Source organism: Jeotgalibacillus proteolyticus, from assembly GCF_050107735.1.
Classification (GTDB): Bacteria; Bacillota; Bacilli; order Bacillales; family Jeotgalibacillaceae; genus Jeotgalibacillus; species Jeotgalibacillus proteolyticus_A.
In genome coordinates this window covers 57290-114960 of the sequence record NZ_JBNILO010000007.1, presented here as the reverse complement: position 1 = coordinate 114960, position 57671 = coordinate 57290, and the positions used below count along the sequence as shown (strand labels likewise).

Annotated in this window: 59 protein-coding genes (1 of these 59 cut by a window edge); 26 read left to right on the top strand and 33 right to left on the bottom strand. The window is 41.3% G+C overall.

The features are described from left to right. A protein-coding gene (locus ACQCT8_RS12120) for an ABC transporter permease subunit (RefSeq protein ID WP_426871442.1) crosses the window boundary here: on the bottom strand, positions 1-616 show its start. Its footprint begins 695 nt before the window's first position; only the first 616 of its 1311 coding nucleotides appear in the window; it begins with the start codon at positions 614-616; its stop codon lies off the left edge, out of view. Positions 617-722: 106 nt separating this feature from the next. After that, positions 723-1985 carry a sugar ABC transporter substrate-binding protein gene (locus ACQCT8_RS12115; protein ID WP_426871440.1) on the bottom strand — a complete coding sequence of 421 codons (1263 nt, stop codon included), beginning with the start codon at positions 1983-1985 and terminating at the stop codon, positions 723-725. A gap of 346 nt (positions 1986-2331) precedes the next feature. Here ACQCT8_RS12115 and ACQCT8_RS12110 point away from each other — a divergent pair, with 346 nt between their 5' ends. The 4 genes from ACQCT8_RS12110 (at position 2332) to ACQCT8_RS12095 (ending at position 7425) form a co-directional block, all read left to right on the top strand. Continuing rightward, positions 2332-4089, top strand: a complete 1758-nt coding sequence (locus ACQCT8_RS12110; RefSeq protein WP_426871438.1) for a glycoside hydrolase family 13 protein — start codon at positions 2332-2334, stop codon at positions 4087-4089. Positions 4090-4155: 66 nt separating this feature from the next. After that, positions 4156-5499: an MATE family efflux transporter gene (locus ACQCT8_RS12105; protein WP_426871435.1), complete on the top strand. Its 1344-nt coding sequence runs from the start codon at positions 4156-4158 to the stop codon at positions 5497-5499. A 176-nt stretch (positions 5500-5675) separates the two neighbouring features. Beyond that, positions 5676-6017, top strand: coding sequence for a P-II family nitrogen regulator (locus tag ACQCT8_RS12100; RefSeq protein ID WP_426871433.1), 342 nt, complete (start codon positions 5676-5678; stop codon positions 6015-6017). Between the two features lie 28 nt (positions 6018-6045). Then, positions 6046-7425 (top strand): ammonium transporter, encoded by a 1380-nt coding sequence (locus ACQCT8_RS12095; RefSeq protein ID WP_426871431.1) that lies wholly within the window; start codon positions 6046-6048, stop codon positions 7423-7425. 161 nt (positions 7426-7586) lie between these two features. Here the strand turns inward: ACQCT8_RS12095 and ACQCT8_RS12090 are convergent, their stop codons facing one another. The 6 genes from ACQCT8_RS12090 to ACQCT8_RS12065 form a co-directional block, all read right to left on the bottom strand. Continuing rightward, positions 7587-8426 (bottom strand): phytoene/squalene synthase family protein, encoded by an 840-nt coding sequence (locus tag ACQCT8_RS12090; protein WP_426871634.1) that lies wholly within the window; start codon positions 8424-8426, stop codon positions 7587-7589. Further along, positions 8401-9894: a phytoene desaturase family protein gene (locus ACQCT8_RS12085; RefSeq protein ID WP_426871429.1), complete on the bottom strand. Its 1494-nt coding sequence runs from the start codon at positions 9892-9894 to the stop codon at positions 8401-8403. Before ACQCT8_RS12085 ends, ACQCT8_RS12090 begins: the two co-directional genes overlap by 26 nt. Next, the gene (locus tag ACQCT8_RS12080; RefSeq protein ID WP_426871427.1) at positions 9891-11417 is read right to left on the bottom strand and encodes a phytoene desaturase family protein; all 1527 of its coding nucleotides are present in this window, start codon (positions 11415-11417) and stop codon (positions 9891-9893) included. The genes ACQCT8_RS12085 and ACQCT8_RS12080 overlap by 4 nt, the downstream gene beginning before the upstream one ends. Positions 11418-11718: 301 nt before the next feature. Beyond that, positions 11719-12090: a YisL family protein gene (locus tag ACQCT8_RS12075; protein WP_426871425.1), complete on the bottom strand. Its 372-nt coding sequence runs from the start codon at positions 12088-12090 to the stop codon at positions 11719-11721. A 282-nt stretch (positions 12091-12372) separates the two neighbouring features. Then, positions 12373-13281, bottom strand: a complete 909-nt coding sequence (locus ACQCT8_RS12070) for a fumarylacetoacetate hydrolase family protein (protein ID WP_426871423.1) — start codon at positions 13279-13281, stop codon at positions 12373-12375. Between the two features lie 67 nt (positions 13282-13348). Beyond that, positions 13349-14518: a DUF418 domain-containing protein gene (locus ACQCT8_RS12065; protein ID WP_426871421.1), complete on the bottom strand. Its 1170-nt coding sequence runs from the start codon at positions 14516-14518 to the stop codon at positions 13349-13351. Between the two features lie 88 nt (positions 14519-14606). Between ACQCT8_RS12065 and ACQCT8_RS12060 the strand changes: the two genes are divergently transcribed. The 6 genes from ACQCT8_RS12060 to ACQCT8_RS12035 are packed head-to-tail and all read left to right on the top strand — an operon-like array spanning position 14607 to position 16344. Beyond that, entirely contained in the window at positions 14607-14831 is a 225-nt protein-coding gene (locus tag ACQCT8_RS12060; RefSeq protein ID WP_278242135.1) for a spore germination protein, read from the top strand. Further along, positions 14828-15037: a spore germination protein GerPB gene (locus ACQCT8_RS12055; protein ID WP_426871419.1), complete on the top strand. Its 210-nt coding sequence runs from the start codon at positions 14828-14830 to the stop codon at positions 15035-15037. Before ACQCT8_RS12060 ends, ACQCT8_RS12055 begins: the two co-directional genes overlap by 4 nt. Positions 15038-15056: 19 nt before the next feature. Next, on the top strand, positions 15057-15581 hold the full coding sequence (gene gerPC, locus ACQCT8_RS12050) for a spore germination protein GerPC (RefSeq protein WP_426871417.1): 525 nt from the start codon (positions 15057-15059) through the stop codon (positions 15579-15581). Further along, entirely contained in the window at positions 15578-15751 is a 174-nt protein-coding gene (locus tag ACQCT8_RS12045; protein ID WP_426871415.1) for a spore gernimation protein GerPD, read from the top strand. Before gerPC ends, ACQCT8_RS12045 begins: the two co-directional genes overlap by 4 nt. 2 nt (positions 15752-15753) lie before the next feature. Continuing rightward, positions 15754-16119: a spore germination protein GerPE gene (locus ACQCT8_RS12040; protein WP_426871413.1), complete on the top strand. Its 366-nt coding sequence runs from the start codon at positions 15754-15756 to the stop codon at positions 16117-16119. Between the two features lie 6 nt (positions 16120-16125). Continuing rightward, a complete protein-coding gene (locus ACQCT8_RS12035; protein ID WP_278242130.1) occupies positions 16126-16344 on the top strand; it encodes a spore germination protein in 219 nt (72 codons plus the stop codon). Positions 16345-16525: 181 nt separating this feature from the next. Here the strand turns inward: ACQCT8_RS12035 and addA are convergent, their stop codons facing one another. The 6 genes from addA to ACQCT8_RS12005 form a co-directional block, all read right to left on the bottom strand. Further along, on the bottom strand, positions 16526-20245 hold the full coding sequence (gene addA, locus ACQCT8_RS12030) for a helicase-exonuclease AddAB subunit AddA (protein ID WP_426871410.1): 3720 nt from the start codon (positions 20243-20245) through the stop codon (positions 16526-16528). Beyond that, on the bottom strand, positions 20223-23702 hold the full coding sequence (gene addB / locus ACQCT8_RS12025; protein WP_426871408.1) for a helicase-exonuclease AddAB subunit AddB: 3480 nt from the start codon (positions 23700-23702) through the stop codon (positions 20223-20225). The genes addA and addB overlap by 23 nt, the downstream gene beginning before the upstream one ends. Before the next feature lie 68 nt (positions 23703-23770). Then, entirely contained in the window at positions 23771-24316 is a 546-nt protein-coding gene (locus tag ACQCT8_RS12020) for a GNAT family N-acetyltransferase (RefSeq protein WP_426871406.1), read from the bottom strand. Positions 24317-24951: 635 nt separating this feature from the next. After that, positions 24952-25509, bottom strand: coding sequence for a signal peptidase I (gene lepB / locus ACQCT8_RS12015; RefSeq protein ID WP_426871404.1), 558 nt, complete (start codon positions 25507-25509; stop codon positions 24952-24954). Beyond that, a complete protein-coding gene (locus ACQCT8_RS12010; RefSeq protein WP_426871402.1) occupies positions 25464-26177 on the bottom strand; it encodes a TVP38/TMEM64 family protein in 714 nt (237 codons plus the stop codon). Before ACQCT8_RS12010 ends, lepB begins: the two co-directional genes overlap by 46 nt. A gap of 160 nt (positions 26178-26337) precedes the next feature. Next, on the bottom strand, positions 26338-28329 hold the full coding sequence (locus tag ACQCT8_RS12005; protein WP_426871400.1) for a S9 family peptidase: 1992 nt from the start codon (positions 28327-28329) through the stop codon (positions 26338-26340). A 251-nt stretch (positions 28330-28580) separates the two neighbouring features. Between ACQCT8_RS12005 and ACQCT8_RS12000 the strand changes: the two genes are divergently transcribed. Then, positions 28581-28994, top strand: a complete 414-nt coding sequence (locus ACQCT8_RS12000) for a hypothetical protein (protein WP_426871399.1) — start codon at positions 28581-28583, stop codon at positions 28992-28994. Position 28995: 1 nt separating this feature from the next. On the opposite strand, the gene ACQCT8_RS11995 is transcribed toward ACQCT8_RS12000, so the two are convergent. Continuing rightward, positions 28996-29571 (bottom strand): competence protein ComK, encoded by a 576-nt coding sequence (locus ACQCT8_RS11995; RefSeq protein ID WP_426871397.1) that lies wholly within the window; start codon positions 29569-29571, stop codon positions 28996-28998. A gap of 209 nt (positions 29572-29780) precedes the next feature. On the opposite strand from ACQCT8_RS11995, the gene ACQCT8_RS11990 reads away from it, so the two are divergent. Both ACQCT8_RS11990 and ACQCT8_RS11985 read left to right on the top strand, forming a co-directional pair. Further along, positions 29781-30020 carry an IDEAL domain-containing protein gene (locus tag ACQCT8_RS11990; protein ID WP_426871395.1) on the top strand — a complete coding sequence of 80 codons (240 nt, stop codon included), beginning with the start codon at positions 29781-29783 and terminating at the stop codon, positions 30018-30020. Between the two features lie 173 nt (positions 30021-30193). Continuing rightward, entirely contained in the window at positions 30194-30556 is a 363-nt protein-coding gene (locus tag ACQCT8_RS11985) for a hypothetical protein (RefSeq protein ID WP_426871393.1), read from the top strand. Here ACQCT8_RS11985 and ACQCT8_RS11980 read toward each other — a convergent pair. The 4 genes from ACQCT8_RS11980 to ACQCT8_RS11965 form a co-directional block, all read right to left on the bottom strand. After that, the gene (locus ACQCT8_RS11980) at positions 30553-30945 is read right to left on the bottom strand and encodes a thiol-disulfide oxidoreductase DCC family protein (protein ID WP_426871391.1); all 393 of its coding nucleotides are present in this window, start codon (positions 30943-30945) and stop codon (positions 30553-30555) included. The two genes, ACQCT8_RS11985 and ACQCT8_RS11980, sit on opposite strands and share 4 nt — an antisense overlap. 18 nt (positions 30946-30963) lie before the next feature. Next, entirely contained in the window at positions 30964-31776 is an 813-nt protein-coding gene (locus ACQCT8_RS11975) for a YihY/virulence factor BrkB family protein (protein ID WP_426871389.1), read from the bottom strand. Positions 31777-31934: 158 nt separating this feature from the next. Continuing rightward, positions 31935-32243: an AzlD domain-containing protein gene (locus ACQCT8_RS11970; RefSeq protein WP_426871387.1), complete on the bottom strand. Its 309-nt coding sequence runs from the start codon at positions 32241-32243 to the stop codon at positions 31935-31937. Further along, the gene (locus ACQCT8_RS11965; protein ID WP_426871385.1) at positions 32240-32959 is read right to left on the bottom strand and encodes an AzlC family ABC transporter permease; all 720 of its coding nucleotides are present in this window, start codon (positions 32957-32959) and stop codon (positions 32240-32242) included. Before ACQCT8_RS11965 ends, ACQCT8_RS11970 begins: the two co-directional genes overlap by 4 nt. 308 nt (positions 32960-33267) lie before the next feature. Here ACQCT8_RS11965 and ACQCT8_RS11960 point away from each other — a divergent pair, with 308 nt between their 5' ends. After that, positions 33268-34350: a hypothetical protein gene (locus tag ACQCT8_RS11960; protein ID WP_426871383.1), complete on the top strand. Its 1083-nt coding sequence runs from the start codon at positions 33268-33270 to the stop codon at positions 34348-34350. Between the two features lie 256 nt (positions 34351-34606). Here the strand turns inward: ACQCT8_RS11960 and ACQCT8_RS11955 are convergent, their stop codons facing one another. After that, positions 34607-35383 carry an enoyl-CoA hydratase-related protein gene (locus ACQCT8_RS11955; RefSeq protein ID WP_426871382.1) on the bottom strand — a complete coding sequence of 259 codons (777 nt, stop codon included), beginning with the start codon at positions 35381-35383 and terminating at the stop codon, positions 34607-34609. A 161-nt stretch (positions 35384-35544) separates the two neighbouring features. On the opposite strand from ACQCT8_RS11955, the gene ACQCT8_RS11950 reads away from it, so the two are divergent. Next, positions 35545-37203 carry an ABC1 kinase family protein gene (locus ACQCT8_RS11950; protein WP_426871380.1) on the top strand — a complete coding sequence of 553 codons (1659 nt, stop codon included), beginning with the start codon at positions 35545-35547 and terminating at the stop codon, positions 37201-37203. A gap of 64 nt (positions 37204-37267) precedes the next feature. Here ACQCT8_RS11950 and ACQCT8_RS11945 read toward each other — a convergent pair whose 3' ends face one another. The 3 genes from ACQCT8_RS11945 to ACQCT8_RS11935 all read right to left on the bottom strand — a co-directional run bounded on the left by ACQCT8_RS11945 (position 37268) and on the right by ACQCT8_RS11935 (position 40846). Next, a complete protein-coding gene (locus ACQCT8_RS11945; protein WP_426871378.1) occupies positions 37268-38821 on the bottom strand; it encodes a fatty acid--CoA ligase family protein in 1554 nt (517 codons plus the stop codon). 284 nt (positions 38822-39105) lie between these two features. After that, positions 39106-40095 carry a lipoate--protein ligase gene (locus ACQCT8_RS11940; RefSeq protein ID WP_426871376.1) on the bottom strand — a complete coding sequence of 330 codons (990 nt, stop codon included), beginning with the start codon at positions 40093-40095 and terminating at the stop codon, positions 39106-39108. Then, positions 40079-40846: an MBL fold metallo-hydrolase gene (locus ACQCT8_RS11935; RefSeq protein ID WP_426871374.1), complete on the bottom strand. Its 768-nt coding sequence runs from the start codon at positions 40844-40846 to the stop codon at positions 40079-40081. Before ACQCT8_RS11935 ends, ACQCT8_RS11940 begins: the two co-directional genes overlap by 17 nt. Before the next feature lie 182 nt (positions 40847-41028). Here ACQCT8_RS11935 and yhfH point away from each other — a divergent pair, with 182 nt between their 5' ends. Both yhfH and ACQCT8_RS11925 read left to right on the top strand, forming a co-directional pair. Next, positions 41029-41157: a protein YhfH gene (gene yhfH, locus ACQCT8_RS11930; protein ID WP_278242110.1), complete on the top strand. Its 129-nt coding sequence runs from the start codon at positions 41029-41031 to the stop codon at positions 41155-41157. Positions 41158-41386: 229 nt separating this feature from the next. Next, on the top strand, positions 41387-42004 hold the full coding sequence (locus ACQCT8_RS11925; RefSeq protein ID WP_426871372.1) for an acetate uptake transporter: 618 nt from the start codon (positions 41387-41389) through the stop codon (positions 42002-42004). Positions 42005-42224: 220 nt separating this feature from the next. On the opposite strand, the gene hemY is transcribed toward ACQCT8_RS11925, so the two are convergent. From hemY to hemE, 3 genes are all read right to left on the bottom strand, one after another. After that, positions 42225-43652: a protoporphyrinogen oxidase gene (gene hemY / locus ACQCT8_RS11920; RefSeq protein ID WP_426871370.1), complete on the bottom strand. Its 1428-nt coding sequence runs from the start codon at positions 43650-43652 to the stop codon at positions 42225-42227. Positions 43653-43679: 27 nt separating this feature from the next. Next, complete coding sequence (gene hemH / locus ACQCT8_RS11915) at positions 43680-44606, bottom strand: ferrochelatase (protein WP_426871368.1); 927 nt, start codon at positions 44604-44606, stop codon at positions 43680-43682. Between the two features lie 86 nt (positions 44607-44692). Beyond that, positions 44693-45724 carry a uroporphyrinogen decarboxylase gene (hemE, locus tag ACQCT8_RS11910; protein WP_426871366.1) on the bottom strand — a complete coding sequence of 344 codons (1032 nt, stop codon included), beginning with the start codon at positions 45722-45724 and terminating at the stop codon, positions 44693-44695. Between the two features lie 251 nt (positions 45725-45975). On the opposite strand from hemE, the gene ACQCT8_RS11905 reads away from it, so the two are divergent. After that, positions 45976-46482: an antibiotic biosynthesis monooxygenase family protein gene (locus tag ACQCT8_RS11905; RefSeq protein WP_426871364.1), complete on the top strand. Its 507-nt coding sequence runs from the start codon at positions 45976-45978 to the stop codon at positions 46480-46482. Positions 46483-46571: 89 nt separating this feature from the next. Here the strand turns inward: ACQCT8_RS11905 and ACQCT8_RS11900 are convergent, their stop codons facing one another. Continuing rightward, on the bottom strand, positions 46572-47171 hold the full coding sequence (locus ACQCT8_RS11900) for a phosphatase PAP2 family protein (protein WP_426871362.1): 600 nt from the start codon (positions 47169-47171) through the stop codon (positions 46572-46574). A gap of 185 nt (positions 47172-47356) precedes the next feature. Between ACQCT8_RS11900 and ACQCT8_RS11895 the strand changes: the two genes are divergently transcribed. After that, positions 47357-48484: a M20 family metallopeptidase gene (locus ACQCT8_RS11895; protein ID WP_426871632.1), complete on the top strand. Its 1128-nt coding sequence runs from the start codon at positions 47357-47359 to the stop codon at positions 48482-48484. Between the two features lie 57 nt (positions 48485-48541). Here ACQCT8_RS11895 and ACQCT8_RS11890 read toward each other — a convergent pair whose 3' ends face one another. After that, positions 48542-49771, bottom strand: a complete 1230-nt coding sequence (locus ACQCT8_RS11890) for an ABC transporter permease (protein ID WP_426871360.1) — start codon at positions 49769-49771, stop codon at positions 48542-48544. Continuing rightward, on the bottom strand, positions 49755-50504 hold the full coding sequence (locus ACQCT8_RS11885; protein ID WP_426871358.1) for an ABC transporter ATP-binding protein: 750 nt from the start codon (positions 50502-50504) through the stop codon (positions 49755-49757). Before ACQCT8_RS11885 ends, ACQCT8_RS11890 begins: the two co-directional genes overlap by 17 nt. Before the next feature lie 147 nt (positions 50505-50651). On the opposite strand from ACQCT8_RS11885, the gene ACQCT8_RS11880 reads away from it, so the two are divergent. The 6 genes from ACQCT8_RS11880 to ACQCT8_RS11855 all read left to right on the top strand — a co-directional run bounded on the left by ACQCT8_RS11880 (position 50652) and on the right by ACQCT8_RS11855 (position 54561). After that, positions 50652-51077 carry an HIT family protein gene (locus ACQCT8_RS11880; protein WP_426871356.1) on the top strand — a complete coding sequence of 142 codons (426 nt, stop codon included), beginning with the start codon at positions 50652-50654 and terminating at the stop codon, positions 51075-51077. Positions 51078-51186: 109 nt separating this feature from the next. After that, entirely contained in the window at positions 51187-51705 is a 519-nt protein-coding gene (locus tag ACQCT8_RS11875) for a tryptophan transporter (RefSeq protein WP_426871355.1), read from the top strand. A gap of 325 nt (positions 51706-52030) precedes the next feature. Further along, positions 52031-52408, top strand: coding sequence for a YtxH domain-containing protein (locus ACQCT8_RS11870; protein WP_426871353.1), 378 nt, complete (start codon positions 52031-52033; stop codon positions 52406-52408). Positions 52409-52721: 313 nt separating this feature from the next. Further along, positions 52722-53321 carry an HTH-type transcriptional regulator Hpr gene (locus ACQCT8_RS11865; RefSeq protein WP_426871351.1) on the top strand — a complete coding sequence of 200 codons (600 nt, stop codon included), beginning with the start codon at positions 52722-52724 and terminating at the stop codon, positions 53319-53321. A 344-nt stretch (positions 53322-53665) separates the two neighbouring features. Then, positions 53666-54226 carry a DUF3267 domain-containing protein gene (locus ACQCT8_RS11860; RefSeq protein WP_426871350.1) on the top strand — a complete coding sequence of 187 codons (561 nt, stop codon included), beginning with the start codon at positions 53666-53668 and terminating at the stop codon, positions 54224-54226. Between the two features lie 146 nt (positions 54227-54372). Then, entirely contained in the window at positions 54373-54561 is a 189-nt protein-coding gene (locus tag ACQCT8_RS11855; protein ID WP_278242097.1) for a hypothetical protein, read from the top strand. Positions 54562-54611: 50 nt separating this feature from the next. Here ACQCT8_RS11855 and ACQCT8_RS11850 read toward each other — a convergent pair whose 3' ends face one another. Both ACQCT8_RS11850 and ACQCT8_RS11845 read right to left on the bottom strand, forming a co-directional pair. Next, a complete protein-coding gene (locus ACQCT8_RS11850; protein WP_084215586.1) occupies positions 54612-54698 on the bottom strand; it encodes a YjcZ family sporulation protein in 87 nt (28 codons plus the stop codon). A 31-nt stretch (positions 54699-54729) separates the two neighbouring features. After that, the gene (locus ACQCT8_RS11845) at positions 54730-54813 is read right to left on the bottom strand and encodes a YjcZ family sporulation protein (protein WP_041058971.1); all 84 of its coding nucleotides are present in this window, start codon (positions 54811-54813) and stop codon (positions 54730-54732) included. A 222-nt stretch (positions 54814-55035) separates the two neighbouring features. Between ACQCT8_RS11845 and ACQCT8_RS11840 the strand changes: the two genes are divergently transcribed. Further along, entirely contained in the window at positions 55036-55977 is a 942-nt protein-coding gene (locus ACQCT8_RS11840; protein ID WP_426871347.1) for a peptidylprolyl isomerase, read from the top strand. Positions 55978-56223: 246 nt separating this feature from the next. Here ACQCT8_RS11840 and ACQCT8_RS11835 read toward each other — a convergent pair whose 3' ends face one another. Together ACQCT8_RS11835 and yhaM are read right to left on the bottom strand one after the other, a co-directional pair. Continuing rightward, the gene (locus ACQCT8_RS11835; RefSeq protein WP_426871345.1) at positions 56224-56406 is read right to left on the bottom strand and encodes a sporulation YhaL family protein; all 183 of its coding nucleotides are present in this window, start codon (positions 56404-56406) and stop codon (positions 56224-56226) included. Positions 56407-56498: 92 nt separating this feature from the next. Then, positions 56499-57461, bottom strand: a complete 963-nt coding sequence (gene yhaM / locus ACQCT8_RS11830; RefSeq protein ID WP_426871343.1) for a 3'-5' exoribonuclease YhaM — start codon at positions 57459-57461, stop codon at positions 56499-56501. Positions 57462-57671: the final 210 nt, after the last annotated feature.

Sequence of the window (57671 nt, the reverse complement as noted above, 5' to 3'; positions counted from 1 at the left end):
ACGTGAAAACACTAATAAATGTATCTTGCCAGATATTATTTCCTGCTCCGCCGGTTTCAAAGAATAAGCGTGCAAAATTATCGAATCCTATCCACGAAAGCAACGCTCTTGGAGGCTGATTGTATTGACTGTAATCGGTAAAAGCTAATGCTACCGTAAACATCAATGGCAGGATGACAATAAATGCCAGCATGATTAAGCCGGGTGTTACGAAGAAATAAGGAAACCCTTTATCCCAGACATTTCCCGCAGCTTCTCTAAAGGTTGGTGCTCTTTCTCCATTTTGAATCCGCAAGGCATCTCTTTTTGCATCTTTAACATTAACAATATAAAGTGTTACGAAAAATGCGATCAAAATAAGTGAAACCAATCCATAGATTAATAGAACAACTGAATGATCAGTACCTTCTATAGTACCAAGTGTAGTAAGACCCCATAGACCAAGATTTAAAAAACGCCCGAGAGTTAAAATAAATGAAATTTCAAGAATGATAAAAAGAATTCCTTTTACGTATCTGCGGTTGTACAACTGACCTAAACCCGCAAGTAAGATGGATAAAATAACAGCTGTTTTGGGGTTATGTGATTTTTTTGCTGTTGGATTTGCAGTCGACATGTCATCGCCTCCCTAGCGAGGTTCTAGAAGAAAGTTCTTCCTTAAAAATGCAGTGGATAGAAGGAGGGAATCCTTCTATCCACCAGAGTCATGAATTTTTGTTTATTTACTGCGCTGCAGCGATATTATCTTTGATTGTTTGAACTGCTTCATCAAGTACTTCCTGTACATCTTCACCTTGAGCGATGAATAGGAGCGCATTGTTGATTGGATCCCATACCTGCTGCATTTCTGGTGTTGATGGCATTGGAGTGCCATATTGAATCTGCTCAGCAAATGGAGCAATCAGCTCATTTGAAGTTACCGCTTCGCTTTCAAGTGCTGCCTGGTTAGCTGGAAGTTCGCCAGCTTCTTCAAAGTATTGAGTTGAATTTTCTTCGTTTGTCAGGAACAAAGCAAGGTCTGTTGCTGCTTCTTTGTTTTCTGAGTAATCCGAAACCATCCACGATTTAACTCCTACAAATGATGTTGCGTTTGTTCCGTCAACCGTTGGAAGAATTGCTGTTCCAAGGCTATCACCAAGCGCTTCTTGATATGCCGGGATCTGCCATGGACCTGTGATGGCAACGCCGACTTTGCCGTCTGCAAACAAGCCATTCATGATATCAGCGTTGACTTCAACCGGGATATATCCGTTTTCGTACCAAGATTGAATTAATTCTCCGCCTGCTACCGCACCTTCGTTGTTAAGGCCGATATCTTCTACATCGTAAGCTCCATCTTCGTTGTTAAATACATACGCTCCATTGGCTCCGAAGAACGGGTATGAGAAGTAGAAGTTAGCTGCTTCCATTAAGAAACCGTACGTTTCAGTAGATTCATCTGTCTGCTCTTCTGCGATCGTCATTAGATCGTCCATAGTAGCCGGTGCTTCATCCACCATATCTTTATTGTAGAAAGTCGCATATGTTTCAACTACTAAAGGAGCACCATAAACCTCTCCTTCATACGTAACAGCATCTATTGCTGTTTCAGAATAATCATCTTGCGCATCACCCAAATCCATCGGTGCAGCTAGATTCTGAAGAAGAATGTTTCCAAGTCTGTCATGCGGCTGGAAAAATAAATCCGGTCCGTTGCCTGCAGGACCATCAAGATTCAATGCTTCGATTTGATCGAGCATATTCATTGGCGTTGTTTCAATTTCGATTCCTGTTTCTTCTGTGTATTTATCAAAAAGCTTGTCCAGCACTGCTTTCTGTTCTTCACTGTCATTTACCCAGACTTTTAATGTTTCCGGTGCTTCTTCTGTTGATCCGGAACCGCCCCCATCTGTTGTTTCTCCAGATTCTTCACGATCCGGTGCACAAGCGCCTAATACGCCTGCCAAAAGTAATGATGAAGCTAAAACTGATGCATACTTTTTCAAAATTGACCCCTCCTAAAGGTTTTTATCCGGGTTTGAACAACCGTTTGCACAATTTCTCTTTATAAAAATGCTATTGCTCTCTACAACAACATCTAAACCGCTTACATTCTTTTTGTGAAAACGATTGCACAACCTCCTTTTATTATAATTTACTTTGAGAATAATACAATACTTTTTTAAAAACTTTTCTAATAAATTCATATTTTTTGTTACTGGATGATTGGTTCTATTCTCCCCCTCTATTCATTCTTTGTCACTAACCCGTTGACAGACCTAATCTGTTGCCATAATCTTATAACCAATTGGGATGGTCCGCCATTCAATTATTCATAAAGGAGCCGATTTGATGATTAGAGAAGCCGTTCACCACCGAGCCGACCGTATTGACGCGTATGCAATGAATGAAAAAGAATTACATATCCAGATTAAAACAAAGAAAAAAGATGTAGACGAAATTAAACTTTTGCTTGGGGATCCTTACGACTGGACTGACAGTCTCTGGAATTTCACCTCAATCCCCATGACGATCAGCGGAAGTGATGCCTTATACGATTACTGGATCGCAGTAGTGACCCCGGAGTTAAGAAGGCTCCGCTACGGTTTTCAGCTATATAATAGGAAAGAAAGCGTTTTCTTCGGTGAAAAAGGGTTTAGAGAATCACCGCCCGAAGACATTGGAGAATACTTTTGCTTCCCTTATATCAATAAAGCAGATATCTTTACAGCTCCTGAATGGGTTAAAGACACAGTATGGTATCAAATATTTCCTGAGCGCTTTGCAAACGGGGACCCTTCTTTAAATCCGAAAGGCACTCTTCCCTGGGGAAGTGAAGATCCGAAGGTAAACAGTTTTTTTGGCGGGGATATGCAGGGAATTATAAACCATTTGGACTATCTGGTGGAACTCGGCGTTACCGGTATTTATTTCAATCCATTATTTACTGCCACATCGAACCATAAATACGACACGATTGACTATTTTGAAATTGATCCTCAGTTCGGCTCAAAAGAAACCTTCAAAACACTTGTTCACGAATGCAAGAAACGGGGGATCCGCGTCATGCTTGATGCAGTATTCAATCACAGCGGTTATTACTTCCCTCCTTTTCAGGACGTCCTGAAAAAAGGTAAAGAGTCCAGGTACAATGATTGGTTCCATTTATGGGACTACCATGTGGAGACAAAACCTAAACCAAATTACGATACGTTCGGATTCACATACATGATGCCTAAACTGAATACAGAAAACCCTGAAGTGAAAAATTATTTACTTGAATGCGGCAGGTATTGGGCAAGAGAATTTGATATTGATGCATGGCGGCTCGACGTTGCGAATGAAGTGGATCAGGCTTTTTGGAGAGATTTTCGGTCAGAGGTAAAAGCAATTAATCCAGAGTTGTATATTTTAGGAGAAATCTGGCACGATTCTATCCCATGGCTTAAAGGCGATCAATTTGATGCAGTAATGAACTACCCTTTTACAACGAATGTTTTACGGCTTTTCGCTAAAAAAGATTTAACCGTTAAAGAATTTGTGGAAGATATGACCAAGGTTCAGCATATGTATCCTAAGAACATTAATCAGGTCACCTTTAATCTGGTCGGCAGTCATGACACCCCAAGAATCCTGACAGAATGCGAGAACAACAAGGAAATGCTCAAACTAATATTCACCATTTTATTAACGTACTATGGCACTCCGTCTATCTATTACGGAGATGAGATCGGCATAACAGGCGGACAGGATCCGGGCTGCAGAAAATGCATGGAATGGGACGAAACTAAACAGGATCGAGAGCTTCTCGATTGGGTTAAGTCATTAATCGCTATTCGCAAAGCCGAGCCTCTGCTCGCTAATGCCGGCACCTTTTCGTTCCTGCCATCTGATCTCAGTGAAAAATCCTTTGGCTATATTCGTTCAAATGAAAGCACATCAGTCATCGTTTTATTAAATACCAGTGATAAAAAAGATAAAATCAAATTGCCGCTTACATTTGAAGATCCGCAGGCTGAAGACTTGCTGACTGGCAAATCAGTAAAATGGAATAAAGGAAAAGTAAACTTGGATCCTTTAGAAGCGAAGATTATCAAACTAAGCCATTAATCAAAACCGGGACTGTCCATTACTTTATTGGTCAGTCCCTTTGGTGTTCAAGTTGGAGGATCAAAAATGAAAAAACCGGAAAAATTAACGCTTTTCGCATTAACATGGCCAATTTTTATCGAAATTTCACTGCATATGCTGATGGGAAATGCAGACACACTAATGCTTAGCCAGTATTCCGATAACAGCGTTGCAGCTGTTGGTGTAGCCAATCAAATCCTATTTTTGCTGATTGTGATGTTCGGTTTTATAGCGACGGGTACTTCTATTTTAATTGCGCAGTATATCGGCGGCAGCAGAAATAATAGTGCTGCTGAGGTTTCAGTCGTCTCGCTGGCGGCAAATTTCGCTTTTGGTGCTTTTTTGAGTCTGCTGATTGTCCTTTTTGATGATTGGGTTTTAAAGATGATGGATATTCCTCTTGAACTCTTAAGTGAAGCATCCTTTTACTTGAAATTTGTTGGAGGGTTTTTATTTGTTCAGGCTTTAATAATGACCATAGGAGCGATCTTAAGAAGTTATGGGTACACAAAAGATGCCATGTATGTAACGTTAGCTATGAATATACTGAATGTGGCTGGAAACTACTTATTTATCTTCGGACCGCTCGGCTTTCCCATTCTGGGAGTGGAAGGCGTAGCCTACTCTACTATCGGCAGCCGGATTATTGGATTTATCATTATATTTATACTTTTACTAAAGCGTCTGCCGAATCAACTGCCTTTTGTGCGTTTGTTTTCACTGCCTTATGCACATATTAAAAATCTTCTTAAAATCGGCATACCATCAGCAGGAGAGCAGCTATCCTACAATGCTTCCCAGCTAGTTATCACTGCCTTTATTGCTATGATCGGAACAGAAGCCATTACAACTAAAGTTTATACTCAGAATATCATGATGTTTATCTTTTTATTCGCAGTCGCAATAAGTCAGGGATCGCAGATTTTAATTGGCAGAATGGTAGGCGCAGGTGAATATGAAGATGCCTATAAACGCTGCATTAAAAGTTTGAAAATCTCTGTTTACTTATCAATCTTCATGGCTGTTTTATTTTCTCTTTTCGCTGAGCAGCTGCTTGGTATTTTCACGGATAATCCGGATATTATTTCAGTTGGAACCATTCTCATTCTTCTAACCATTTTGCTCGAGCCAGGGAGAAGTTTTAATCTCGTTGTCATAAATGCACTCCGCGCAGCAGGCGATGTGCGTTTCCCTGCATATATAGGAATTATTTTTATGTGGGGCATCGCTGCTTTTCTTTCGTATTTACTCGGAATCGTATTCGAATTTGGTCTTATTGGCATTTGGATCGCTTTTATATGCGATGAGTGGATTAGAGGATTGATCATGTTGAAAAGATGGCGCTCGAGAGTATGGGTAAAAAAACATTTTGTTCATGCTGAAAATTGAATGAATGGTTGTCTCACAAGGGGTTTGCCAGTTGGCAGCCCCTTTTTCATGTTAGGTTTTCTCACATTAAAATTATTTTTTTACAAAAAAGGGTTGCATTTTATCAATTTTCTGAATATTATTAGGTACATAGTTCATGTCATAAAACCTAACATGAGAAATGAGGAGTGAAAGTAATGAAAAAAATCGAGGCAATTGTCCGGCCGGAAGTTTTTCAGGAACTTCGCCAGTCACTGGTGCATATCGGGATCAGCGGCTTAACTGTTTTTGAAGCCGCCGGTTGCGGAAATCAAAAAGGAAAAAAAGGAGCATTCAGGGGTACAACTTACGAGCTACCGCTTGTCTCAAGAATTAAAGTGGAAATGGTGTCCGAAGACCACAAAGTAGATGAAATCGTTGAAGCCATTATCGAAGCCTGCGGAACTGGGCAGGTTGGGGACGGAAAAATATTTATCTCTCAGATTGAAGAAGTGATTCGCATTCGAAATGGAGAACGTGGTAAAGAAGCAGTTTTATAAGCAAGATATAACATATGGAGGTGCAACAATGAAGAAAAAAATTGGGTCGATCGTTATTGCAGGAAGCTTATTATCTACTACTACATTCGCAGCCCCTGTGACTCCTGAAAGTGTTCAATTATCCGTTGATACTATGTGGATTATGATTGCTGCTATCTTAGTCTTTTTTATGCACGCAGGGTTTGCAATGGTAGAGTCAGGGTTTTCACGGGCGAAAAATAGTCTGAATATCTTAATGAAAAATATCCTGACGATTTCACTTGGTTCAATCCTCTACTTTTTAGTTGGGTACGGGATTATGTTCGGCAACTCAAACGGCTTTTTTGGCACATCCGGTTTTGCACTGCAAGGTGTTGATGATATAGGCTTTTTTGTTTTCCAGGCTGTATTTGCCGCAACCTGTGCAACGATCATTTCCGGTGCTGTTGCAGAAAGAATGAAATTGAGCAGTTATTTGCTTCTTACCATTTTGATGACGGGTGCAATTTATCCTGTTGTCGGTCACTGGATTTGGGGCGGAGGCTGGATTTCGGAGCTTGGATTTGTTGACTTTGCCGGATCTACTGTCGTTCACTTAACGGGAGCAGTTGGAGCATTCATTGCTGTACTCTTTTTGGGAGCACGTATTGGTAAATATAGCGGTAAAAGTGTTAACGCCATCCCGGGACACAATATTCCTCTAGGCGCACTCGGAGTATTTATCTTATGGTTTGGCTGGTTTGGCTTTAATGGCGGAAGTTCTCTTGCTGCTGACCCGTCATTGGTTCCAGTTGTTATTTCAACGACACTGTTATCAGCTTCTGGCGGTGTAGTCGCCTCAGCACTATACTCAAGAATACGATTTAAAAAGATTGATCCTTCCATTACATTAAACGGAGCACTCGGCGGTCTTGTGGGGATTACTGCCGGGACAGCAAATGTATCCCTGTTAGGCGCCATTATTATCGGGTTAATTGCAGGGGTTATTCTTGTAGAAGGAATTCGCTTTATTGATGTTGTTTTACGTGTGGACGATCCAGTTGGAGCAATTGCTGTTCATGGTGTCTGCGGGATCTGGGGAACGCTTGCGGTCGGACTTTTTGATACTGCTAATGGCGCCGTTTATGGCGGAGGTCTTGGATTGCTTGGTGTGCAGGCCCTTGGAGTAGGTGCAGTTATTTTATGGACGGCAGCTGCTGTCGGTGGAAGCGTCTATATTCTGAAAGCTGCCGGAGGGATCCGCGTAGAAAGAGAAGAAGAACTTGCCGGTCTGGACTATTCAGAACATGGCTCAAATGCATATGAGTTTAAAGAATCATTAACTTCATCAAGCTCTAATCAAACAGACAATGCAAATGGAGATCTTGTGGAACGCCTGAATCAACTTGGGTCTTCCATAAATAAACCTAAAGCGAGAAAATCGATGTAAATTTCTTTCGATAATAGGCTGCTCAATTCTTCTTCAATAGCAGTCTGAAACAGAGGCTCTCAACAAATAAAGCCGTCATTCATTCCTTAATAGGGAGTGAATGGCGGCTTTATTTTATTCTATCATAAACGTTCACATTGTTAGGCGTTCCGTGTTATAGATTATTCCATATGCGCAGATAGAATTTTTTCTTTACTCTGGCCTGAAACATAATTTTTTACAGTAAAGACATTGTAATCATTGCTTCTAACCTCATCTAAAATCGCCCTGTATAGGACCGCGGCCCCTTTTACTGGAGGACGGCTGTAGACCGGGTATTCATGGATCTTGGTCATTGCTCTGTCATAGTAGATTTCAGCAAGCTGAGCCATTTCTTCCCATAGTAATTTGAATTGGCTATTGTTTTCCATCCTTTCAAGCATGCTATACGTGTATCCATGCTTGTCCATCAGCTCCTGCGGAAGGTAAACTCTGCCCCGCTCCAAATCTTCTCCTACATCTCTCAGGATATTGGTGATCTGCATCGCGTAACCCAATTGAACCGCACTGTCCAATAGTTTATCATGTGTTTTAGGCGCCAGCACAGGAAGAAGCATTAATCCCACTGTGCTTGCAACATGATAGGAATAATTTAATACATCTTCAAGAGACCGGTAGCATTTGTCTTCAATATCCATCTTCTGCCCTTCAATCATAGCCAAAAATGCATCCGTATTCATCTCGTAATTAGCGAAGACATCCTGCAGGGCGAACCACTTTGCATCTTTCGTGTTTGGGCTGCCGGCTAAAAACTGTTGAAATTCTTCTTCAAAGAGTTGAAGCTCTTCTTTGGGATGTTCGTTCTCATCCACAATATCGTCGACAGTTCTGCAAAAGGCATAAATAGCCCATACTGCATTTCGCTGATTTTTTGGCAGTAATGAAAAAGCACGGTGGAACGTTTTAGAATGAAGCTTTATGATCGATTCACACTCTTCATAGGCGGTTGATCTGTTCATTATGGATCACATCCCTTGTAAGATACTTCCGTTCAATTCCATCAGCCAGAAGCTTGGCTCCCTGCATAACAATGGGGATTCCGCCTCCCGGATGAATGGATGCACCAACTGCAAATAAATTATCAATTTCTCTAAAGGGTTGAAATTGCGGGCGGAAAGGACCCGATTGAAATAATGAGGGAGAGATTCCAAAGCTTCCGCCGCCATACAGCCCCTCCTGCTTTGCTTCTGCCGGAGTTCGAATATTCAGCCACTGCATTCTGTCTCTAAGTCCATCAAAACCGTTTTCTGCCATTGAGTCAATTACCTTGTCTGCTAACGAGGTTTTTTCTTTCTCCCAGTCGATCTTTTCCCCGGAAGGAACAGGGATCAAAACATACAGGACACTTTTCCCTTCAGGAGCCAGCGTGTCATCCACGAGTGAGGGATGGAAAACATAATAGGATGGGTCACTTGGCACCGTGCGGGACTTAAAGATTTCACTCATATTCTTGCTGAAATCTTCCCCCATATAAAACTGATGAATCCTTTTATTATCATATTGGCCGTCTATCCCCATGTAGAGAAGCAGGCAGCCGGACGAGGGCTGATAGGTCCTGCCCGCTTTGTTTTCATGCATGCCAATCAGCTTTTCAGCTAAAGGAAAATCGCCATTTACTACAACGGCATCCACCTCTGCCTTCTCATTGTTTACAACTAAAGATGTTATGCGGTTCGAGGTTCTGTTTAATTTTTGCACCGTCGCATTTCTTACTACGTCAACACCGTTTCGTTGTAAAGCTCTTTCAAAAACTTCAATCAGACTCGCGTAGCCGCCTTTTACATAATAAATGCCATGGCGATGTTCGCTGAATGAAACTAAACTGTAAATGGCGGGTGTTGTAAAAGGATTTCCTCCGATATACAGAGTTTGCAGTGCATAAGCTGTTTTCATCTGTTCGTTTGTGAAATATGAATCCAGCTGCTTTTTTACGGACCGGAAAGCATTTAGTTTTCGGAGCGCATTGACAGTAGAGGGGGTAACTGACCCCCACCGATTTAAAAACGACTGCTCCAAGAAGCGGGGCTTGCCCAGATGAAACCTCGCGTCCATATCTTTCATAAACCGTTTGAAATTTTTACTTTCTCCCGGGAATACCCGTTCAATTTCTTCTATTTGTTCTTCTATGCTAGCATATTTTGTGTAGGTATGACCATTTGAAAAGTGAATATCATACAGTGGATCACAGCGGATCAGCTTATACTCGCTGCTGCCAATTCCTGCTTCCATCATGAGTTCCTTCAGCATTTCAGGCAGTAAAACAATTGTGGGTCCCTTGTCTACTTTATAGCCTTCATGCTCCATAAAAGCCAGTCTGCCGCCGAGATTCTTTTCTTTTTCATAAAGCGTTACCTGGAATCCTTTTCTCGATAGCATAAGAGCAGCCATCATGCCCCCGATTCCTCCGCCTGCTATTGCTATATTTTTCATAAGGCTTCCTTGCTTTCTGGCTGGGAATGACTTATTTTTCTCCCGGCTGATTTTTCCAGCAGCATATTTGTTGTAATTCTGGCAGACTCCAGAATCGTTGGAAGTCCGCTGCCGGGATGCGTGCCGCCTCCAACAAGCCAGGTATTGCCTAGTTCTTCAAATTGATTATGGGGACGCAGCGCCATCATTTGACTAAGGTGATGGCCCAGGCTGAATGTGGCTCCCTCATATACATGAAAGTCCCGCTCCCAGTTAACGGGGCTGAGGATCCGTTCAGCTTCAATATGCTCTCTGATGTTTTTAAAGCCCGTTTTTTCTTCCACCGAATCAAGCACTAACTCCCTGAACGCCTGCTTATGTTTTTCCCAGTCAATCTTGCTGAGATTATTCGGTACCGGGGCCAAAATATACAATGCGGATTTGCCCTCCGGAGCAAGTGTAGGGTCTGTTACGGAAGCATTTTGAATGTAGATGGAAGGATCCTCGGAAAGTAATTGCGTTTGGGTTATTTCCTCAACATTTTTTTTGTAATCATCTGAAAAAGAAATCGTATGATGAGGCAAATCGTATTTTTTATTGACTCCCAGATAAATCATAAATGTGGAGCAGGAATATTTTTTCTTTGCCAGCTTTTCAGGAGCGTATTTTTTCAGCACTCCATCGTCAACAAGGGTGGACATAACATGAGAAAAATCACCATTTATGACCACTTCATCGGCTTCGATTTTTTCACCGTTTTCGAGCAGCAGTCCCTTTACCTCTTTCCGTTCATTCAGGATGAGCTTGCTAACTCCATTTCCTAAATGGATCGTCCCTCCGAGTTCTTCTGTAGCCTGTGCGAGCGCTTTTGACAGTCTATTCACTCCCCCGATCGGATGAAAGATGCCATATTCGTGCTCCATAAAAGAAAGTATAGAAAACGCGCCGGGACATTCCCAAGGGGACATCCCCAGGTATTTTGCCTGAAAAGTGAAACCAAGCTTAAGTTCTTCGTGACGGAAGTACTTGCTTAGTACATCATATAAACTTTTACCGAGGGACAGCTGAGGCAGTGCTCTTAAAATCTTGAAGCTTAAATACTCGTAATAACGGTCCATTTTAGTTTGAAGGATAGGGCGAAGGGCATCCATCTTCACTCTTGTATCTTTCATAAACCGGTCATACCCTTCACTATCACCTGGAAAATGCCTCTCTATTTCCTCTTTCATTTTTTCAGGATCGCGATACATTTTCACCTGTTTAGTAGGAAAAGCCAATTCATACATCATAGGCAGTTCTTTTAACTCCACATAGTCATGAAGGTTTTTCCCGGCTTCTTTAAAAAGCTCTTCAGCGATCTCGGGCATACTCATAAAGGTTGGACCGACATCAAATGTGTATCCACCCATATGAAAAGAGCTGTTTCTTCCCCCGACGAATGCTTGCTTTTCATAGACATCTACTTTGTATCCTTTACTGGCAAGCAGCATGGCCGCTCCTAATCCGCCCGGACCAGCGCCAATAACAGCTATTTTTTCAGGCATCCATATTCGCCTCCATTTCTCACATTCAAGGACCCATATATATGTACAATTGTTATACAAATATTATACATAACTTTGTTATAATTTAATTATACACATGTGTCGGTATGAAAACAATTTACAATGCGGTCTGTGAACGTTATCAGATTTCAGTTAGATAAACAGAGTAAACCCAAATGAAGAACTAAGGGCAATTGGGACTCTCCTAATCTATTTACCCGCACTCCGCAAATACATAAAGTCTGATTATGAACAGCGAATTTCAGTCAATAAAAAAAGCCGCCCTAAAGCGACTTTCCTTTTACGCAAAAAAGTTATATCCTACCGGCAGACGGAATCCCAAATAAATGGTTCCAAGCAAAACCAGCACCAGCAAAATCCATACTACTTGAGTTGATTTTCCTTTTTTCGTTCGAACGAGCACCATCTCCATGAAGCCAACGGTTAATATACCCAGTAAAAACTTTACACCATATAAAGCTGCATCAATAGAAGAATGGAAGATAAAAAGAGCCGCTCCTGTCCCAATGATGAACAAATAAAATAGTCGTAAAATCATATGAGTAATTTTACTTCCTTTTGCATTGCCTTGTTTATGCAGCCCGTATGCAGCAAAAAATAATATGATTCCTATAACCCATGATGCAATATGTAATCCTGTTGTTTCGAACATGCTACTCCTCCTTAGATTCTCATTGCTTTTCTTATGGTATCATATTCCCCCTCCAATAGAAGCAAAAACCTTGTCAGCTTCATGACAGATTCACTCTTTGACTGACGGCAGAGCTTGCAAGCGGGAAGTACTCCAAATGTTAAACCTGCCCCTCTGACCTTTTATTTCACTCATTCAACTCCCACCCTGCTTTTTGTCTTTTAGATAAAAATAGAGAATGTCCCCGCGAAACAATCGCGAAGACATTCTAGTATGGGAGGAGTGGAAATAGTTGCAGACTCCTTATTCCCCTATTTCATTTGTCAGCGTACCGATCCCCTGAATGGAAACCTTCACCTGATCTCCCCGCTTTAAATACTTAGGAGGAGTAAAACCTTTTCCTACACCTGCAGGCGTTCCTGTGGCAATGACATCACCCGGCTCAAGCGTCATCCCTTTTGATAAGGTTGATATAATGTCCTCAATCGGAAAAATCATATCTTTTGTATTGCCGTCCTGACGAATTTCATCATTAATCTTTGTCACAATGCTCAGCTGCTCAGGTGCTGGGATTTCATCTTTTGAAACAAGATATGGACCCATCGGACAGGTCTGGTCCAGGCTTTTGCCAAGATAAAACTGCTTATGGCGGGCTTGAAGATCTCGAGCAGTCACGTCGTTTATAATGGTATATCCAAATACGTAATCAAACGCCTGCTGCTTCGGAATATTTTTCCCTTTTTTACCGATGACTACAGCGAGTTCTCCCTCATAATCAAGCGAATCGGTAAGTTCTTCATAGGATGGAATTAATGAATTATCTCCAGTAATGGAAGTTGATGCTTTTGTGAAAACTACTAAATCCTCAGGAAGATCTTTATCTGAACCTACTTCGAGTACATGATCACGATAATTTTTCCCAATGCATATCACATTTTTAGGTGTGCGCGGAACCGGTGCTTCCCAAATTAAATCTGTAAAGCTTACTTTAAATCTTGACACTTGGCTGCTTTCTTCTGCTGCACGGATGCATTTTCGGACTGTTTCCTGAAGTTCCATTCCGTTTTGAATTCCTTCGAGCAAAGTCGCCGGAACATCCTCGTTTGGAATTAATTCTTTATGAATACGCACGATGTTCCATGCTGCTTCTTCTCTTTTTACTTTTACACCATAAAGCAGCTTGTCTTCAAAACGAAAAGATAAAAATTTCATTGAATGAACACTCCTTAAAGTCTGAATTGTTCTTCTATTATACTATCATTCTGTTTAACTTGTCTGTTTATTTTACATTTTTCCCGTAAGTTAGACGGCGCCAGACATATTCTACCGGTCCTTGATTGAATCTTGACAGCCAGATTTCAGACAAAATTACTTGAATGACAAACAGTCCAAGAGCAATATAAAGACCGTTTAACAGGGACACTTCCCCGTACAATCCTAGTCCGTACGAGTAGAAAATAAGCGTTCCTGCAACAGATTGCATTAAATAGTTTGTAAGGGACATTCTTCCGGTCTGCCCCAGTGGACGAAGCCACTTTGCGGCTTTTGGCATTGTCATCACGAGCGAAATTATTCCTATGTAGGAAATCGCTAAAAGAGGGCCTCCCACGAAGTCCTGGATAAATGAATAAGCTAAATTTTCTTCCATCCAATAAGGAGATGTTTTTAAAACAAGAGCAATCGGCAGCGTCAGCACAACCGTGATAACAAGGATTTTCTTTTTTTCGGCAGCTTTTTCCAATAACTTCAGCTTCGAAATTCCTGCTCCAATCATCATCAGCGGCAAGAGCGCAATCGCCAGCGATACAAACGATGCCGGATTATTGGCATAGAGCCAGTCGTTTAAACGTTGTGAAAAAATTTCACTGTAGGTCCCGCTGCCATATGCTTCAATAGAAGATTGTATTTCCTGGACAGCATTAAAATACGTGACAGATGTAGGATCTGCAAAAGAAGCCAGGATAAAGATGGCAGACATAAGAACCTGCGGAACTAAAAACAGCAGGAAGCCTACTAGCAACAGGAGCCTTCCTTCCAGTTGCAAAAGCAGCATTAAAAGAAGCCCCACCACTGCATAACTGATTAAAATGTCTCCCGACCAAATAATAAAAGCATGAAAAGCTCCAATAACTAAAAGGACGCCAAGTCTCTTTAAAGCAAACGGATAAAAAGCTATTTCTTTCTCTTTAAGCCGGCGGTATTGAAGTGCCAGCCCATAACCAAATAAAATGGTAAAGATCGGATAAAAGCTTGCTTGAACAAACACATCAATCCACCAGTAAACCGGCTGGTCTATTGAATTTCCCCACCAGGAGTAAGGGTCATAGTAATAAATCGGTGAATGAAACGCCATCATATTTACAATAAATATGCCAATTAGTGAAAATCCCCGCATCACATCGAGTGATTGGATTCTGTTTTGCTGCTTAACAGACTGTATTTCTCTCACATTCCTCTCCTCCACTTTCTGCACGTTCTAATGTATTCCACATATAATGTATCATCATTTACATTAATTCGCGAAAGGATGTTTTTGTATGCCAGGCATTGTAGGCTCAATACAGATCATCTCCATTGGATCAAGCGCCGTTATGCATATTGGAGACTGCTACAGTATTCAGCCAAGATCAAACACAAAAACATTTGCAGGAGCAGGTTCCTTTAATACAGGAGACGGTCTTTACGTCCAAAATCAGCAGTCTGCCACGAATACATGGGATTCTGATCAATTTGACCAAAATATTACCGGGCTTCCAATATGAGATCACCGCAATGGATTATTCATCAGCAAATCAGTGTGAATCAAATTAAGATTGGAAGCATGTCCAATTCTTCTATCCTGCAGATCGGTACAGTTGGAAGCATACAGTCGCGCGCCGAGCTTTCCAATACCGGAAAATTCACTAAGGCGGCTCCAGCTGCTGTTACACAGGGGAAAACAACGACCGTACCTTTAGTGAATCCATAAGAAAGGTGGAGGATCCCGGATGCAGCAAGTCTATTATCAATTGGCAGCTTTACAGCAGCAGCTTACTCAATGCATGGAGAGATTATCAAAGATTGAACAAAAGCTTGAAGAACGAGCCTCCTCCCCTTCAAGTGTTCACATCGAAAAGATTGAATATAAATTTGATCAGCTTAAGGTAGAGACACTTGAAGGCACTCTTTCTATCGGTTTATCTCCTTCTGATCTATATAAACAGGATGTGGAAATCCCCGGTTTTCGTGACAGCGTGTCAATTGAAGATCAGATCAGGCAGTATATTCATGAACAAATTCCAACTGTTTTTTCTGACTGCAGCATCATTCACGATCCAGCCGGTAAACCCATTACGCCAGATCAAGTAACAGATCAGCTGATGCAACAGCTGCCTCAGCGGATCGAACATTTGCAGCAGGGTGCTTCTATCACACAGGAACAGCTTTTATTATTAGTTCAGCGGGATGTGGCGCATGCACTTCATGCACTCAGGTCACAACAGCCGTTCAATCAGGGAGTTGAGGGTCAATGATTGTGTATCAGCAGGAAAATACCATCACACATTTACAAATTTCCAGTGTTTCTTCCTCTTCACTTGTTCATATAGGCGACGTTTGTTCCATTCAGCTTGATTCCGCTTTTGATACACCGCCTGAGTCACTGATTATCGGACCATTTGTTCCGCTTCAGCCTGAGGGATAACCATGTCCTCACAAATTAATAAACTTGATATTACGACTGCTTCTTCAAATTCGATTTTGCAGATCGGAGATTCCTGCAGCATTGACAGTAAGGCTCAGGTTATTGCAGTGCAAAGACAGGAAGAACAGTTTTACGGGGATGAGGCTCCCTTTTCAATGTTTGCCATTTTCATGCGTCCTGCCGCCTCTCCCCTTCCCATTCCTTTTCATTACTTAAAGCAGTCAAGCAGTAATACTGTTGATCTATTTACTTTACGGGGAATTTCCAATTCTTCTGTTCTGCATATAGGAGATTCAAAACACATTCGAATGGTGTCGCGCGTGAAGCACATCAGACAGTTGTCCGAGTCACCGAATCAAAAGGAGTGATCCAGTTTGCCTTGTATCACAGGTCCCATTCAAATATTAAATATTGGAGGCGGCACCGTTCAATTTGGAGATACCGCCTTTATCTCCCCTAAAAGCGCTTCTAAGAACACCGCGGGATCAGGTTCTTACAGCACCGGTCCTTTTCACATTTATAATAATGGTTTCAGTTTAAATCAAACATACAATACAACCGGTGTTGATCAGCCGATTGTCGGAAATACCTAAAAAAACCTTCATGAACCTGAATAGAAATCCAGCCATTTTTCAATCTGTTCTTAATCAAAGTTCTAAACCCCGTTCAACAGCAAAATTAAAAAGAGCTGCAGGGTGTCCGTTAGGAACAGACACTCTGCAGCTCTTTACATTATTTTATTTTGCCTCAATTGTCCCCACATACATCATATCTTTACTGATTCATTGGCAAAATGGATCCACCATCAAAGAAATATAAGATGGTTTCATCTATATTCTCATTCAATGTTCGCTCCAGCGCTAGTTTATATAAGGAAAGCTGTGTACTGTATCTTCGCTGCATGACGCTTTTTGCTTGTTCAAAACCATTTTCGAAGCGGTCGGTGATGCGATCTGTTTTGTAATCAAGCAGGACCAACCCTTCCTCATCCTTGAACAGACAGTCCACGACTCCCTGGATCAGGACATTGTCCTGCTGATCGGTTTGAGGAGACGGGAGACCTAATTCAGCTGCGCTCGCTACAAATGTAAACGGCATTTCCCGCCTAACAGTAGGAGCGTTTAGCAGTCGGATGCCTATGGAAGATTCAAAAAAAGAATGGATCTGGGCAATATCCACGACTTGTTTCTGATCGGCCGTTAACAGTTCACGCTGAACCAGTTCATTTAAAAGTTCTTCAATTGAAGATCCTGTGGGTTTTTTATCTAACGGAACATGCTGCATGACCATATGCATTATTGTCCCTTTTTCAGCAGGTGTTATTTTCATTTCCTGCATAAACTTCGGCCGATTAAATAATTTTTTTGATGGTGCTCCCGTGAAGTCAAACGCACTCCGTTCATCCTGCACTTCATTCATTCGCTTAATTTCCGACACAGATTGCTTTGAACGCCGTTTCGTCGCTTGTTCAAAAGGATACTTCCAATTTAGCCTCTCTTTAATTTCTTCTGAAAGGTTTGTTTTAACCGGAACAAGCTGATGATCCTGGACATATTTAAGATAAACTGCGTCCTTTGTGATTGACTGCTCCGTTTTGTGAATACGTGATGCTTCTACGATATCAATGGACCAGCTTGACGGATCCTGCAGAAGGCATTCAGGTTTTTTCAACTGGATTTTTTCTGCATGAGGATGACGGATAAGAGCGGGTCCAATCCAATCCATGTAAGATTTTGCAGTCTTTCTTGTATATTCAGGCAAAAGCCAATTTCTGTGATCTCCTGAAGCCTGCCAATTTTTCATTGCTTTTGTGACATCTGACAACGTAGCCGACATATACATTTTCTCTTTGGCTCTTGTCATTGCAACATACAATACTCTCATTTCTTCCGCTAAATTTTCAAGCTTTTTCTTCTCTTTAAATGCCAGCTGGGGCAGCGTTTCATAGCTGACCCTTTTCTCAGGCTGAACATATGGCAGCGCCAGTCCAAGCTCTTTATCCAAAAAGAATTTTCCTCGAAGATCCATCTCATTAAAAGGACGAGCCATACCGGAAAGAAAGACAATCGGAAACTCCAGTCCTTTGCTCGAGTGAATGGTCATCAGCCGCACAACGTCCTCCTGTTCACTTAAGGCGCGCGCAGCACCCAGATCATCTCCCCGCTCTCTCATCCTCTCAACAAAACGAAGAAATCGAAAAAGACCGCGGAATGAGGTTGATTCATATTGTCTTGCCCGGTCATACAAAGCACGTAAATTCGCCTGCCGCTGTTTCCCTCCTGGTGTACCGCCTACAAAATCATAGAATTGCGTATCCCGGTAAAGCTCCCAAATAAGTTCTGACATCGCTCCGTTTCTAGCCATAGACCTCCATTTTGAAAGCTGATGCATAAACCGTTCCAACTTGTCGTTCAGTTCTTCATCTTCCAGCTTCCCGCCAGTGAGTGTGAATGCCTGAACTGCATCCCAGTAAGTTCCTGAGGAAGCAGCTGTTCTAATATTTCCCAGTTGTTCTTCAGAGCATCTGACAATAGGAGACCGTAATACTGAAGCTAATGGAATGTCCTGATGGGGATTATCAATTATTTTAAGAAGGGACACCATAATCGCTACTTCCGTGGCTTCAAAATAACCGGTAGAAACATTTGCATACAACGGAATTCCTGCATGGCGAAACTCATCCATAATATCAGGTGTCCACGTCATAGATCGGGATAAAATGACAATGTCCCGAAACTGCATCGGACGATACCGGTTTAATTTAGCATCATACACCTGCTGTTCTTCTTCAACCATTCTGCGAATCTCTTTGATCATGACTCTTGCCTCAAGCCTGGACTTATCCAGCTCTTTTTCATCCATGGCATCTTCAGGTACATCTCTTTCGTTTTCGGGAGCGGCCTGATCAATTAATGTAAGCTGAACGGATATATCCTGATCCTCTGGGTAAGAAGCTCCTTTTACAAGCTCGGCTTCCTTATTGTAATCAATCTCACCAACCTGCTGTCCCATTACTTGTCTAAACAGGAAATTTACAGCATCCAATACTTGCGGACGGCTTCTGAAATTTTGAGATAAATCAATTTTCAAGCCTGTTTCTCCATCTGAAAAAGCGGAATACTTACGAAGAAACAAATTTGGTTCCGCAAGCCGAAAACGGTAAATCGACTGCTTCACATCCCCTACCATAAATAGATTGCCATTTTTTTCAGATCCGGTTTTAACGAGCTGAAGAATCGTTTCCTGAACCATATTGGTATCCTGGTATTCATCAACGAGTACCTCTTTAAATTTTTGCTGGTAGTGACGTGCTGCTTCTGACGGTTGCACCGGCTGTCCCGGCACTGAATCAGGGTCCGATAAAATCGCCAGACTATAATGCTCAAGATCCGCAAAATCAACTAATCCTCTTTCTTCTTTCTCCTCTAAAAAACGCTGATTAAATTCCTTGACCAGTTCGACTAATTCCTTCAATTCCCCGGTCATCCTTCTCATATCCTCCAGGTAACTTTGAGGACTTCTGATAAAAAAGGTGTCACGTATTGAATCTATCATTTTTTTTACCTGGTCACGCCATTTTTTTGTTTCCTCTAAGCGCTCTTCATCAAACTCTGATCCTTTGCAGCTTTTTAATCTACTGAAAGATATTAGCTTGATCTGCTCATCCATTTCCGTCCACGTGGCAGCATTTTTTAAGTTTTCCAGCTGCGTCACATCATCCTGAAAATTTTCCCCGCGGGGATAAGGTCCACCAGGCTGCATGCTTGCCTCAAGAGAACGTTTGCTCAGTTGAAGGGCTCCTTCAATTTCTAAATGGATATGAAAAAGAAGATAGTCGACCAAAGGATGCTCATTAATATCATAGTCCTCCGGCACGTTATGAAGCTCAATAATTTGCTTGAGCCACTCATCCGGGTTCGCATGTGATCGGGAAAATGTGTGAAGCTTTCGGACTAATTGATGAAGCGCGTCGTCACTCCGATCGTTCGTTACCGCCTCTGCCAAACCAATAAAGGCATTAGAACTTTCCAGATATTTTTTCTCAAGCAATTCCTCCAATACTTCATCTTTCAGCAGTTCGGCTTCAGTCTGATCAGCAATGCGGAACCCCGGGTCTATGTCGATTAAATAATAATAGGTTCGAATGACGTCCAGGCAAAAGGAATGCAGAGTCGAGATGGAGGCTTTGTTAATTAAGCTCATTTGCTGTCTTAAGTGATAAGAATTGGGAAATTCTTTTAACGCTTTCTCCAGCGTCTGACTCACTCTGTGTTTCATTTCGGCTGCAGAGGCATTGGTAAACGTCACTACAAGCAATTGATCAATATTAATTGGGTTGTCGTCCGTCAGTACTTTTTGAATGATCCGCTCAACTAAAACGGCTGTCTTTCCGGACCCAGCCGCAGCTGCCACTAATATATCCTGGTTCTTGGCCCAAATTGCCTTCCATTGGTCATCGGTCCATATTGCATCAGTCGGTTTTACCGGTATCAAGCTTCCACTCCTCCTCTCTCATGGTCATTAATAAATCTTCGGGCTTTTTAGGCTTCAGCTGCCTGTACTCATTCCCTTCCAGCGCTTCATCAAATTGACAGACAGAACGATACGAACAAAATTGGCACGGCGTCCTTTTTTTAAATTCATATGGATCGATTTTTACATCTCCATCCATAATCCGATCTCCAGATGATTGAAAAATGGTCCGTGTGTGCTTTCTCATTGCACCAAAATGTTCTCTGCTTGCCGTCTTTGAATCCGATCGCAGTGAGCCATCTTTTTTAAATCCTGCTGAAATGACGGATGACTGCCCCTGTTCAAGAGTCTGATCCATCAGCCTGACTGCTTCCTCATCTCCTAAAACGAGACCCTTCATTTTGTATTGTTTAAGAAGTTCGTCTTCGATTTCATCCATAGTAAGGCGTTTCTTGCTTTTTATCAGCGGATTGTGAAGGTGGAAATATAAAATCCCCGCTGGATCTGCTTCGGCCTTAACCAGCTGCTTTGAATTAGACAAAGCGATATCAAGATAGGTCAGCATCTGAAGGGAAAGACCATAATAGATTTCTGTAAAATCTAAGTCCCTTGCACTCGACTTGTAGTCAATCACTCGCAAATATACTTTTTCATCTATACTTGCTGTATCCAGCCTGTCAATTCGTCCCTGCAGCTCCATCACTGTGCCATTGCTCAATGTGAATTTCAGCGGAGGCAGCTCCTGTCTGGGTCCAAATCCTACTTCAACGCCTATTGGTGCAAATCCGCTTGACCTCGCATGCTCGCTAATAATATAAGAGGCCTGTCCAATGATCCCCTCCAGTTTCTTTGCAATATACTGGTAGCGGCTTGAACTTAACAAAATTTCATGTTGAAGCTTAGGCGCGAGGTGACGAACAGATTCTTCTGCCAGTTGAAAACACAATTCCTTTGTAACCTTTTTCCAATCTATTTTCCGAATGATTAGCTGCTCAGAAATCCATTTAAGAGCTGCGTGAAAAAGCTCGCCAATGTTTGGCGCCTCTAGGCGGTAGACACTTCGTTCCTTCAGTTTCAGCCCGTGACTGGCAAAATGAGAAAAAGCACAGCTGTTAAATTTCTCCATCCTTGAAACACTTGCAAGAATAGAAGAACCATAGAGCTCTTTTGTTGTTGAAGAATTAAGTGTCTGGGTATTATTGCGGTAAAATAAACTCGACAATATTTTTCTGCTTGTCTCTTTCCAAACATCGTCCTGAACATAAAAGTTATAAACATCCCACCATACATCCGCTATTGAATAATCACGTTTTAGCTGCTGAAGCTGCGTGGTCATGAAGGAAACTGCAGCCCCGGGATGAGAGATATAATCAAGCTGTTTATCACCTGGCAATTCCACCGGATCATTGACCGCCATTTTTATGGTTGTATCCGGCAGCATCTCCTTCACCCTGTTTATATATGGGGAAGCAAGCAGAGCCTTCCCTTCTTCATCTGCGATGGGGTACGATATAAAAAGTCCCCGGGAAGAAGCAGTAAAAGCCCTGTAAGCAATAAATTCTTCGTCCTGCAATCTGGTTCTGGCACTTGGTGCTACCCTCATACCTGAGCGCTCGAGCCAATCCCGGTCATCCTCCGCCAGGATTCCTTCATCCTGTATACGGGAGGGCATAACCCCATCATTAACTCCAGCCACGAACGTAATTTTAATATCCGGAAGCCTGGAGTTTTCCAAATCCGCAACAACTACATGGTCTATTGAAGGAGGGACTAACGAGAAGTTCATTGATTCAAGACCCGCATCGAGCAGATCGACAAAATTTGCAGTGTCCATTGCTTCGTCACCAAGCATTTCCACCATCTGATCCAGTAAATCCATAATCGCGTTCCATGCCTGGTCATGTTCTCTTGCTCTGAGTATGTTTCCTCGTTCTTCTGACATTAAAGACAGCTGTTCCAGCTTTTCAGGAATTTGCAACTCCTCTAAGAACTGATAAACAGACTGACACTTGTTTCTTGCAGTTTTGCTTCTTTCCAGCTTTTTCTGTAATCTCTGCATTGGTTCAACAATTAAATTTCTGGCTTCGTTTATTTCAATCTCAATACTCTCTTCATCTTTCGTTTGAGCAGTATCAACAAAGTCAAGACCTCTAAATCGGCGGTAATGAAATTTGTCCTTTTTTGTCCACCTGTCTCCATGGATTCCATGCGCGAGAACAAAATTCTCCAAACGGTCCATCTGCTGCCGGACTTTATAGCCTCTAGTTAAATCAGGAAAAAACAGCTCTGTTTTCACTGCACGAAAAACAGATTCATACCGCCAGTTTTTAACCACGATTTCCAGTGTGGATCGTATAAATTCAACAAGAGGATGATTAAGCATTGTCCTTTTTTCGTCAATAAAAAACGGAATATCATAATCGTGAAAAATGGGCTCAATTAATTCATGATAAGCGTGTCCGTTGCGAATTAATACAGCGATATCTTTATAGCGCATGCCTTCATCCCGTGCTTTTAGTCTTATTTCCCGGGCAATGCTTTCCACTTCTGCACGGCGGTTTGCCGCCTCGGTTATGACAACATCCGTCCCGTTCTTTGAAGCTGATCCTCTTTCCTGAAAGTTTGCTTCTAAGAATGCGAGGTCCGGTGATTCATAGCGGGTGTTGTTCTTTTCATGCTCCACATTTACAGGGATCTTCTTTTTTGCTGACAGTTCTTTTAATTGAATAAATGTTTCATTGGTTTGACGGAATAGTGCCATATTAGTTTGAGGCTCATCCATTGTTAATGAAACCGTTACATTTTTTCCATTTTCAATCAGTTCACCGAGCACTAAAAGTTCCTGCGGGGTAAAGCTGTGAAAACCATCGATATAAATTTCCGCTTCGTTAATCCAGGAAGAACGCGCTATGTTTTCAGCAAGTAATCGAAAATAATCTTCTGCGTCAATGTACTTTCCAAGCAGCTGAGCATCAAAATTCCGATAAATTTTTTCAAGATCCTGGAGCTTATCCACCAGAGATTTAGGCGCATTCGAAGCACTCAGGTCTGCTGCCTGCTGAAGTAAATCTTCCGGTTGAATACAATACCTTCTTAATTCTGTAATCAATGATTCTACATGCTGAATAAAACCGTGCTTCGAAGCTGCCCGGCCAAACAGATTTAATTCATCTTTTTGTTCATTGATGATTTTGCGTATCAGCATATTGATCCCGACTTGACTGACATGCTGCCGAGCAGCTCCGCCCGTTTCCTGAAGAATCCGCCAGGCCAGTCTGGTAAAGCTGAAAACCTGAGCACGCACCATTCCTGACGCTTCAGAGGCAAGACGGTATTCAGATTGAAATGTCATTTGTTCAGGAACAAGCAAAACGAGAGGATGTCCATCAGGATCCTGCTTTAATTTCTGCTGAATGTCCTGCATCATAGCAGATGTTTTACCAGAGCCAGAGCGGCCCACTTTTATCGTAACAGTCACATATGCCCCTCCCTCTGTTTTTTTTATAATTATATCATTAACGAAACATACGTTCTATTTATTATTACTCATATAGCACCTTCAAAAGGATCTTTCCACTCTGATTTCAGCAATCCGAATAAAATCATATCGTGCTTTTTGCCGTTTCTTTCAATAAACTCCCTGTACACACCTTCACGGGTAAAACCAAGTGCCGCATATAAACGCACAGCCGGTTCATTATAAGAAAAAACAGTGAGCTGAAGGCGGTTCAAATTCAGTTCCAGAAAAGCATAACGCATGCACGACTCCATTGCTTCTCTTCCATATCCCTTGCCCCAATGGGCTTTTTCTCCAATTGCGATTGAGACCCACGCATTACGATGGTTCCACAGAATCCCATCCAGTTCTACAAATCCAATCAGCTCGTTTCCCTGTTTAAGCCGGATCCCAAAACGCTGAGAATAGGCATCTTTCTCATACCACCAATCCTTCAGCTCCTGAACAGTTTGAAAACGATATGGCTTTGCATCTAACCTTCTAACCAATGACTCATGCAAATACCAACTTGACATCTTCTCAAACTCTTCCTCATAAACAGGACCCAGCAAAATATTCTCATTCGTCAGCAACATCCCAAATCCCCCCTTACCAAACTATTCTAGACAAAAACCAACAAAACCTCCAATTATAAGTAAAAGCGGAAGGCGCTCGTTCAGCTCCGACAAGCATAAGGAGCGGTGACCATGCAGGCATGCCCTTCGCCTGCTAGGTCAGCGTGACTTATGACTCGAGGAGATAGCGCCTGCAGCTGGATATCAGTAAAAGCGAAAGGCGCTCGTCCAGCTCCGACAAGCATAAGCCGGCCTGCACTCATAGGCGCCTTTTGCCTATTGGGCAGGGTGGCTTATGACCTCGAGGAGCTAGCGCCTGCAGCTGGATATATTTAAAAGCGGAAGCGGGCGTTTAGGGGCGACAAGCATAAGACGACCTGCACTAATAGGCGCTCTTTGCCTATTGGGAAGGGTGGCTTATGTCTCGAGCCCCTGCCCGCTGGAGCTGAATATCAGTAAAAGCGAAAGGCGCTCGTCCAGCTCCGACAAGCATAAGGAGCGGTGACCATGCAGGCATGCCCTTCGCCTGCTGGGTCAGCGTGACTTATGACTCGAGGAGCTAGCGCCTGGAGCTGGATATCAGTAAAAGCGGTAGGCGCTTGTCCAGCTCCACGATCTTAAAATACAAATAAAAAAGACCAGTCTGAGACTAGTCCCTATTCATAAAACGTCATATTCATCTCATTTAAAGGCCAATAGCGTAAATTCACTTTCCCAACTACTGTGTCCTGCTCTACAAAACCAAAAATACGGCTGTCGAGGCTTTCCTTGCGGTTATCACCAAGGACAAAAATCATATCCTCCGGAACCTCCATTTCACCCGTAAGCTCTTCGAGTGTAAAATCTCCAGTCAGCCTTTCATCAGATCCCAGTTCGCGAAACTCATCCAAATAAGGTTCATCATACGCTTCGCCGTTAATATATAGTTGATCATTTACGTATGAGACTTCGTCGCCTGGAAGACCAATCACACGTTTGACATAATCTTCCGCTTCACTGGCATGAAAAACGATTACATCAAAACGTTCAAGCTCGCCAAGCTGATAGCCTATTTTATTTACAACAAGCTTATTTCCATCCTCAAGCGTTGGCTGCATTGAGACGCCTTCAACTACGTAGTTTGAAAACAGAAATACCCTAACGATTAAAACGATAATAATACCGACCGCTAGTGCTTTGATCCATTCGAAGCCTTCTTTCTTCCATGAGTCCATTTAGTCTCCAACCTTTCAATCTTCGCAGACTTCCCATCATCATCTTGCTTTTCATAAATGATTATATCACGTTCCATTTTTTTATTTATTCTTGCTTCGACTTTTTTTCCTACCAGCCATAATACTATAATAACAGCCAAAACAATTCCTGTCTTTGCAGGCTGCCTGATTAATGAAACAATGTCTGCTCCTATGAAAGAAATAGTGGAAATCATCACTAACTTTCCTGTAACAACAGCGAGCATATACTGAAAAATGCTGATCCTCGACAAACCTGCTACTACATTAACCAGGGCTGATGGAGTAAAAGGGAAGCACAGTAGTAGAAAAAGTGGTCCAAACCCATGCCGCTCAACCCATGTAGTAAGTTTTTTTACTTGCTTTTGATTTCGTAAAAAGGCCAAAAACCGCTTGTCTCCAAACCTTCTGATAAGAAGAAAAACAAGCAAAGCTCCGATACTCGCTCCGGCCCATGAAAGTAAAATACCTCCGAGCAGACCATATGCGTTGGCATTTGCAACCACAAAAACAACTAAAGGCAAAAACGGAAGGAAGGCCTCTATGATGGGCAGCAGCAAACCTAAAAGCGGTCCAAACGAGCGGTATTCACCTATCACTTCACGAAGATTTTCAACCGTTAACCATGCTTCAACCGTTTCAAACGTCATTTGAATGCTCCTCAAATTAAAATCACCGGAATAGATACGCTTTGCATTTTCAGTATAGCATAATTTCTTTTTTATACTGCATTTGGTGTGTACTCATTTTTCCCTTATTTTTCTGCAATTAAACAAAGGGTCTGCACTTTTGGCGCAGACCCTAAAGTTTTTATAAATATTTTGCAAACCAGTCAGTTACATGGTTCAAGCGTTCAATCCTCAGTTTGGGTTTACCGGTTCTTGAAAGATTGTGATCAGATTCAGGGAATCGGACCAGTGTTGCTGTTTTTTCCTGTTTTTTTAGTGCAATATACAACTGCTCTGCCTGCTCGATTGGACAGCGATAGTCTTTTTCGCTGTGCATAATAAGCAGCGGTGTGTTAATCGCGTTGACATAGGCAAGAGGAGAGTGTTTCCAAAGCGTGTCTATGTCGTTTAAATCAGCCTGGATTTGCCACTCACTGAAGTAGTACCCTATATCACTTACTCCATAAAAACTGATCCAGTTGCTTATGCACCGCTGAGTTACTGCTGCTTTAAAACGATCCGTATGCCCTACAATCCAGTTTGTCATAAAACCGCCATAACTTCCTCCGGTCACACCGAGTCGATTTTCATCAATAAAATCGTATTCCTGCAGTACATAGTCAACTGCTGCCATTAAATCATTGTAATCATTTCCACCATAATCTCCGCGGACCGCATTTACAAATTTCTGTCCATAGCCGTGGCTTCCTCTTGGATTAACAAAAACAACTGCGTATCCCTGTGCTGCGAGCAGCTGCATTTCATGAAAAAAGGAATGGGCATACATGGCATGTGGGCCGCCATGAATTTCAAGGATTAACGGGTATTTTTCTCCTTCGGTGAATCCGGCAGGACGCAGCAGCCAGCCATGAACGTCCCAGTCATCAGCCCCCTTGCAAAAAAATGATTCAGGCTGAACGATTTCCACATTATCGATATACTCTTTATTAATAGTTGTCACTTGAGTATTTTTTCCTGTTGGAATATGAAGCACGTGCAAATCTCCTGGATTTGTTTGTGTGCTGATCGCTGCAATCACCTGCTGCGAGCTGCCGTGAACGTCAAATCCATAAATATGGTGATCTCCGTCTAAGGCTGGATATACTTCCCCTTTTATTGAACCAAAATAAAGTGATACACTGCCTTGATCACTCATAACAAAATAAAAGCTTTCATTATCATTCCAAACCAGGCTTTGCATCACGGCTCCCTGCTGAATATCTGCTACTGCGAAGTCACCAACAGGAGCATCGATCCCTGCAGTAATACATTGGCTGTCTCCGGTGGCAGAATCAAAAACCCAAAGCTTTGCATGAGAGGCATTTTCATACGTTCTCTCCGTTGCAACATATCCTATTTTTTCTCCGTCCGGCGACCAAGAAGCACCTATTATATATCCCTCGTTGGTTTTAATTTTATCCCGTGTAAGATGCTTTAGTGAAAAAACGTATAATTCACTATTAAACGAAAAATCTTTGTTATCTGCTTCATCGTTTGCTGCATACGCTATTTTTTCCCCATCCGGAGACCAGTCAAGCAGCGTATAACTATTGTCCCCTTCAGTAATTTGCTTAATTTCATTAACAGACAAGTCCAGAATAGCTATATGCTGCTCCTTATCTTCTAGTAAACCGGACCCATCCGCTTTGTATTTCATCGTGTTTGTAACGTAAACTTTTAAATCATTTTTGTTATTTTCTTCAATGGTGTCATCACCCTTAGGAATCGTCTCACCTTTCTCCAATGAAGTGGTAAAAGCAATTTTTGTACTGCATGGCGACCAGATTGGATGGGACGCACCGTGTTCGGCCTCCGATAGCTGCTTTGCCTCTCCCCCTGATTTAGATAAGAGATAAAGCTGGTTTTTCCCGCTTCGGTTGGAAACGAATACAACTTTTCCCCCATCCGGCGACCACCTAGGCGAAGAAACTCTTTCGTCTGCATATGTCCATTGTGAGAGTTTTCCGTCTGAAACATTCATGTGATATAAGTGTGATACATATGTATGCTTATCTGAATCAATATGAGTTTTTACAAAGAGGACTTCCTGCCCGTCAGGAGACCACCTTGGATCTGTTGCTGAGTGAATTGCGTATAAATCGTCTGCTGTTACTTTCTTTTTTTCTGCCACCATTACCCCTCCACATTCTACTGGTATTTCGTCATTCAAAATAATCTGCATGTTCTATTATCAGATTTTTTTGTAAATAATGCAAATTGTAAAGCTGCCTCAAGACGATTATGCCCGGGTAGTATAAAAAATCCGTATTGATGATCGCTGCTCTGACAACCGGTATCTGAAGAAAAAAATTCCTGTTGTAAGTTCTATAAATGTGTGTAGAATAATATATACGAACATACGTTCTTTTTTGGAGGAGATTCACTATGACGAGAATACCGGCTGAGGATCGTGACTTACTGGAAAACGCTTTTTACTTTCCCATGCTTTTAACCGTTTTAGAACGGGATCGTCAACTGATTGAGCAAAGCAGTTTTAAACTTAAAAAACCGTATCTTGAAATTATTGAAGCTGCAATGAGGGCGGTACAGGCTGATCTGGCTGCCGTTAAGAAAAAAATGAAGATGAAAAATATGAAGGTGGTTAAACTGGGTTCGGATGAAGCCTTTACTTCCTATTTGTTTATTTACCGGGGGTATGAGGAAAGACATAACTATTTTAACCCGAGGCTTCGGAATCATACGGAGAACTTGCTCCGTTTCTACCTTTTGGAAAGGTTAAACACGAAGATGGAAGAACAAAAATTGCCTCCATCTGCCGGTATAACCTTTCAGAATTAATTTATACCCGCTTACGCTCGATCCGATTTAAATATTCCATAATCATCAATCGGTTTGCCTGACGCTCCACTGTGTATTCAGGCTCTGTTTTTTCTCTTATTTCATCCAGGTTAAGCTGAGCTTTGCAAAATAAATGCGACGCTTTATAATATTGCTGAATAAAGGATTGGTATGAAACGGGAAGACTTCTTTCGCTTCCATCTATAAATAAAACCTTGGTATAGTTTCCCTGGCATGCCTGCTGATCATGTGTGTGCTTAAGTGAAACCCAATGATTATGCGGATTTGTATCCGAGTGAGTAGAATAAAAATATACGCCAGTAACGGGGTCTATTACAATAGGAGGCTTGTGGCGAATATTCGTTAAAGACTTTGTCGATAATTTTCGGCCTTCATATGAAGACAAAAAGTAGAGGCAGGAAGATTGTATAATCTCCTGAGGCTGCTTTTCTGCAATAATAGGCTCAGCATTCTTCTCATATATTATAGTTTTCTTTTCCTTTCCCTCCATCCAAGGCTCAAGCAGCATCGTATGAGTATGGATTATATAAGAGTCTACGCGTTTAAATTCTTCCATTAAATCACTCCCTTTTATTATTATGGAATAATAATATCGATATAGTCGACGGTTGTATATATTAAATTACATTTTTTTATATTTTTACAAAACTATAGAACTATATTTACAATTGATACATATGAATCACCGTAAAAAGAAAAGTATTTAATGGTTGAAATTTTTCTGATTATTCACTATAATGAAAAAAAGTAGCAGAGGTGATGAAGATGGAAAATAACAAGTCGTTCGCAGAATTCATGAATGAGTCAACCGTCCCTCAAAAACAATCAAGTGAAATGACGATGATGGAAATATACGTTGATATGGTACTCAACGAAATATTAATCAAGCATCGCAAAGAAAAATTGTTAATCGCAATTAATGACGCATTGGATCAAAAAGATCAAAAAGCGTTCATGGAATACTCGAAAGAATTAAATACTTTAAAGGACACACACGGTGTGTAAAGATTGAACCCCCTCCCTTCAAAATAAATACAGTAAAGGAGGGGGTTCAGTATATTAAAATTTCAGTGCTTTTTTATTTTTCAATAAATCGTCATGGATAATGGTAGCATTGGCCTCTTGAATCATGAATAATAGGTTTATACACTATATTCTTCAAGGCAAGGGGTCTGTTCATGAATCACTATGAATTAAATTCTGTATTTCTAGCCATCCTCGAATGGGGATATGTGGCGGTTGCAGCTGGAATTATACTATTTACTTTGTGGTCAGTAAAAAAATATCCTGAATTGAAAACGATCCTTTTATGGCTGATCGTTCATCTGATTTTAATGATTGGCGCTCATTTATTGTTCTGGATGGGATTGGGAAACCAGTCAGATGGTCTTACACCGATCGATAATGCGGTTGATCAAATCCATTTTCTTATGGGTGTTGCGGGTCTTTTATGGTTAATGGGAATGCTGTGTCTCGTGCTTTGCATTCAGCTCTTAAAAGACCGTTTTTCTGTAAAATTAAAAAAGAGCGGAGAAGGCTAATCCAAAAGCCTTCTTCGCTCTTCTTTTGTAGGAAGATCACATTGCTCTTTTCTTCCAAACCAATGAAATCGATTACGTGCGATAAAATCGTAGACAAGATCTCTCAGAGGCTTGGGAATGACTAAACCGAGCGAGAGGAAGCGCACGGGACCTTCAAGCTCTCTGCAAATCCGAAGCGCAGCTGTCGATTTGCTCCACATATAATCATTCTCAACTAAAAGCACAGAATCAATCATAGGATCTGATTTGTACGTTTTTGTCAGTTTCCGGCCGATATCCCCTTGCAGAGAAGCAAACTTAAACTTTCCTGAGGGATCCCGCTTCATAATAAATTGAATACTCCAGTTGCATACGTGACAATCGCCGTCAAACAGCACAATAGCTGACAACTTTCTTCCCCCTTTTCTTTAGCGGCTCTTATGTTGAATAGAATAGGCGTTTAATAAGCCTCCAAATAATAAAATAAAGGCAGTTAGATAAAACCATACGAGAAGCACAACAACAGAACCAAGCTGTCCATATAATTGAGTGTAGTTACCGTAACCTACATAAAGAGAAAATGCTTCAGATATCCCCTGCCAGCCAATTGTAACAAATAAAGCACCCGGAATTACAGATTTCCAGCCTAATTTCCGGCTGGGCAAGTAGCGGTAAAGCAGCCAGAAAAATAAAAACAAAATAAGAGACCCAAGCCCCCATCTGATTGGTCCCCATAATGACAGCCAATCAACCTGCAGCCAGACAGCATTTTCTGCCAAGCGCCGGACAAATTTTTCTAATATAGGAATTAATATAGTTAATGGCAAGATAAAGATTAATCCTACAGTTAAAAAGAAGTCACTGAATAATCCTTTTAAAAAATTCTTCTCTCTTTTTATTTGATACGTATCATTTAAAGACCGGACAAGTGATTGAATGGCCATTGAAGACAGCCAGAATGTAGATATGACACTAATCGAGAGAATTTGACCCTGTCCTGAGTCTAGGATAGAGGACAAATTAGATTCGATTAAATCATATGTACTAGGCGGTGCATATGGCTGTATTACGGCAATTAATTCATCTGATCGAATCGGAAAGAAACTTGCAATAGACATAACCATAAAAAGGAATGGAAAAATTGACAGCATAAAATAATATGCTGTTTGAGCCGATTGATCATAAAATCCTTCTTTAAAAAAACGCTTTAAGGCATAGATAAAGCGGTCTGCTATTTCCATTCAATTCCCTGCCTTCTATTAGTTCTTGCACCCGCATGCTCATTTTTTACAGCAGCAAAAAAGAGCGGATGATCATGTATATGGATTCTTCCACATACTATACCATCCTACTCCACCTTCCCGCCATTTCCTGTTGGTTTAAACAAAATTCTTTAATGCTAAAAAACAGCCATATAACCTGAAAGGACAATAATTGAACCAATCACAACGATCATAACATTAGCTCCAGCCAGTGCAAGCGCAAATGCAGCAAATGCTCCTACCAATCCAAACCAGATATCTCCTTCCCTGATAAGAAGAATTCCAGGGAATATTAATGCGCCTAATACAGCATACGGAATACTGCTTAGGAAAGACTGAATAAATGGAGGCAGATCCTTTCCTTCCAAAATGGTAAACGGCAGCACGCGGGGAATATAAGTAACAACCGCCATTCCTGCAATTAATAAGAGCATCTCCCAATTCATTGAACCCCCGCCTTCCTCTTGAGTAAGATTGCTGTCTCAACTGCTGCTGCAGAGAGTATAGTAGAAACAATAATTGCCCACCCGGTTTCCATTGAATCTGTAAGAATTAAAGCACTGTTAATGCAGCCTGCGATCAGGGCCAGGTATAAGACCTTGATACTCTTTCTCAGAGAAGGCATGAGAAGACCCACAAACATTGCATACAAAGCTATGGACATGGCTGCTTGAAGGAAATCCGGCAGACTTGCACCGATTAAATGACCTGCACCTGTGTTTAAGACCCAGCTCCCATAGGCCACCAACATAACACCAAGTGCGAATGATGCAGAAGATTTACCGCTTCTAGTAGCAATAACCGTAAAGGTTTCATCTGTAATGCCAAACGCGTACAAAGATTTTGTTCTTTTTGGTGCGTCGTCCATCTTTTCATTTAAAGAAGCAGACATTAAAAAATGACGGATGTTTACAATAAAGGTATTAAAAATAATGACGCCAATCCCAACCCCGCCCGCAATTAAGGATAAAGATATGTATTGAGCTGCCCCGGCGAAAACAAGCATACTCATTAAAATGGCTTCTAACAGCGTGAGTCCAGTTGTTTTAGCAAGCAATCCAAATGTTAAAGCAACCGGGACATACCCTACTGCAATGCTCATGCCTGCCTGAATTCCTTTTTTAAAATCAGATTGAATAGATTGTACTGCGGTTTGCTGCATGATATTCCCCTGCCTTTATACAGTAAGTTATGTATAATCTTCAATTCTTACAAACTCTTATTTTAGACGTTCCTTCTGATTGATTACTATAGTATACAAATACGTGCAGGAACAAACAACGGATGAAGCGAAAAAATCACAAATTGCTCGAGCCTGCTCAGCATCATATTCCATATTAAATAATTTAAAGCCATTATGTTTCCGTTTCAATCTGATTACAACAGTCTAACCTTGAGAAAATTGTGTTAGCATTACTTCTAGCTTGTCCCTGTATACCCAATCTTTTCATTTAAAAGGATGTGGAAAACATGACGAAAAAAAACACACAGCTGTTTGCGGCGGTTTTAGTTATACTGCTTTTAGGAGCATGCACCCCGCAGAGTTCTGAAGAGGCAGCAGAAGAAGCTCCGGAAAAAGAAGAAGCCCAGCCTGAGGAGAAGAAGGAACCCGAGGCACCTTACCAGGCCTTAACTCCCTCCGAAGATGCTGTTCCTTTAAATGAAAGTTTATCCCAGGAGGAGCAAAATAATATGCCGGAGCAGCAGATGGCGCTTGGCGGCGACTCTGCCCGATCCATTCCTGCTGGTGCAACACTTGCGAAGGATATAGAGGATCAAACAGATGGACCGTTGAAGGATCATCGGCTCGTTGCTTATTATGGCACGCCTCAATCTGAAAACATGGGAATTCTCGGGACACTTGAGCCTGAAGAGTTTATGAAGCAGCTGAAAGAACAGACGCAGGCTTATTCGGATGCGGATCCGGACAGACCGGCGATTCCAACTATTGAACTGATAACTACGATGGCTCAACGTGATCCAGGCCCTAATGGAACGTACGTCAGCCAGCTCCCCGATGAAAAAATCGAGGAGTATGTAAATCTGGCAGAGAAGCACGACGCGATTGTTCTTCTTGATATCCAGCTCGGAACCGATACCGTAATGAATCAGGTAAAGAGCATTGAAAAATGGCTTAAGCATCCGCATGTTCATCTGGCGATCGATACTGAATTTCAGGTGGATGAAGGCGAAGTACCGGGTGTAGACCTTGGCCAGGTTAATGGCCAGGAAGTTCAGGAAGCTGTTAAATACCTGTCCAAGCTGACTGAAGAAAACAATCTGCCTGATAAGTTCTTACTCGTCCATCAGTTCACGGAGCATGTGCTGACCAATAAAGATGCCATCCAGCCAACCGAAAACGTCGAAGTTGCACTTAATTTTGACGGCTGGGGAAATTCAACTGATAAAATGGCGCTCTATAAAAAGTATGTTCGCGATGACCCTTTTCAGTATGGAGGCTTTAAGGTTTTTTACGATAAAGACGAGCCTGTCATGACGCCTGAAGAAGTGGTAAAACTCGAACCAAGCCCCGCAATTGTAAATTATCAGTAGAAAAATGAGAGCCTGAGACACATGTGTCTCAGGCTCTTTGGCCGGTTCACCTGGCTGCAGGCGGACGCTCTTAGCAGAAGTCCACGCTGCTTTACTCACCTCACACTACTAATAGATCCTTCCTTTAAATTTTTCTGTAATGCCAGGACCTCCCAACACCAGTCTTTCGTCTGGAGAATCCGGTAAAGGCAGGTATATAAAAATATTCTCTATAGCACCCCTACTGAAAACAGAAAACTCCTTTGAACCTCTTGTGCTATTCTCCTTTGAAATTCGGCTTTCTTTTTTCACTGAATGCAAGCAGTGCTTCCATTCTATCTTTCGTTGGAATCGTCAGTTCATAAGCTTTTCGCTCGATTTGAAGACCGGTTTGAAGATCAGCTTTCATGCCGGTTTTTACCGCATATTTCGCCTGAATTAAAGCAACCGGTCCATTTGAAAGAATACCCTCAGCCAGATTCATTACTTCATCCCAAAATAACTCTCCGGCTGCTGTTTTTGTGACGAGGCCTGCTTGCAAAGCCTCATCAGCTGTTAAACGTTTTGCAGTTAAAATAAGCTCAAGTGCTTTTGACTCACCAATTAACCGCGGCAGACGCTGAGTTCCCCCTGCTCCTGGAATAATTGCCAGACTTGTTTCTGTAAGTCCCATTAGAGCATTTTCTTGTGCAATTCTAAAATCACATGCCAAAGCAAGCTCCATTCCCCCGCCGAATGCATGACCATTCATTGCAGCAATGGTCGGCTGCGGAAGAGAATCGACTGCATTAAATACCTCTCCAATTTTGTATACATTTCTTCTTACCTGCTGTTCATTCAAGGTTTTTCTCTCTTTTAAATCAGCCCCTACACTAAATGCTTTTTGACCCCCACCTGTAAAAATAACTGTTCGAATTTCAGGATTCAGTTTAATTGATTCTACTGTCTCCTCCAGTTCAGCCAGCATGTCCCAGTTAAATGCATTCATAGCCTCCGGGCGGTTAAGTGTGACAACCGCCAGATGATTTTTTTGTTCTAATAAAATGGTTTTCATATGTATAATCTCTCCCTTAATCAATTAAAATGTAAACACTTACATTTTTAAATTGTATCACCTCTTTCTCTCGGCTGCACATGTGCATTCGTTTAAATTAATTGAAAGAGTGGTAATTATTTTATACGCATCAAGAAAAACAGATTAATAGACAGCTAGGGGTGTTTAACACGAAGAACCTTGCCATATACCGTATTTATAAAATCGTCTGGATGTCCACTAAATTTTTCATTCAAATCTATTGGTTTCAAAAAAGATATAAAGGCAGCTGGAATTCGAATGTAGAAGAAAAATGGTCACGTTTAACCGGAAGACAGGCAAGAGAATACAAAAAGCTTGCTTTAAAACTTGAAGGTCTCATGATAAAACTTGGACAATTCTTATCAACTAGGGCAGATATAATGCCAAAATCCTTTATTAATGAGCTTGACGGCCTAACAGACCGGGTTCCGCCTGTGCCATGGGAAAAGGCAAAAAGCGTGATGGAAAGTGAATGGAATACAGATACTTCAAGTATTGTTCAGTCAATTTCTGATGTACCTGTGGCATCTGCTTCTATAGGAGACGTTTACAAAGCAACACTCCATAATGGCGACACTGTCGCGGTAAAGATACAAAGACCAGGGATTGAAACGATCATCCGCACAGACTTTAAGGCAGTAAAAATCGTCAGCTGGCTTGCTCAAAAGTTTACCTCATTCGGCAAGCAGATCGATTTAAAGGCCTTATACAGAGAAATGACAACGGTCATAGGAGAAGAGCTTAACTTTCGTCAGGAGCTGCAAAATGGCGAAACGTTCAGAGAGCGATTCAATCATCAGCCTGGCATCAGTATACCATTTTATTATACCGACTTTACTACTCGCCGGGTGCTGGTTATGGAATGGATTGAAGGCGCAAAAATTAATGATCAGAACTTTTTACAGGAAGCTCAGATCGACCGCTCTGATTTGGCTGACCGCCTCCTTCAGCTTTTTATTGAGCAGCTTTTAAATGAAGGGCTTTTTCATGCAGATCCTCACAGCGGCAATATTTTAATTAAAAAAGACGGAACGATCGTATTAATTGATTTTGGAATGGTAGGCATGATTCGAAATAAAGATGCACAGGCTGTCCAGCTTGCAGTAGAGGGAATTATTTTTGAGCGGTATGAAGATGTAATTCAGGCATTGGAATCGCTGCGATTTTTACTGCCGCACGCGGATAAGGAAGTCCTAACAGAAGTAATTGAGCGTGTTGTGAGACTTTATAAAAGCAATGAATGGCAGGATGGAGACAGCTTTTTAATGGATCGATTACTCGAAGACATTCAGGAAATTGTAAGGTCTCAGCCTATTCAGCTCCCAAGCGAGTTTGCTTTTTTCGGAAGAGCGATTTCAACGTTTACCGGTGTTATCTACAGTATTTATCCAGATGCCGATTTCATTGAAATGGCCCGGCCCACTGTCCTTGGATGGGTGACTGGAAGAAATGAAGAAAAAAATTCATCAAAAGAGCTGCTGAAAACGGCCCAGCGCTACTTCCAGCCTTTATTGAGCACCCCTTACAAACTGCAGGAAGCGTTAGAAGAACCAAAAAGATACCGAAGAATGGTGCAAAAAAAGCATAAACAAGAACAATTACTGAATAACTGGATTACACAGCGAAAAGAGATTGCCTTTATAACTGCTATTCCCTTTGCGGGTTTACATGGAGCTGTTTGGTTTTCAGAATGGATTATTGCAAGCGGAACCGGCGTATTGGTTTTAGCCGGGTCGTGGCGCTATATTGTGCTTTCCCGAAAAATTAAAAAAGAACTGGATGAAGAAAAACGTTCATGACAAGGTAAAACGCGCTTGCTGAATACAGCAGGCGCGTTTAATCATGGATATTCTACACGTATTATTACCCCTGTTTCACTTGATCACGCAAGGCTCTTCGCAAAATTTTCCCTGTTGTATTCTTAGGTAATTCTTCAATAAATTCCACTACTGTAGGAAGTTTGTATTTGGCAAGCTGTTTTCCGCAGAATTCCAGCAAATCTTCTTTTGTTAAAGAGCCGTCTTTCTTAACCACAAAGCACTGCACAGCTTCTCCATAATCAGGATCAGGAACTCCCACAACTGCCGCTTCGACTACATCTTTATGGGAATATAAAACCTCTTCAACTTCACGTGGGTATACATTATAACCGCCTACTAAGATCATATCTTTTTTGCGATCTACAATAAAGAAGTATCCTTCCTCATCTTTTTTTGCTAAATCCCCTGTAAACAGCCAGCCGTCTCGTATGGCTGCTCCGGTATCTTCCGGCATTTTGTAATATCCTTTCATTACATTTGGACCGCGAACAATTAATTCGCCTACTTCTCCAGGCGGCAGCTCTTCCCCTAATTCATTAACGATTTTATTCTCCACATTTGTAATCGACGTTCCGATTGATCCCGCTTTTCTCTCTTTATCAAGAGGATTAAAACAGGTGACGGGCGAGGCTTCTGATAGACCGTAGCCTTCGGAAACCCTGACACTGAATTTCTCCTCAAACTGATGCAGCAATGCAACCGGCAGCGAAGCCCCCCCAGAAATACATAATCTCACAGAGGCAAAATCAGCAGGGTCTGCATCCGGATATTGAAGAAGAAAATTATACATAGTTGGAACTCCTGCAAAAACCGTTGCCTCATATTTTTTCGTGAGATCGAATACGTCTTTTGGGCTGAATTTCGGCACAATGATGATGGTGCCTCCATTAATAAGAGGTGCATTTAAGACGACTGTCAAAGCAAATACATGAAACATAGGCAGCGCGGCAATCACTTTGTCTTCACCTGTAATCGCAAGATATTCAGCTGTATCTTTTGCATTTGAATATACATTCCTATGAGTGAGCATGGCCCCTTTTGGTTTTCCAGTAGTACCTGAAGTATACAAAATGACTGCTACATCATCCTGCACCAGTTCCGGACCTTCATACACGGGCGGGTACGGGGCTAAGGCGTGGGTAAACGATGTTACTTTGCTTTTTATTTCTTCTTCAAGATGCTCAATTTGGTTCTGTGTATGCGAACTCGTTTCACAAATAACATAATGACTGATCTCTGGAAGAATTTTATGTGCCTTTTCAACAAGCGGCAGCAGTAAATCTAAAGCTACTACCATCTTAACATCACCATCTCGCAGAATGTATGAGATCTCATCTGGTGTGTAAATTGGATTAATGGGCACTGCCGTTGCTCCGATTCTGAGAGCAGCATAAAGTGATACAATAAAATGAGGAGAGTTTCCAAGGAGAAGACCTACATGATCCCCTTTTTTAACCCCCATTGCCTCCATGCTGTTTGCCATTTTGTTAACTGCTCCATTTAATTCCCCGTAGGAGGCAGTCTGGTCCATAAAAGTATATGCTGCTTTATCTCCGTGCTGCATAGCATTTTCTCTCAAGCGATCTGACAAATTCATAGGTACATCCCCTTTGTTCAGTATATGAATGATTAGTCATTCATTTTTATTGTTAAAAAAACTCCACTTCCCCTTCAATCACCTGCTGCTAATAGAACACTGTAAATAATCGAGAATATTCTAACTAATTATATCCAACTATGAAATGATTATCAAGAGAGCGTTTTCATTAATTAAAATGAAATAAGAGGATGAGACAACTATCTCATCCTCAATTGACCGATTCACCGCACTTCCAGGTGTTTACGGTTACAGTGCTGGCCGCCTGCTTTAACTTGTATGGATTAATATAACAGGTCGATAAATTCTTCTCTCTCAATGTTTCCAAAGTAATGCTTTAAGTCTATATCTTTTAATGCATCTTCAATTAAATGCTTTTCGTAGCGGAGACCTGTAAGTCTTTTTTCTATGTCGCTTACATCTCCTACACCAAAGAAATCTCCATATATCTTGCAATTTTCTATTCTGCCTTTATCTACATCCAAACGTACATCTACACTCCCTACCGGAAACCGGTGAGAATGCTGGAGATTGAACTTAGGTGATTTCCCATAATTCCAATCCCAGTTCTGATAACGTTCATTTGACAGCTCACGTATATTTGTCCAGTCCTGATCGGTTAGTACATATTCTTTAATATTTTCTTCCCCATTAAAGATATGACGCAGAATCAGCTGTTTAAACTCTTCAATCGTTACTTTCTCTTCCATGAATTCAGAGATATTGGCCACCCGGCTGCGTATTGATTTAATCCCTTTTGATTCAATTTTATCTTTACGGACTTTTAGGGCTGACACAACATGATCAATCTCCGAATCAAACATGAGTGTTCCATGACTGAACATGCGGCCCTTTGTAGAAAATTGCGCATTGCCGGAAATTTTGCGTTCTCCCACTACTAAATCGTTGCGCCCTTTAAGCTCTGCAGGCACACCAATCTGATGAAGAGCTTCTACTACAGGCTCAGTAAATTTTCTGAAATTATGAAAGCTGTCTCCGTCATCCTTGGTTATAAAACTGAAGTTTAAATTGCCCAAATCATGATAAACAGCCCCGCCTCCTGAAAGACGGCGTACTACACGAATATGATTCTTTTCAACATAATCTGTATTAATTTCTTCAATTGTATTCTGGTTTTTTCCAATAATGATAGACGGCTCATTAATGTAAAACAGCAGGAAATCCTGATTAATATCCAGGTTTTTTAGAGCATATTCTTCTATAGCCAAGTTTATCTGTGGATCCGTAATCCCTTTATTATCTATAAATAACATTTGAAGTTCCTCCTTGAGAATAGGTAATGGTCAGGCCGGATGAAGCCAGCAGAATTTGCCCATCATACGTTTCCTTAGCTTCACTGACAAGCTGATTTAAATCGCCAAAATGAGGAAGATGGCTAAGCAAAAGGGTTTTAACTTTAGCTGCATCAGCGATCGCTGCTGCATCCTCGCTCGTCATATGACCTGCTTCTGCTGCGTTCATGCCTTTATAAAAGTTACATTCCGATATGAGTAAATCAGCATCTTCAGCAAAAGAAATAAATGCCTCCTGATAAGCTGAATCTGCTGTAAAAACCATCGTACCACAATCACTTTTCACCTTCACAGCATAGCATGGGACAGGATGAACTGTCCTTAAAAAAGATAAGGTAAAAGGACCAAGGGTTAAGGTTCTTTCTGGTATGTATGCGTGACCGGTCATAAGCTCCTTATAATGCAGTGAAGCTAGACCAGTTTGATCCTCTCCATGTCCATAAGCATCTACGTGGATGTCTTTATTCTGAAGAAATTGCTGAATAAGCAGCGCATGCTGCAAGACCCCAACATCTGCAATATGGTCAGGATGATAATGCGTAATGACAACAGCATCTAATTCTTCTGGTGCTGCATATCGCTGGAGATGACTTAGAACGCCGCTTCCACAATCCAGCAAAATGCGAAAATCATCCTGCTCAATTAGATAACCTGAGCTTGCTTCATTCATTTTAGGATAGCCACCCCAAAAGCCTACCACAGTGACCTTCATCTGCTTTCCCCTCCCTAAAATAGTAGACTATTAACTTTCTATACTATACTTCATTTGAACCATTTTTTCATTAATGGGTAATTAAATGAGGAAATAGCCTTGACGAATCAACGACTGTTATAATACAATATAGAAAATAATAAATTAGTTGTATAACAGCTAATAAGAAAGGAAGGATCATCATGCTGGAAAACGTAATGGAATTTTTCAGAAATCTTCCTCCAAAGAAATGTGTATCCTGCGGAGAAAAGATGGAAGAACAAGCTGAAGCATATGGTACGAAATGTGAAAAATGCAACGCTTCTCAATAATCACATCTCAAATTACAAAACATCCTGCTGTATAACAGATTAAATCTGTTGTAGTCAGCCAGGGTGTTTTTTTGTGTATAGTTTCTAGTAAAAAACAGCAGATCTCCATTGAAAGCCCTTACTTTAAAAGAGAAAAATGAAAATTTCGCTTACATATTATTATTTATTGCATCCCCTCCATTTATTATGTAAATTAGTCAAGTATGTATTTTAGGAGGGTTAATAATAAATGAATCAAAATCAAGTAACACAGCGAGTGCAAATTACCACAGCAGATCCTTCTGCTATTGGATTATTCGGTTTAGCGATGGTGACGCTCGTTGCCTCTTCTGCTAAATTAGGCTGGACTGACGGCCTTTCATTTGTTTTACCATGGGCGATATTCCTTGGGGGATTTGCGCAGCTTTTTGCAAGCGTCCTGGACGCAAAGCACAACAACACGTTCGGTACAACCGCCTTTGGCGCCTTTGGTTTGTTCTGGCTCGGAATGGGGACCTCCTGGTTAATCGAATATGGGGTTTTCGGCGAAGCTGCTGCTGCTGCGGTAGATCCAAACCAATTAGGGATTGCCTTTATTGGCTATTTAATTTTTTCATTATTTATGACGGTTGGAGCGATGGAAACAAATAAAGTGCTATTCTTTATTTTTGTTTTAATTGACTTTTTATTTATTGGTCTTGCCTTATCCACATTAGGAGTTGCTCCAGAGGCAACGCATATGCTGGCCGCTGTTGCTGAGCTTCTCATTGCAATATTCAGCTTTTATGGTGCGGCTGCTGGTGTACTCAATACTCATTTCGGCAAAATTACTCTGCCAATTGGAAAGCCGTTTGGTATTTTCAAGTAAAACGCTTATGATGTTCGTGCTGTAAGGTCGTAAAATCGTTCAGCTAGAAGAAAATCATTTATCATACCTTAAAAATAAGAAAAACCGAGCATGAATCGAACTCCAAATAGAGAATTCGAATTTATGCTCGGTTTTTTTCTGAACTTTTACTACCCTTCAACCATAACTCATCAAAGAATGAAGCGGATAATTAAAACAGAAGAACTCAACTGGTACTTAATCAACGAACGATATAGTCAAGTACATCGTCCGCTGCCTTTTCTCCCTGATCAATACAGTCAGGAAGTCCGATTCCATCATAGGAACCGCCAGCCAGGTAAACACCAGGAAACGCATGCTGCATTTCATTACGGATATCAGCCAGTCGTTCTCTGTGCCCTACTGTATACTGAGGCATTGCATCAATCCAGCGAGTGACAATCGTCCAATCCGGTTTTGCATCCAGGTGCATAATTTTGTTTAGATCATTCAGCACGATCGCTTCGATCTGGTCATCCGCCAGGTCTACAACAGCTTCATCACCTGCTCTGCCAACATAGCACCTTAGCAATACTTTTCCTTCCGGGACAGTATGCGGCCATTTATTGTGTGTCCATGTGCAGGCAGTGATCGTATAATCACTGTTTCTTGAAACCACAAAGCCCGTTCCGTCCACCATATTAGCCACTGCGTTTTTTGGAAATGCCATCGCAACTGTCGCAACAGAAGTAGCCGGTACATCTTTAAATTGTGAAAGAAGATTTTTTTTATGAAAAATGGATTGCGCAGCAAGATGTGGCACGGCTAAAACAACGCTGTCTGCTTCAATATACTCTCCACTGTTCATTTTTAATGAGTAACGGCCTGAATCAGCATGGTCAATAGACTCGATCTTAACCCCTTTCAGGATCAATGCATCGGTAAGTTTTTCTTCGAGTGTATCTACCAAAGACTGAAGGCCGGATGTGAGCGTCAGGAACATGCTTTTCTTCTTTTTCTTTCCATTGTGATCAACTTGTGGAGAAGGAGATGTTTTTTTAATGCCGGCAATTAAACTTCTGTGCTCCTGTTCAAGCTGATAAAACTGTGGAAAAGTAGATTTTAAGCTGATTTGGTCAATATCACCTGCGTAGATACCAGATAGTAGCGGTTCGATCATATTTTCCACAATTTCATTACCTAAGCGGCGCCTGAAAAAAGTGCCAAGTGCCTGATCATCGTCCCCCTTTGAGCGCGGCAGGATAAAATCAGCTGTTGCTCGCAGCTTTCCTGTCATCGAAACAAGGTCCGTTGTAATAAATGGTTTTATCTGCGTAGGGATCCCCATGATGGCTCCGCCTGGCATCGGATGCAGTTTATCGTTCATCAGAATAAAAGCCTGGCCGGTTGAATTAGGTACAAGGCGATCTGCCAAGCCTACATCTTGAATAAGCCTTGACATACTTTTTTTACGTTCTAAAAATGAATCCGGGCCTTTTTCAATGACAAAGCCGTCTTTATGGACGGTATGAATTTTTCCGCCAAGACGATGACTTGATTCAATTAAAGTGATTTCCAGGTCCAATCCGCGGCGCTTACTTTCCTTATCCAGTTTATACGCAGCTGAAAGGCCGGTAATGCCCCCGCCTATAATGACAACTTTTTTCTTTACTAAAGACACACTACTCATCACTTTCTGTTTCTTATTTATGTTGCTTTATTTGATTAGAGCTTCTATTTTGTCAGCCATTGCATCTATAAACAAAGGCTGCGTATTCGGCATTTCCGGACGGTAGTAATTTGCACCAATTTCATCGGTTACAACTTTGCATTCATAATCATTGTCGAATAGGACTTCTAAATGATCCGATACAAACCCTACCGGTGTATAAACAAAGCTTGTGTAGCCTTTTTCTTTATGAAGCGAACGGGTTAAATCCTGTACATCCGGTCCAATCCAGGGATCAGGTGTGTTTCCTTCACTTTGCCACCCAATTTCTACATTTTCAACCTTAGCCTGTTCCGCTATTAACCGCGCAGTCTCTTTTAATTGATCCGGGTAAGGGTCGCCGCCTGCCAGGATTTTTTCCGGAAGGCTGTGGGCGGAAACGATCAGGACCGCTTTTTCTTTTTCAGCTTCGCTCATTTGTCCAAAAACAGATGTAACTTTTTCAGACCAGTATTGAATAAACTTCGGTTCATCGTACCAGCTTTCAACAGATGTAATTACCGGTCCGCCAGCTTTTTCTGCCGCTTCTTTAGCTCGTCCATTGTAGGATTTTACGCTGTATGTGGAAAAATGAGGAGCCAATACGATGGATACGGCTTCTTCGATTCCATCTTTGTTCATTTGTTCAACGGCATCTTCAACAAATGGTTCAATATGCTTTAGTCCCAGATACATTACAAATTCAATTTCTTCCTGTCTTTCATTTAAACGCGCAGTGAGTGCTTCTGCCTGTTCCTGCGTGATTTTGGCTAATGGTGAAATGCCTCCAATTGCTTCGTAGCGTGAGCGCAAGTCCTCAAGAAGTTCAGGAGATGGCTTGCGGCCGCGGCGTATATGCGTGTAATAGCGTTCCAGATCTTCTTCTGAATAGGGCGTACCATACGCCATAACCAATAATCCCATTTTCTTTTTCATTTTCTCACCTCATGAAGTAGTAATATCATTCTCTTATTTAACATGTTCGTTACCTATGATCCAATATAAAAGCTCACACAATGTGTTTATTTTGCTGTGTATTCGTGCACAAAGGAAGTTAAGCGTTTTAATGTATCCGGTTTAACCTCCGGAAATACTCCATGACCCAGATTAAAAATGTGGCCTGGCTGCTTTAATCCCTGATCGAGAATGGGTTTTACTTTGGCTTCAATGATTGACCAGTCGCATAAAAGAAGAGATGGATCCAAATTTCCCTGAACAGTTTTTGTTAGTCCTTTTTCCCGTGCTTCCTCAATCGATAATCTCCAGTCAAGTCCTACCACATCCAATGGAAGATCATGCCATTCCTTCGCTAAATGCGCGGCACCGACACCATGCATAATAAGCGGTACGCCTTCAGTGCGAAGAGCCGTAAAGATCTTTTCCATTGCAGGCTTTATATAAGTGCGGTAGTCCTCTACATTCATTGTGCCCACCCAGGAATCAAATATTTGAATCGTTCCCGCTCCTGCTTTAATTTGTGCTTTTGTATAGCGAATGGTCATCTCTGCAAGCTTATCCATCAGTTTAAACCATGCTTTTGGTTCCTGGTACATGAAGGCTTTCGTTTTATGATAATTTTTAGATGGTCCGCCTTCAATCATATAGCTGGCAAGCGTAAAAGGGGCGCCGCCGAATCCAATCAAAGGAACAGAAAGCTGTTCTTTAGTTAGCAGTTTTATTGTATCAAGGACATATGGTATATCATTTTCCGGTTCAATCATACCGAGTTTTTCAACATCCTGAACGGTACGGATTGGATTGTCTATAACCGGACCAATACCCGATTTAATTTCAACATCCACTCCGATGGCAGGCAGCGGCGTCATAATATCCTTATAAAGCACTGCTGCATCTACATTATAATTTTCAACAGGCAGCCGTGTGACGTACGCACAAAGCTCCGGCTGATGGGTAATTTCAAAAAGGGAGTATTTTTCTTTAATCGCGCGATATTCAGGCTGAGAACGGCCAGCTTGCCGCATATACCAAACTGGTGTATGGGACACCTTTTCTCCTCGTGCTGCACGCAAAAACGTATCATTAAATGGTTTCATTGATTTAAACATCCACCCTTCAGTTCTTATATCTTGTTTTTAATCAAACAACCCGCGAATGTACTTGTAATTTCCACGGGCTTCCGATCATTCTTTCTGCTTAATTCTCACTATAGCCCTATTAACATGCACTGTATAGCAAACAAAATAAAATGTCATAAAATCGACTCTTTTTATTCCTGGCCAAGGCACAATACTGGATTATTCAATAGGCTTGTGGGTAAATATGAAGTAAGAATAGGAGGGGTTTTATGAACATTTTCATGACTTTTGGAACAGAGGATTTCTTACATAAGACAATGGAAAAACACCAGGATGAAACACTCGTTCTTCTTCATGGGGAAGATACTGCTTTGCTTATTCATGAAACGGAAGGCAAAACATTCTTTAATCAGCCAAGAAGCTACGAAGTGTTTGAACAATCCGGCGTGCTTACACAGGAAGGTTTTTTCGTATTTAATAATATTCCTGTTTCAGAAGAGGGCCGCCCAGTGTTTGAACACCGTTTTAAAAGCCGCGCAGGCTTAATTGATCAGGAGCCCGGATTTATAGCAATTCGTGTTTTGCGTCCTGTAAACTCTGACATTTATGTGGTGCTGACTCAGTGGGACAGCGAGGATTCTTTTAAAAACTGGCAAAGCTCCCAGGCTTACAATAAAGCGCATGAAAAACGGGGAACGGAGCAGGGCCTTGATCACCAGAAGACGATTTTCCCCCGGGCCTCATTTGTTACAAAGTATCGGGGTGAATCTGAGTAATAACTTTCTCCCTGCGTCGTCAAACCAAGCAGGACCCCTCTTTGTTGAGGGTGCCCTGTTTTTTTATGCTCTTGAAACTTAGAAGTTATTTACTGCTTCTTTTTTAACAGCCATTCATATAGGAGCAGACAACTTACCGCATAGGTATATCCAATCAGCCATCCTCCAATGACATCTGAAAAATAGTGTGCCTGTTCAGGAAGCCTGCTAAAGCCGGCTAAAATGGAAAACAAAATGCCGGTACTATAGGCCGCTGCAGCCTTTGAGCGTGACAAGGATTCAGCAGAAACCAAATAGACAATGACAACCGCCGCAATAAGGCTGACCATGGCATGTCCACTCGGAAAGCTAAAGGTCTCCTCTATTCCTCCTGATACAGGACGATCTCTCTCCATCCATGTTTTAAGCACTTTACTTAAAACATTCCCGCCTGCAACTGCCAGCAGAACGATGACCATTGCAAAATAATTTTTGTGTTTGAACCATAAGTAAAGAACGGCTAAAATGCTCAAGCTGCCCAAAAACCATTCCGATCCCAAAAACTCAAATAAAAGAAATACGTCTTTCGAACCAAAAAAACGACTGCCTGCCTCATCAATCCAAATGATAGAAGAGGATCTAATTTCTCCAATCAGAAGAAGAGCAGCCAGTAAAGTAACAACTCCTAATGGAAAAAATACCTTCTTCATGTTATCCCCCTTTCAATAGATTTTTCTTACAGTATAATCCATTCTAAACAAATGCTAAAGGATGTCAAAATTATTTGAAAATGATATACTTGCAGACGTACAAAATGATTATTTCGTTATACGAAAGGAGAGTTTCCGTGACCATTCAAACGCTGTACTCAAAACTCGATTCATATTATTCCAGTATGGTTGAAATCAGACGCTTTTTACATCAGAATCCTGAACTTTCATTCGAAGAAAAAGAGACGGCTTCTTATATTGCAGATTTTTACAAAAAATTGGGAGTGGAAGTTCGCACCGGTGTTGGAGGAAATGGTGTGACAGCGAAAATTGAAGGAAAAAAGCCAGGAAAAACAGTTGCACTGCGGGCTGACTTTGATGCCCTGCCTATCCAAGATGAAAAGGAAGTTGAGTATAAATCGAAGGTTCCCGGCAAAATGCACGCATGCGGGCACGATGGCCATACCTCTACCCTGCTCCACCTGGCAAAAGCCATACATGAGATAAAGGATGAATTATCAGGATCATACGTATTTATTCACCAGCATGCCGAAGAGTACGCTCCGGGCGGCGCAAAACCTATGATTGAGGATGGCTGCCTTGATGGAGTCGATGTGGTATTCGGGACACATTTGTGGGCGATAGAACCCCTGGGCAAAATCCAATACCGCACCGGGCCTATGATGGCTGCTGCAGACCGCTTTGAAATTACTGTTCAGGGAGCCGGAGGGCATGGCGCGCAGCCGCATAAAACAAAAGACGCCATCGTAGTTGGCTCCCAGCTTGTAAGCAGCTTGCAGCAAATCGTCAGCAGAAGAGTAAATCCGATTGATTCTGCAGTCGTCACGGTCGGTTCATTTGTCTCTGACAATGCGTTTAATGTTATAGCAGACTCGGCAAAATTGATCGGCACCGTCCGCACATTTAATCCTGAAGTCCGAACCCAAATTGAGCAGGAAATTGAAAGGGTCGTTAAAGGAACCTGTTTAGCAGCCGATTGTGACTATCAATATGATTATTTCAGAGGGTATCCTGCTGTAGTAAATCATGCAGCAGAAACCGATCATATCATTGCACAGGCCAAGCTTGTTCCGGAGGTCACTGTAATTGAAGAAACCGAGCCGCAAATGGGCGGTGAAGATTTTGCCTATTATCTTGAGGAAAGAAAGGGTGCGTTCTTCTTTACAGGCGCACAGCCTGATGATGTGGAAAAACCTTATCCTCACCATCATCCCAAATTTGATTTTAATGAAAAAGCGATGCTGATTGCAGCAAAAACACTAGGTGCTGCAGCCATCAACGCACAATCCTAACCAGCTTTTAAGATGAAAAACGCCAGTGAAACCGCGTGCGGATCACTGGCGTTTTATTTATTTTAAGGGCGTATACCATTTTTTAATTTGCTTTGGAACATACACATACATAAACACGGCATAAAACAGCAGGAACGCAAGAGCAACTGCACAGGCATCAAACCATTGGCCGCCCCATGTGCTCATTAAAATAAACAATACACCCTGCACAATTAGAACAGTTGATAAAACACCCTTAAATGACTCGTTTCGATATTCGCCGGGCAGCGGATAAAGATCCGGCCATATCTTGAGCTCGTGTTTTTTCAGCATAGGAATAAGCTGAAAACCGGTTAAATACAAGAATAAAACGGCAGCCGCAATTTTTATCCACATATTGTCAGACCCTGCGATGATCACAGAAGCGATGATGGATAAGCGGATCCACAGGCCAAAATATTCATCTGACCGAAGGAACGTTCGAACAAATAAATAGCGGTACGTGTGCTTTGATCCAAAAGGTGAACGCGCAAGAAATGGATCAAGCCACTTTCTTCTTTTCGCTTGTCCTTTTAAATGAGGTACATCTGTAAATAAATTGGCAAAACGATAAAAACGGTGCAGCCGCTCATGCTCCAAATCAATGAGCAGTTCCCATTTTAGAGATTTTCCCAGTGTTAATTTTCTAAAAGCTGTAAGATAAGCAACGAGTATAACAGCCATCACGATTGGGACCCATGCAGTAAGCTGTGCAAAAACAGTCCATAAAAATAAACAATTCAAGATCAGGCGTACAAGCAGATCCATTCTGTGGGCAGATGGCTCCTGATAGCGCAGGATGGTCCAGCGCATAAAAAGATTCCATGCTTTTAAAGCCAGTACAAGCAAAAGGAGCAGAAAGAAAACAGAAAACTCTACACCATAAACCTTAACATACATGGGCATGGAAGCAGCCAAGGCGACAATGACGATGTAGGATTGAAAGAAAAAGCTGCTGACTACAGCACTGAGAAAATACCGTTTCATTTGACCTTCCAAAGGCGTCAAATATACTTTATCGGGTTCCTTCAGGTACGTATATATTGGACTCATGGTGACAATAACACCTAGCAGAACAGCCATGACAGCCGCTGCATTAAATTCATCATTTAATGTTTCCACCCAATTGCTGTAGGCGTAGCCCCCGCCTCCCACCGCAAAAATCAGCACAAACATTAAGTGCCCGTTGAATATGTATTTTAAGTATTTTTGAAGCTCCCGGTTATAATCCTGAAGGCGGCTCGCCCATAGTTCATGAACGTGTTTCATGTGAATCTTCCTTTGTCAGCTGTATGTAGATATCGTCTAATGTAGCTCCCGGCATCGAAAACTCCTGGCGCAGATCCTCAAGCGTCCCCTGCGCTCTGACTTGTCCGTCATGCAGAATTATAAACGAATCGCAATACCGTTCTGCTGTGGCGAGAATATGAGTAGACATTAAGATACTCGCCCCTTCTCCTTTCATTTCTTCCATTAAATCAAGAAGCGACTGGATCGCAAGAGGGTCAAGACCTACAAAGGGCTCGTCAATAATATACAGGCTTGGATTCGTTAGAAATGCACACATAATCATTACCTTTTGCTTCATACCTTTAGAAAAATGAGCAGGAAACCATTTCATTTTGCCATTCATGCGGAATTTCTCCAGTAATCCGGGAATCCGCTTTTCATAAACTCCCTCTTCTATACCATATGCCATTGCGGTTAATTTTAGATGTTCCTCTAACGTTAACTCATCGTACAAAATGGGAGCTTCAGGAATATAGGAAAATTTCTTTCTGTATTGATCAGGCTGGTCTTTTAATTGCATCCCATTTATAGAAATAGATCCTGAATGTGGTTCCATCAGGCCAATAATATGTTTTATGGTCGTACTTTTCCCTGCACCATTTAACCCGATCAGTCCTACGATTTGCTGTTTGTCCATTGAAAAATTTATATTATTTAAAACGGGCTTTCGCGTATACCCGCCAACAAGGTCTTTAATTTCAAGTAGTGCCATCCTGTTCTTCCCCTCCACGTCTTATTACGGCTATTGTAGCAGATTTTTCCGGGCTGCGCGCAGCAGAAAACTTCATATACTTGTTTCTGCCAGCTGTTCTTTCTTATGATAGAATATAACCATTATACTGAAGAAAGGGTGGAAACTATGAGTGATTGTATTTTCTGTAAGATAATTGATGGAGAAATTCCTTCATCTAAGGTTTATGAGGACGATGATGTCTATGCGTTTCTGGACATAAGCCAAGTGACAAAAGGCCATACGCTGGTCATTCCTAAATTACATAAAAAAGACATCCACGAACTGTCACCGGAAATTGCAGGGAAACTGTTTTCAGTTGTACCTGAAATTACAAATGCGATTAAACAAAGCTTTGATATCAAAGGGATTAACTTATTGAATAATAATGGAGAATACGCCGGCCAGTCCGTATTTCATTTTCATCTGCACATTTTGCCAAGACATGGAGAGGAAGACGGCTTTAAACCAGGTTGGCAAACTCATTCAGATGACTATACTGCAGACGAGTTAAAAGCCCTTGCAGCAAAGCTTTCCAGTGCTATCAACAAATAATCAAATGACCTGACATTCTTTTAAAATATGCTATAATAAAATTACTTTTCGCCAGCAGTCACAAGGACATGCCGGGAAAAGAAAGAGATGAGTCGAGGAGAGATGAGAAATGAATACAAGAACATTAGTCGCATTATCATTATTTGTGGGAATTGGTGCAACGCTGCATTTGCTGCTGCCTGGGACCCTCAGCATGAAACCGGATATGTCATTACTGATGATGTTCCTCGGAATTCTGCTGTTCCCCGGCGTTAAGAATGTGCTTTTATTGGGGATTGCAACTGGACTGCTATCGGGATTAACCACTACTTTTCCGGCAGGCTTTTTGCCTAACCTGATTGACAAGCCGGTGTCTGCATTTGTTTTTTACGGTATGGTTCTGCTTACTGCAAAATACAGTAAAACAGTGGTTGGTGCTGCTTTACTTGCCTCAGCAGGCACTATTTTTTCAGGAGTAATCTTTTTGGGAACTGCCGCAATTCTGGTCGGCATTCCTGCACCGATTATGGGACTGATCCTCACAGCTGTTCTGCCGGCTACCGTGTTAAACGGATTGCTGATGGGTGTTATGTATCCAGTTGCTCAATCCATTATCAAACGTTCAAGCCTGATGCAGCCGGCTGCATAAATTTCTACAAAAACCCGTCATGTATGGCGGGTTCTTTTTTGTTGTTTATTTCCACGTAAAATAGGTTAAAGATAAGAAGAGGAGACTGGCCGCACCAAAAATCACCGCGTTTCTTATTCTAATTTGTTTCGGAGGATACATGATTTTTGATTGTATTCTTAAAATTGAATTTAGTGTTAAAATAATAGAGGCAAGGGTACATATTAAAAACAGCCATTTAATGAGCAACATGGTGAGATTCCTCCTTCCTTTAAGAGGTCCTGTTCTACATTATGATCAAAACCGTACATTTAAACCGATTAAAATGATAAAGGATGTGTTATGAATGAATGTTAAATTATTGTCTTATGGAATTTTTGTGGGGTTTATAGCGGGTGCTGCAAGCACACTGCTTTCAGCACCTCAATCCGGCAAAGAGCTTCGCGGATCCATTAAACACACGAAAGATAACTGGTCCGATCATATGCTTGAAGTTCAAATGAACCTTCAGCAGGTGAAAGAATCCATACAGCAGGTCTCTAAAGAAGGGAAAGACTCTCTGCAATCTGTCGTTAGTGAATTAAAAGAATCTATTCAAGCCTGGAAAAGCGAATCAGACCCTGCAATTAACAATCTTCAGGATGAGCTTGCAGCTATTCAGGCAACGATGGAGGAACTTGAACGCTCGCTCAATCAGGATGAAACAACACCACAGCCATCCTGACCAATTAATTTTACCTGCATAGCTGTTTCAGACGTCATGAATCATTTTCAGTCGTCTGAAACAGTTTTTTTTGCTGCCTGCTGGTAATTTATTATCCTACATTTTTTCTGGCATGAATAAATACACATACCAACTAAATTTAAACAAGAATCAACTGCCCTATTTGCTTCTGTAATAAAGGCTTAAGGATTATTTATTTGAAAATTAAATCTATTCACACCTTTTTTTATTTTTACTTTATTGCTATAATATCTTAAATGCCCTGTCTCCTGTACTGCCGGTGCCATAATAAAGTAAAAAGTAGGTGAGCGATTTGGATGAACAACCTTTTTCCATGAAAGAAGCCATGCTTTTCAGTCAGCGTATGGCTCAGTTAAGTAAAGCTCTTTGGAAAGCGATAGAAAAAGATTGGCAAAATTGGATTAAACCCTATGATTTAAATATTAATGAGCACCACATTCTATGGATCTCCTATCATTTAAAAGGGGCGTCCATTTCAGACGTGGCGAAGTTTGGCGTCATGCATGTTTCAACAGCTTTTAATTTTTCAAAAAAGCTTGAAGAACGCGGTTATCTTCAATTCTCAAAACGGGAAAATGATAAACGGAATACGTATATACAGCTGACTGAAAAAGGCGATCAGCTGCTTCTTGATTTAATGGAAAATTATTCTCCTGATCAGCATGCTGTGTTTCTGGGAGCTTCTCCTTTACGGGAGATTTATGGCAAATTCCCTGAAATGATGGAGATGATGTCCATCATCAAAAACATCTATGGTGATGATTTTATGAAAATATTTGAAAAATCATTTAATAATATTGAAACTGAGTTTTATGAGAAGGATGGAAAAATTAAAAAGAAAGAATCATCCTCTTCCTCTTCACCCGTTGGAGAAATTGCTTCATCACCCTGATTTCTGTTATTATCATAATCTTTTACAGCTTCCGTAAAGTCACCCCAGCCGGTGGCTTTTTTGTTTTGAATTCATAACGGAGAGTTACATGACAATTGTGTCCGCCGCTCGCCTGAAGCAGACCCTCAGCGACCTTCTTTCCCTTTATCCTGGCTCCACTCTACCCTATAAACCATAGTGCCCCAGCCGGTGATTTGTCTTATCCTATCCGAAGCTGAGTGTGAACCCTTCACTATTAGTTTTGTAAATTTTATAAAAAGGTATTGATTTTTATTTTCAAGGAGAGTAAAGTAACTCTCAGGTTGTAAAATTGACGTATCGTCGAGTTTAGGAGGCGATTGAAAATGCATTGCTGGAAATCGATTAATGTAAAAAAACAGTACGGATTTTATCGGATCTTTATGTTCTCTGCGATCCTTGTTCTGGCTGTTTTTTCACTCTTATATATTTTTTCACAATTGATTAGCGAAACTTCACTAAAGGACCAATATTTTTTACTTTTTGTGATTGGGTTATTTATTATCTATCCATCACATAAATTATTTCATGTACTTCCTTTGCTGAGCTATCTTAATGACATCATCATTAAAACACGTTTTCAATTTTATTTTGTGCCAATTATGTCCGTACGGGTAAAAAAACCAATACCCAAAACCGCTTTTATTTTAGCGCTCGTTTCTCCATTTCTAATTATAAATACGCTTTTGATTGCAGGGGCTTATTCGTTTCCTGGATATTCGCATTATTTCACTATGCTGACCGCTTATCATTGTGGAATTTGCCTGGTTGATTTTTTGTATGCTAAGTGCCTGGTTAAATCACCAAAAGGGGCTTTTATAGAAGAGTACGACGATGGGTATGAAATTCTGGTTCCGGTTAAAAACGTGGAATACACAAATGTATAATTAAAGAATTGCCCTCCATCCGCTGTTAAAAATAGTGGAATTACCGGAGGGCTTCCGTAATTCAAGTTGAAAGAATAAGAGCTAAACCTGTTTTTTTGTCTTATTTTTTGATATTGTAGTAGGTAGAGAATAGGAGGGGTTTGGCAATGGTCTCCGTAGCAGCGATATTTGTTCTGTTTACTATCTTTATTTTATACTCCATTAACCGCATGACGAATAAGTTATGTGTACAAAAAGAAATACCTGATGAAAAGCAGCCAAAGGTATTTCGCACAATTAATATTTTAATTTTAATTCTGCTTTTATCATCTTATGTAGAAGTGTTATACACATAATAAAGAACGGACCGTATAGGGTCCGTTCTTTTTCATTCAATCCGCTTGTTTTAGAACCAAGCTGATCCAATGATGATCAAAAGAATAAATAGCACGACAACTAATGCGAAACCGCCGTAGTATCCGCCACCTGACATAGTATTTCCTCCTTTTTGGAATTGCTTTATTTTAGAACCAAGCTGAACCTACAATAATCAGCAAAATAAAGAGCACAACGATCAGAGCGAAGCCTCCACCATAGCCGTATCCCATTTTAACCCCTCCTTCCTTTCTTATTTATGCTATTCACTTCAATGAAGAATGGCATGGGCACAAGAATGGATTCTTGCATAATTGTGAAAAATAAATGAAGAATTTCATGTAAATTTGCTTTTTAGAAAATTAGTGAGAAACAAGACATACTCCGTTTTATGGAAATATGGTATAGTATGCTGTGTACTTAGTTTGAAAGATAAAGTAAGGAGAGAAAATAGTATGAAGAAGTGGTTAGCAACGATTTCTTTGGCAGTAGGTGTCGCAGGATTGGCAGCATGCAGTGATGAAGAAAGTGAAGTCATTGTTTCATCAGCTTCTGGAGACATCACGAAAGAAGAATTTTATGAGGAAATGAAAAGCACAGTAGGAGAACAAGCCTTGCAGATGATGGTCCTTGAAAATGTTCTTCAGGAAAAGTATCCTGTCACAGACGAAGAAATTGATGAAGAAATAGATTCAATGAAAGAACAATATGGCGGTGAAGAACAATTTAACGCTGTAGTTTCCCAACAGGGTCATACAGAGGAATCTTTCCGCGAAATGCTGGTGCTGAACAAGCTTCAGGAAAATGCATTAATTGCTGATATTGAAGTAACGGATGAAGAAATTCAGTCAGCCTACGAACAAATGCAAAAAGAGGTAAGTGCTCGTCATATATTAGTTGAAGATGAAGAAACCGCACTGGAAGTAAAACAGCTTCTTGAAGACGGTGGAGATTTCACAGAGCTTGCAAAGGAGTATTCAACTGAACCTGCAGCTCAGGAATCAGGAGGGGATCTTGGTTTCTTTACAGCCGGCCAAATGGACCCTGCCTTTGAAGAAGCAGCGTTTAATCTAGAACCAAATGTAATTAGTGACCCTGTTCAAACGAATTTCGGCTACCATATTATTGAAGTAACGGAAACAAGAGAAGCAGACATTGAAAGCATCGATGAAATGCGTGATGACATTGAGCGTGATTTAAAGCTTGAAAAAGTGGATCAGACCCAGGTATCCTCTATTATTCAGGAAATAATGCGCGATGCAGATATCGATGTTAAAGATGAAGAATTATCAACTGCATTCGATTCGCTGTTAGCAGAGCCGGATGAAGCTCCTGTTGAAGAGCCGGCAGAAGAAGATACAGAAAATGATTCAGCTGAAGACACTGACGAAGAGTAGGCTGTAGAGGTTTAAACCAGCAATTATAGCTGAGAATACTTTAAAAAGAACAGGAAATGCAATGAAAAAAGTATGAAGAAGAGCCTGAGAAAAAGTCTCAGGCTCATTGATTTGTTCTGCTTTAAGAATACTTTCTCCGTTAGGACGGACGAGAGCTTGTACCCGTTCGCGCTTCATGCTGCTAAGACATAGCTTCCTGTCACCTCCAACAGGAGTCAACGGGCAGCTCCAGCCCTCTATAGTCCTCTATTCTTCTTCCCGATACGCCAGTCTTTTCTGTTTTTCTTCAATCATTCTTTTAATATACGTTTGACCGTGTTCTTCGATCCATTCTTTTTCTACCTTTTTTTCCACATACGCTGCTCTTGCCGCCATTACTGCACTAACCGCAATCCCGCCAATAATTAGATCGATCCATATTGGAAACATAGCTGCTCCTCCTTATTAAACAATGATCTGCATCCATTGTTTCGTTGGTTATGGACAGCCTATGCAAAAAAGCAGTCTGACATTCCTGCTGATTACGATTCTCTATCATCCTCGTACATAAGCGGTTTATAAAATGAGCGGTTTTCCAGTGCGAATACTCGCTCTGTATATTCTCCTGCTTTTGTACGGTTTAACACACGGTCCATCATATTCATTTTCGCATCGAGATTATCAATATAATGAAGGATTTCAGCCTCTCTTAGCATCGGCGGTTTGGGTGATCCCCACTCTGCTTTTCCGTGATGGGAGAGCACCATATGCTGGAGCATCAATACTTCTTCCCCTTTCACACCAAGTTCTTCTGCCGCTTGACCAATTTCATTAATCATCAAAGTGATATGACCTAAGAGATTGCCTTCTAATGTATATGAAGCAGATACCGGTCCTGACAGCTCTTCCACTTTCCCCATATCGTGCAGAATGATTCCTGCATACAAAAGATCTTTATTAAGTGAAGGGTAGAGTGTAGTTAAAGACTTCGCTATTTGGAGCATGGAAAGCACATGGTAAGCGAGTCCTGAGACGAACTCATGATGATTTTTAGTTGCTGCAGGATATTCCATAAATTCCTTTTGATGTTTTTTCACAAGATGTCTAGTCAATCGCTGAATTGTTGGATTTTTCATTTCAAAAATATATTGAGTCAGCTCATCCATCATCGTTTCTTTTGAGACAGGTGCAGTTTCCAGAAACTCTCCGATTGAAACTCCGTCTGATTGAGATGCAGGACGGATCTGTCGTAATCTCAGCTGATTTTTCCCTCGATAATTGTGAATTTCTCCAGTTACTTTTACGATCGTTTGCGCTGCATATTTTTTTTCATCCTCTTCTCCCGCATCCCAAAGTTTAGCTTCAATATCACCGCTCCGGTCTTGAAATATGAGGGTTAAAAATGGCTTGCCTGTAGTCGTTACACTTTTTGTAGATTGCTTGATTAGTAAATATTGGTCTACCGGATCTCCAGCGTTTAAAAAGGTGATTCCTTTCATTGTCATGCACTCTCCTTCATTCTTGGCAGACCAGGCTGACAAGCGCTCGCATTCTTCGTTGCTCACCCCGTCGCAGATGCTCATTGCCGATTAAGGCAACTCCGCTCTGCTTCGGTCTTCGCGCCTCGACTGACAAGCGCTTTCAGCCCGGTCTGCTTCGTTTGCTTCTTTAGGGTTTCTGTTGAGTGTATTTGCTTTTTCGGTGCAAATAAAAGG

Bases quoted from the DNA above. Each gene is read 5' to 3' on its own strand.
- ACQCT8_RS12110 (WP_426871438.1), top strand. From the start codon at position 2,332: ATGATTAGAGAAGCCGTTCACCACCGAGCCGACCGTATTGACGCGTAT.
- ACQCT8_RS12105 (WP_426871435.1), top strand. From the start codon at position 4,156: ATGAAAAAACCGGAAAAATTAACGCTTTTCGCATTAACATGGCCAATT.
- ACQCT8_RS12100 (WP_426871433.1), top strand. From the start codon at position 5,676: ATGAAAAAAATCGAGGCAATTGTCCGGCCGGAAGTTTTTCAGGAACTT.
- ACQCT8_RS12095 (WP_426871431.1), top strand. From the start codon at position 6,046: ATGAAGAAAAAAATTGGGTCGATCGTTATTGCAGGAAGCTTATTATCT.
- ACQCT8_RS12085 (WP_426871429.1), bottom strand. From the start codon at position 9,894: ATGAAAAATATAGCAATAGCAGGCGGAGGAATCGGGGGCATGATGGCT.
- ACQCT8_RS12080 (WP_426871427.1), bottom strand. From the start codon at position 11,417: ATGCCTGAAAAAATAGCTGTTATTGGCGCTGGTCCGGGCGGATTAGGA.
- ACQCT8_RS12075 (WP_426871425.1), bottom strand. From the start codon at position 12,090: ATGTTCGAAACAACAGGATTACATATTGCATCATGGGTTATAGGAATC.
- ACQCT8_RS12070 (WP_426871423.1), bottom strand. From the start codon at position 13,281: ATGAAATTTTTATCTTTTCGTTTTGAAGACAAGCTGCTTTATGGTGTA.
- ACQCT8_RS12060 (WP_278242135.1), top strand. From the start codon at position 14,607: ATGCCAGGCATTGTAGGCTCAATACAGATCATCTCCATTGGATCAAGC.
- ACQCT8_RS12055 (WP_426871419.1), top strand. From the start codon at position 14,828: ATGAGATCACCGCAATGGATTATTCATCAGCAAATCAGTGTGAATCAA.
- gerPC (WP_426871417.1), top strand. From the start codon at position 15,057: ATGCAGCAAGTCTATTATCAATTGGCAGCTTTACAGCAGCAGCTTACT.
- ACQCT8_RS12045 (WP_426871415.1), top strand. From the start codon at position 15,578: ATGATTGTGTATCAGCAGGAAAATACCATCACACATTTACAAATTTCC.
- ACQCT8_RS12040 (WP_426871413.1), top strand. From the start codon at position 15,754: ATGTCCTCACAAATTAATAAACTTGATATTACGACTGCTTCTTCAAAT.
- ACQCT8_RS12020 (WP_426871406.1), bottom strand. From the start codon at position 24,316: ATGTTGCTGACGAATGAGAATATTTTGCTGGGTCCTGTTTATGAGGAA.
- lepB (WP_426871404.1), bottom strand. From the start codon at position 25,509: ATGGACTCATGGAAGAAAGAAGGCTTCGAATGGATCAAAGCACTAGCG.
- ACQCT8_RS12010 (WP_426871402.1), bottom strand. From the start codon at position 26,177: ATGACGTTTGAAACGGTTGAAGCATGGTTAACGGTTGAAAATCTTCGT.
- ACQCT8_RS12005 (WP_426871400.1), bottom strand. From the start codon at position 28,329: ATGGTGGCAGAAAAAAAGAAAGTAACAGCAGACGATTTATACGCAATT.
- ACQCT8_RS12000 (WP_426871399.1), top strand. From the start codon at position 28,581: ATGACGAGAATACCGGCTGAGGATCGTGACTTACTGGAAAACGCTTTT.
- ACQCT8_RS11995 (WP_426871397.1), bottom strand. From the start codon at position 29,571: ATGGAAGAATTTAAACGCGTAGACTCTTATATAATCCATACTCATACG.
- ACQCT8_RS11990 (WP_426871395.1), top strand. From the start codon at position 29,781: ATGGAAAATAACAAGTCGTTCGCAGAATTCATGAATGAGTCAACCGTC.
- ACQCT8_RS11985 (WP_426871393.1), top strand. From the start codon at position 30,194: ATGAATCACTATGAATTAAATTCTGTATTTCTAGCCATCCTCGAATGG.
- ACQCT8_RS11975 (WP_426871389.1), bottom strand. From the start codon at position 31,776: ATGGAAATAGCAGACCGCTTTATCTATGCCTTAAAGCGTTTTTTTAAA.
- ACQCT8_RS11970 (WP_426871387.1), bottom strand. From the start codon at position 32,243: ATGAATTGGGAGATGCTCTTATTAATTGCAGGAATGGCGGTTGTTACT.
- ACQCT8_RS11965 (WP_426871385.1), bottom strand. From the start codon at position 32,959: ATGCAGCAAACCGCAGTACAATCTATTCAATCTGATTTTAAAAAAGGA.
- ACQCT8_RS11960 (WP_426871383.1), top strand. From the start codon at position 33,268: ATGACGAAAAAAAACACACAGCTGTTTGCGGCGGTTTTAGTTATACTG.
- ACQCT8_RS11955 (WP_426871382.1), bottom strand. From the start codon at position 35,383: ATGAAAACCATTTTATTAGAACAAAAAAATCATCTGGCGGTTGTCACA.
- ACQCT8_RS11945 (WP_426871378.1), bottom strand. From the start codon at position 38,821: ATGAATTTGTCAGATCGCTTGAGAGAAAATGCTATGCAGCACGGAGAT.
- ACQCT8_RS11940 (WP_426871376.1), bottom strand. From the start codon at position 40,095: ATGTTATTTATAGATAATAAAGGGATTACGGATCCACAGATAAACTTG.
- ACQCT8_RS11935 (WP_426871374.1), bottom strand. From the start codon at position 40,846: ATGAAGGTCACTGTGGTAGGCTTTTGGGGTGGCTATCCTAAAATGAAT.
- yhfH (WP_278242110.1), top strand. From the start codon at position 41,029: ATGCTGGAAAACGTAATGGAATTTTTCAGAAATCTTCCTCCAAAGAAA.
- ACQCT8_RS11925 (WP_426871372.1), top strand. From the start codon at position 41,387: ATGAATCAAAATCAAGTAACACAGCGAGTGCAAATTACCACAGCAGAT.
- hemY (WP_426871370.1), bottom strand. From the start codon at position 43,652: ATGAGTAGTGTGTCTTTAGTAAAGAAAAAAGTTGTCATTATAGGCGGG.
- hemH (WP_426871368.1), bottom strand. From the start codon at position 44,606: ATGAAAAAGAAAATGGGATTATTGGTTATGGCGTATGGTACGCCCTAT.
- hemE (WP_426871366.1), bottom strand. From the start codon at position 45,724: ATGAAACCATTTAATGATACGTTTTTGCGTGCAGCACGAGGAGAAAAG.
- ACQCT8_RS11905 (WP_426871364.1), top strand. From the start codon at position 45,976: ATGAACATTTTCATGACTTTTGGAACAGAGGATTTCTTACATAAGACA.
- ACQCT8_RS11900 (WP_426871362.1), bottom strand. From the start codon at position 47,171: ATGAAGAAGGTATTTTTTCCATTAGGAGTTGTTACTTTACTGGCTGCT.
- ACQCT8_RS11895 (WP_426871632.1), top strand. From the start codon at position 47,357: ATGGTTGAAATCAGACGCTTTTTACATCAGAATCCTGAACTTTCATTC.
- ACQCT8_RS11890 (WP_426871360.1), bottom strand. From the start codon at position 49,771: ATGAAACACGTTCATGAACTATGGGCGAGCCGCCTTCAGGATTATAAC.
- ACQCT8_RS11885 (WP_426871358.1), bottom strand. From the start codon at position 50,504: ATGGCACTACTTGAAATTAAAGACCTTGTTGGCGGGTATACGCGAAAG.
- ACQCT8_RS11880 (WP_426871356.1), top strand. From the start codon at position 50,652: ATGAGTGATTGTATTTTCTGTAAGATAATTGATGGAGAAATTCCTTCA.
- ACQCT8_RS11875 (WP_426871355.1), top strand. From the start codon at position 51,187: ATGAATACAAGAACATTAGTCGCATTATCATTATTTGTGGGAATTGGT.
- ACQCT8_RS11870 (WP_426871353.1), top strand. From the start codon at position 52,031: ATGAATGTTAAATTATTGTCTTATGGAATTTTTGTGGGGTTTATAGCG.
- ACQCT8_RS11860 (WP_426871350.1), top strand. From the start codon at position 53,666: ATGCATTGCTGGAAATCGATTAATGTAAAAAAACAGTACGGATTTTAT.
- ACQCT8_RS11855 (WP_278242097.1), top strand. From the start codon at position 54,373: ATGGTCTCCGTAGCAGCGATATTTGTTCTGTTTACTATCTTTATTTTA.
- ACQCT8_RS11850 (WP_084215586.1), bottom strand. From the start codon at position 54,698: ATGTCAGGTGGCGGATACTACGGCGGTTTCGCATTAGTTGTCGTGCTA.
- ACQCT8_RS11845 (WP_041058971.1), bottom strand. From the start codon at position 54,813: ATGGGATACGGCTATGGTGGAGGCTTCGCTCTGATCGTTGTGCTCTTT.
- ACQCT8_RS11840 (WP_426871347.1), top strand. From the start codon at position 55,036: ATGAAGAAGTGGTTAGCAACGATTTCTTTGGCAGTAGGTGTCGCAGGA.
- ACQCT8_RS11835 (WP_426871345.1), bottom strand. From the start codon at position 56,406: ATGTTTCCAATATGGATCGATCTAATTATTGGCGGGATTGCGGTTAGT.
- yhaM (WP_426871343.1), bottom strand. From the start codon at position 57,461: ATGACAATGAAAGGAATCACCTTTTTAAACGCTGGAGATCCGGTAGAC.